The organism is Streptomyces sp. NPDC048644 (assembly GCF_043199105.1).
In the GTDB taxonomy this organism is placed as follows: domain Bacteria; phylum Actinomycetota; class Actinomycetes; order Streptomycetales; family Streptomycetaceae; genus Streptomyces.
In genome coordinates this window covers 1-57671 of record NZ_JBICVO010000006.1, presented here as the reverse complement: position 1 = coordinate 57671, position 57671 = coordinate 1, and the positions used below count along the sequence as shown (strand labels likewise).

43 protein-coding genes, 7 tRNA genes and 1 riboswitch (1 of these 51 running past the window's edge) are annotated in these 57671 nt (G+C 70.9%); of the genes, 24 read left to right on the top strand and 26 right to left on the bottom strand.

Features of this window, described 5'->3' with window-relative positions; all coding sequences use genetic code 11:
• Positions 1–35, top strand: partial view of a sterol carrier family protein gene (locus ACGFNI_RS15320; protein ID WP_393683989.1) — the 3' portion only. Its footprint begins 781 nt before the window's first position; 35 of the gene's 816 nt are visible here — the last part of the coding sequence; its start codon lies off the left edge, out of view; the stop codon is at positions 33–35.
• Between the two features lie 28 nt (positions 36–63).
• Here the strand turns inward: ACGFNI_RS15320 and ACGFNI_RS15315 are convergent, their stop codons facing one another.
• Both ACGFNI_RS15315 and ACGFNI_RS15310 read right to left on the bottom strand, forming a co-directional pair.
• Positions 64–1581 carry a sulfatase gene (locus ACGFNI_RS15315; protein ID WP_393683987.1) on the bottom strand — a complete coding sequence of 506 codons (1518 nt, stop codon included), beginning with the start codon at positions 1579–1581 and terminating at the stop codon, positions 64–66.
• 247 nt (positions 1582–1828) lie between these two features.
• Positions 1829–1954, bottom strand: a complete 126-nt coding sequence (locus tag ACGFNI_RS15310) for a putative leader peptide (protein WP_393683985.1) — start codon at positions 1952–1954, stop codon at positions 1829–1831.
• 127 nt (positions 1955–2081) lie between these two features.
• Here ACGFNI_RS15310 and purF point away from each other — a divergent pair, with 127 nt between their 5' ends.
• Both purF and purM read left to right on the top strand, forming a co-directional pair.
• Entirely contained in the window at positions 2082–3641 is a 1560-nt protein-coding gene (gene purF / locus ACGFNI_RS15305) for an amidophosphoribosyltransferase (protein WP_393683983.1), read from the top strand.
• Positions 3642–3673: 32 nt separating this feature from the next.
• Positions 3674–4768, top strand: coding sequence for a phosphoribosylformylglycinamidine cyclo-ligase (gene purM, locus ACGFNI_RS15300; RefSeq protein WP_393683981.1), 1095 nt, complete (start codon positions 3674–3676; stop codon positions 4766–4768).
• Between the two features lie 150 nt (positions 4769–4918).
• Here purM and ACGFNI_RS15295 read toward each other — a convergent pair whose 3' ends face one another.
• Together ACGFNI_RS15295 and ACGFNI_RS15290 are read right to left on the bottom strand one after the other, a co-directional pair.
• Positions 4919–5164: a DUF3073 domain-containing protein gene (locus ACGFNI_RS15295; RefSeq protein WP_393683979.1), complete on the bottom strand. Its 246-nt coding sequence runs from the start codon at positions 5162–5164 to the stop codon at positions 4919–4921.
• Positions 5165–5488: 324 nt separating this feature from the next.
• Positions 5489–6607: a Leu/Phe/Val dehydrogenase gene (locus ACGFNI_RS15290; protein WP_393683977.1), complete on the bottom strand. Its 1119-nt coding sequence runs from the start codon at positions 6605–6607 to the stop codon at positions 5489–5491.
• A 204-nt stretch (positions 6608–6811) separates the two neighbouring features.
• Between ACGFNI_RS15290 and ACGFNI_RS15285 the strand changes: the two genes are divergently transcribed.
• Entirely contained in the window at positions 6812–7651 is an 840-nt protein-coding gene (locus ACGFNI_RS15285) for a hypothetical protein (protein ID WP_393683975.1), read from the top strand.
• A 524-nt stretch (positions 7652–8175) separates the two neighbouring features.
• Positions 8176–8382, top strand: coding sequence for a developmental transcriptional regulator BldC (gene bldC / locus ACGFNI_RS15280; protein ID WP_003949541.1), 207 nt, complete (start codon positions 8176–8178; stop codon positions 8380–8382).
• A gap of 529 nt (positions 8383–8911) precedes the next feature.
• On the opposite strand, the gene ACGFNI_RS15275 is transcribed toward bldC, so the two are convergent.
• The 3 genes from ACGFNI_RS15275 to hrpA all read right to left on the bottom strand — a co-directional run bounded on the left by ACGFNI_RS15275 (position 8912) and on the right by hrpA (position 13556).
• Complete coding sequence (locus tag ACGFNI_RS15275) at positions 8912–9145, bottom strand: DUF6274 family protein (RefSeq protein ID WP_393683973.1); 234 nt, start codon at positions 9143–9145, stop codon at positions 8912–8914.
• 161 nt (positions 9146–9306) lie between these two features.
• Positions 9307–9381, bottom strand: a tRNA-Asp gene (locus tag ACGFNI_RS15270).
• Positions 9382–9509: 128 nt separating this feature from the next.
• Positions 9510–13556, bottom strand: coding sequence for an ATP-dependent RNA helicase HrpA (gene hrpA / locus ACGFNI_RS15265; protein ID WP_393683971.1), 4047 nt, complete (start codon positions 13554–13556; stop codon positions 9510–9512).
• Positions 13557–13714: 158 nt separating this feature from the next.
• Between hrpA and ACGFNI_RS15260 the strand changes: the two genes are divergently transcribed.
• Positions 13715–14809 carry an ABC transporter permease gene (locus ACGFNI_RS15260; protein ID WP_393683969.1) on the top strand — a complete coding sequence of 365 codons (1095 nt, stop codon included), beginning with the start codon at positions 13715–13717 and terminating at the stop codon, positions 14807–14809.
• Between the two features lie 107 nt (positions 14810–14916).
• On the opposite strand, the gene ACGFNI_RS15255 is transcribed toward ACGFNI_RS15260, so the two are convergent.
• From ACGFNI_RS15255 to ACGFNI_RS15240, 4 genes are all read right to left on the bottom strand, one after another.
• Positions 14917–14990: transfer RNA gene (locus tag ACGFNI_RS15255), tRNA-Phe, on the bottom strand.
• 4 nt (positions 14991–14994) lie between these two features.
• Positions 14995–15069 (bottom strand) — tRNA-Asp (locus ACGFNI_RS15250).
• Positions 15070–15765: 696 nt separating this feature from the next.
• Positions 15766–17871: a DNA methyltransferase gene (locus ACGFNI_RS15245; protein WP_393683967.1), complete on the bottom strand. Its 2106-nt coding sequence runs from the start codon at positions 17869–17871 to the stop codon at positions 15766–15768.
• Entirely contained in the window at positions 17868–18152 is a 285-nt protein-coding gene (locus tag ACGFNI_RS15240; RefSeq protein WP_393683965.1) for a hypothetical protein, read from the bottom strand. The genes ACGFNI_RS15245 and ACGFNI_RS15240 overlap by 4 nt, the downstream gene beginning before the upstream one ends.
• A 106-nt stretch (positions 18153–18258) precedes the next feature.
• On the opposite strand from ACGFNI_RS15240, the gene ACGFNI_RS15235 reads away from it, so the two are divergent.
• On the top strand, positions 18259–18723 hold the full coding sequence (locus tag ACGFNI_RS15235) for a hypothetical protein (protein ID WP_393683963.1): 465 nt from the start codon (positions 18259–18261) through the stop codon (positions 18721–18723).
• A 299-nt stretch (positions 18724–19022) separates the two neighbouring features.
• Here ACGFNI_RS15235 and ACGFNI_RS15230 read toward each other — a convergent pair whose 3' ends face one another.
• A complete protein-coding gene (locus tag ACGFNI_RS15230) occupies positions 19023–19181 on the bottom strand; it encodes a hypothetical protein (RefSeq protein ID WP_393683961.1) in 159 nt (52 codons plus the stop codon).
• A 59-nt stretch (positions 19182–19240) separates the two neighbouring features.
• On the opposite strand from ACGFNI_RS15230, the gene ACGFNI_RS15225 reads away from it, so the two are divergent.
• Positions 19241–19363 carry a hypothetical protein gene (locus ACGFNI_RS15225; protein ID WP_393683959.1) on the top strand — a complete coding sequence of 41 codons (123 nt, stop codon included), beginning with the start codon at positions 19241–19243 and terminating at the stop codon, positions 19361–19363.
• A 217-nt stretch (positions 19364–19580) separates the two neighbouring features.
• Here ACGFNI_RS15225 and ACGFNI_RS15220 read toward each other — a convergent pair.
• The 3 genes from ACGFNI_RS15220 to ACGFNI_RS15210 form a co-directional block, all read right to left on the bottom strand.
• Positions 19581–19657, bottom strand: a tRNA-Phe gene (locus tag ACGFNI_RS15220).
• A gap of 27 nt (positions 19658–19684) precedes the next feature.
• Positions 19685–19759: transfer RNA gene (locus tag ACGFNI_RS15215), tRNA-Asp, on the bottom strand.
• Positions 19760–19805: 46 nt separating this feature from the next.
• Positions 19806–19878, bottom strand: a tRNA-Glu gene (locus ACGFNI_RS15210).
• A gap of 331 nt (positions 19879–20209) precedes the next feature.
• Between ACGFNI_RS15210 and ACGFNI_RS15205 the strand changes: the two genes are divergently transcribed.
• From ACGFNI_RS15205 to ACGFNI_RS15185, 5 genes are all read left to right on the top strand, one after another.
• The gene (locus ACGFNI_RS15205; RefSeq protein ID WP_393683957.1) at positions 20210–20560 is read left to right on the top strand and encodes a metallopeptidase family protein; all 351 of its coding nucleotides are present in this window, start codon (positions 20210–20212) and stop codon (positions 20558–20560) included.
• Between the two features lie 159 nt (positions 20561–20719).
• Positions 20720–21439, top strand: coding sequence for a hypothetical protein (locus ACGFNI_RS15200; RefSeq protein ID WP_393683955.1), 720 nt, complete (start codon positions 20720–20722; stop codon positions 21437–21439).
• A 286-nt stretch (positions 21440–21725) separates the two neighbouring features.
• On the top strand, positions 21726–23948 hold the full coding sequence (locus tag ACGFNI_RS15195; protein ID WP_393683953.1) for a DEAD/DEAH box helicase: 2223 nt from the start codon (positions 21726–21728) through the stop codon (positions 23946–23948).
• 201 nt (positions 23949–24149) lie between these two features.
• A tRNA-Lys gene (locus ACGFNI_RS15190) sits at positions 24150–24222 on the top strand.
• 464 nt (positions 24223–24686) lie between these two features.
• Positions 24687–26213: an RICIN domain-containing protein gene (locus ACGFNI_RS15185; RefSeq protein WP_393683951.1), complete on the top strand. Its 1527-nt coding sequence runs from the start codon at positions 24687–24689 to the stop codon at positions 26211–26213.
• A gap of 63 nt (positions 26214–26276) precedes the next feature.
• On the opposite strand, the gene ACGFNI_RS15180 is transcribed toward ACGFNI_RS15185, so the two are convergent.
• Together ACGFNI_RS15180 and ACGFNI_RS15175 are read right to left on the bottom strand one after the other, a co-directional pair.
• Positions 26277–26765: a hypothetical protein gene (locus ACGFNI_RS15180; protein ID WP_393683949.1), complete on the bottom strand. Its 489-nt coding sequence runs from the start codon at positions 26763–26765 to the stop codon at positions 26277–26279.
• Between the two features lie 43 nt (positions 26766–26808).
• Positions 26809–27906, bottom strand: coding sequence for a hypothetical protein (locus ACGFNI_RS15175; RefSeq protein WP_393683948.1), 1098 nt, complete (start codon positions 27904–27906; stop codon positions 26809–26811).
• A 411-nt stretch (positions 27907–28317) separates the two neighbouring features.
• On the opposite strand from ACGFNI_RS15175, the gene ACGFNI_RS15170 reads away from it, so the two are divergent.
• From ACGFNI_RS15170 to ACGFNI_RS15160, 3 genes are all read left to right on the top strand, one after another.
• A complete protein-coding gene (locus ACGFNI_RS15170) occupies positions 28318–29037 on the top strand; it encodes a hypothetical protein (RefSeq protein ID WP_393683946.1) in 720 nt (239 codons plus the stop codon).
• A 67-nt stretch (positions 29038–29104) separates the two neighbouring features.
• Entirely contained in the window at positions 29105–30949 is a 1845-nt protein-coding gene (locus ACGFNI_RS15165) for an FG-GAP-like repeat-containing protein (RefSeq protein WP_393683944.1), read from the top strand.
• A gap of 453 nt (positions 30950–31402) precedes the next feature.
• Positions 31403–32539: a PP2C family protein-serine/threonine phosphatase gene (locus ACGFNI_RS15160; protein ID WP_393684629.1), complete on the top strand. Its 1137-nt coding sequence runs from the start codon at positions 31403–31405 to the stop codon at positions 32537–32539.
• Between the two features lie 42 nt (positions 32540–32581).
• On the opposite strand, the gene ACGFNI_RS15155 is transcribed toward ACGFNI_RS15160, so the two are convergent.
• Complete coding sequence (locus ACGFNI_RS15155) at positions 32582–33673, bottom strand: DUF2332 domain-containing protein (protein WP_393683943.1); 1092 nt, start codon at positions 33671–33673, stop codon at positions 32582–32584.
• Between the two features lie 436 nt (positions 33674–34109).
• Positions 34110–34261, top strand: a riboswitch (cyclic di-AMP (ydaO/yuaA leader).
• An 11-nt stretch (positions 34262–34272) separates the two neighbouring features.
• Here ACGFNI_RS15155 and ACGFNI_RS15150 point away from each other — a divergent pair.
• A complete protein-coding gene (locus ACGFNI_RS15150; protein ID WP_393683941.1) occupies positions 34273–35454 on the top strand; it encodes a M23 family metallopeptidase in 1182 nt (393 codons plus the stop codon).
• Between the two features lie 139 nt (positions 35455–35593).
• Positions 35594–36535, top strand: coding sequence for an aldo/keto reductase (locus tag ACGFNI_RS15145; protein ID WP_393683939.1), 942 nt, complete (start codon positions 35594–35596; stop codon positions 36533–36535).
• 100 nt (positions 36536–36635) lie between these two features.
• Here ACGFNI_RS15145 and ACGFNI_RS15140 read toward each other — a convergent pair whose 3' ends face one another.
• Positions 36636–36938, bottom strand: a complete 303-nt coding sequence (locus ACGFNI_RS15140) for a hypothetical protein (RefSeq protein ID WP_393683937.1) — start codon at positions 36936–36938, stop codon at positions 36636–36638.
• A 98-nt stretch (positions 36939–37036) separates the two neighbouring features.
• On the opposite strand from ACGFNI_RS15140, the gene ACGFNI_RS15135 reads away from it, so the two are divergent.
• Positions 37037–37984, top strand: a complete 948-nt coding sequence (locus ACGFNI_RS15135) for a YDG/SRA domain-containing protein (RefSeq protein ID WP_393683935.1) — start codon at positions 37037–37039, stop codon at positions 37982–37984.
• 228 nt (positions 37985–38212) lie between these two features.
• On the opposite strand, the gene ACGFNI_RS15130 is transcribed toward ACGFNI_RS15135, so the two are convergent.
• Both ACGFNI_RS15130 and trmB read right to left on the bottom strand, forming a co-directional pair.
• On the bottom strand, positions 38213–39439 hold the full coding sequence (locus tag ACGFNI_RS15130; RefSeq protein WP_393683933.1) for a PrsW family intramembrane metalloprotease: 1227 nt from the start codon (positions 39437–39439) through the stop codon (positions 38213–38215).
• A gap of 228 nt (positions 39440–39667) precedes the next feature.
• Positions 39668–40594 (bottom strand): tRNA (guanosine(46)-N7)-methyltransferase TrmB, encoded by a 927-nt coding sequence (gene trmB / locus ACGFNI_RS15125; protein ID WP_393683931.1) that lies wholly within the window; start codon positions 40592–40594, stop codon positions 39668–39670.
• A 633-nt stretch (positions 40595–41227) separates the two neighbouring features.
• On the opposite strand from trmB, the gene ACGFNI_RS15120 reads away from it, so the two are divergent.
• A complete protein-coding gene (locus tag ACGFNI_RS15120) occupies positions 41228–42493 on the top strand; it encodes a PQQ-binding-like beta-propeller repeat protein (RefSeq protein ID WP_393683929.1) in 1266 nt (421 codons plus the stop codon).
• A gap of 124 nt (positions 42494–42617) precedes the next feature.
• On the opposite strand, the gene lhgO is transcribed toward ACGFNI_RS15120, so the two are convergent.
• Together lhgO and ACGFNI_RS15110 are read right to left on the bottom strand one after the other, a co-directional pair.
• A complete protein-coding gene (lhgO, locus tag ACGFNI_RS15115; protein WP_393683927.1) occupies positions 42618–43826 on the bottom strand; it encodes an L-2-hydroxyglutarate oxidase in 1209 nt (402 codons plus the stop codon).
• A 208-nt stretch (positions 43827–44034) separates the two neighbouring features.
• Complete coding sequence (locus tag ACGFNI_RS15110) at positions 44035–45483, bottom strand: MFS transporter (protein WP_393683925.1); 1449 nt, start codon at positions 45481–45483, stop codon at positions 44035–44037.
• 665 nt (positions 45484–46148) lie between these two features.
• Here ACGFNI_RS15110 and ACGFNI_RS15105 point away from each other — a divergent pair.
• A complete protein-coding gene (locus ACGFNI_RS15105; protein ID WP_393683923.1) occupies positions 46149–48254 on the top strand; it encodes an asparagine synthase-related protein in 2106 nt (701 codons plus the stop codon).
• A gap of 38 nt (positions 48255–48292) precedes the next feature.
• Here ACGFNI_RS15105 and ACGFNI_RS15100 read toward each other — a convergent pair whose 3' ends face one another.
• On the bottom strand, positions 48293–50254 hold the full coding sequence (locus ACGFNI_RS15100; RefSeq protein WP_393683921.1) for a sigma-70 family RNA polymerase sigma factor: 1962 nt from the start codon (positions 50252–50254) through the stop codon (positions 48293–48295).
• A gap of 186 nt (positions 50255–50440) precedes the next feature.
• Positions 50441–51223: a TetR/AcrR family transcriptional regulator gene (locus ACGFNI_RS15095; protein ID WP_393684627.1), complete on the bottom strand. Its 783-nt coding sequence runs from the start codon at positions 51221–51223 to the stop codon at positions 50441–50443.
• 708 nt (positions 51224–51931) lie between these two features.
• Here ACGFNI_RS15095 and ACGFNI_RS15090 point away from each other — a divergent pair.
• Positions 51932–53257, top strand: a complete 1326-nt coding sequence (locus tag ACGFNI_RS15090) for an NAD(P)/FAD-dependent oxidoreductase (protein WP_393684625.1) — start codon at positions 51932–51934, stop codon at positions 53255–53257.
• 313 nt (positions 53258–53570) lie between these two features.
• Positions 53571–55355 (top strand): SpoIIE family protein phosphatase, encoded by a 1785-nt coding sequence (locus tag ACGFNI_RS15085; RefSeq protein ID WP_393683919.1) that lies wholly within the window; start codon positions 53571–53573, stop codon positions 55353–55355.
• 31 nt (positions 55356–55386) lie between these two features.
• On the opposite strand, the gene ACGFNI_RS15080 is transcribed toward ACGFNI_RS15085, so the two are convergent.
• Positions 55387–56691: an MFS transporter gene (locus tag ACGFNI_RS15080; protein ID WP_393684623.1), complete on the bottom strand. Its 1305-nt coding sequence runs from the start codon at positions 56689–56691 to the stop codon at positions 55387–55389.
• Positions 56692–56893: 202 nt separating this feature from the next.
• Here ACGFNI_RS15080 and ACGFNI_RS15075 point away from each other — a divergent pair, with 202 nt between their 5' ends.
• On the top strand, positions 56894–57454 hold the full coding sequence (locus ACGFNI_RS15075; RefSeq protein WP_393683917.1) for a MarR family winged helix-turn-helix transcriptional regulator: 561 nt from the start codon (positions 56894–56896) through the stop codon (positions 57452–57454).
• Positions 57455–57671 lie beyond the last annotated feature (217 nt).

Genomic DNA, 57671 nt, shown 5'->3' with positions numbered 1-57671 from the left:
CCGACATCGGTGACCAACTCCCGGTCCTGGCCTGAGAGTTCGGGCGCTGAAGGTCCGGCCGCCTCACTCCTTCGGATAGGCCAGCAGCGTCCCGTCCACCGCCTCCCAGGAGGCCCGCAGCCGCCGCAGGAGCTGTGGTTCGGCAGCCGCCCTGTCGGCCTGTTCGCGCGGATCGTGCACGACGTCGAAGAGCTGGTCCTTCCCGCCCTTGCCCCGGTAGTACTTCCAGTTGCCGCGCCGCAGCGCCCGCTCGCCGCGCACCCGCCAGAACAGATCCCGCTCGGCGATCCGCTCACCGCGCAGCAGGTAGCCGGCCAGGCTCGTCCCGTCCAGCGGGTACCCGCGCTCCGGGCGGGCGCCCGCGAGCTCCAGCAGGGTCGCCGTCCAGTCCGGCGTGAACACCGGCTCGTGGCTCACCTGGCCCGCGTCGATCCCGGCAGGCCAGCGGAGGAGCGTCGGCACCCGGATGCCGCCCTCCTGGAGGGACGCCTTGTTGCCGGTCAGCGGCCAGTTGTACGACCAGCGTTCGCCGCCGTTGTCGCTGGCGAAGAAGACCAGGGTGTCCTCCTCCTGGCCGGAGCGCCGCAGCGCGGCCAGCACCTCACCCACCGACCGGTCCAGGTCCTCGACCATCTCCCGGTACTTCCCCAGGGAACCGCCGTCCCGGTGCTGGAGCGCGCCCGGCTCACCCGCCTTGATCCGCCGGACGATCTCCGCGCTCTCTGCCTCGTCGCCGTCCGCGATCCACGGCCAGTGGGGCGTGGTGAAGTTCAGGTTCAGCAGCCAGGGCGAGCCGGCCGGGCGGCCCCCGGACGCATGGCCGGCCGCCGCGTTCCGCCTCCCCGCGTCCGTCACGAAGCCGACGGCGCGCTCGGTGATGATCCGCGTGTAGTAGCGCAGGTCCTTGTACGTGGCATCGCCCTCGTAGAGGTCGTACTCCCCGGCGAGCCCGAGCTTCGAGTAGTACTCAAGGGCCCCGCCGAGATTCCCGAAGAAGGTGTCCCAGCCCGACTTGGTGGGGCTGCGGTCCGGCAGGTAGCCGCAGTGCCACTTGCCGATCAGCGCCGTCGCGTAGCCCGCGTCCCGCAGCAGGGAGGCGAGCGTGGGGTGCGCGGGGTCGAGCCCCACGGTGCGGTCGGCGATCGGCTCGGCGAGACCGCCCGCGGTGCGCCCGGGGTAGCGGCCCGTGTAGAGGGAGAAGCGGGTGGGGGAGCAGGTCGCGGAGCCCGAGTACGCCTGGGTGAAGCGGACTCCCTGGCGGGCGAGCCGGTCGAGGTGCGGGGTCCGGATGCCGGGCGCGCCGTACGAGGACAGGTCGGCCCAGCCCAGGTCGTCGCCGAGGATGAAGAGGATGTTGGGCCGCCGGCCGTGCCGGCCGGGCGCGGCACGGAATTCCCGCTCCCGGAAGGCGGGCTCCGACGCCGCGGCCCGGGGCGCCCCGGCGAGCGCGGTGAAGGACCCGAGCCCGCCCACGGCGGCTGCGGCCCCCGCACCGGCCAGGCCGCCGAACGCGCGGCGCGAGACCGGCGCGGTCGCGGGGCCGTCGGATATATCGGTCGGGGACGGGTCGGCGGAGGTCATCGAAGGGGCTCCAGGTCATGGCGGGCGGGCCGCGGCGCGGCAGAGCGGCGCGGCGGCAGCGGGCGGGCGGCACGTAGCGCATCTCACACGGGGCGCGCGAGGCGAAGTGCGCCAAGTGCCGCAAAGGGGATGGGCGATGCCGCTCCACGGCACCGGGAAGGCAGCCGGGTCGGCGGGGGAAAGGCCAGCTCACAGGGGGCGGCGCGGTGCACGCGCGCGGGGCCGCGGGCTCCCGCGGCGGCGGTCCCTAGCCGCGGCGACAGAGCGCGCCGGCCAGCCGACCGAGGTCGACGTGGCGGCGCCGCACCAGGGGGCGCGCCGGGTGAAGCACCCGGCGGGAGGCCAGGCGCGCCAAGGGCTGCGGGGTCTGCATGGCGCGAAATCCTGGCCGGGTCGGCGGGGCCGCGTCAAGGACGCTTCATGCCCCGTTCATGCACTCATCCAGATCCCCGCCCATCCCCGGTTCGGATGAATCCGTGTCCTGCCCTAGACTCAATGACGTGCCACGTGGTGACGGACGACTCAGCCACGACCTGCTCCCCGGCGAAAAGGGCCCCCAGGACGCTTGCGGCGTCTTCGGTGTCTGGGCTCCGGGTGAAGAGGTCGCCAAACTCACCTATTTCGGGCTGTACGCGCTGCAGCACCGTGGACAGGAGTCCGCGGGCATCGCAGTGAGCAACGGCTCGCAGATCCTCGTCTTCAAGGACATGGGCCTGGTTTCCCAGGTCTTCGACGAGACTTCGCTCGGCTCCCTCCAGGGCCACATCGCCGTGGGCCATGCCCGCTACTCCACCACCGGTGCCTCGGTGTGGGAGAACGCCCAGCCGACGTTCCGTGCCACCGCGCACGGCTCGATCGCGCTCGGCCACAACGGCAACCTGGTGAACACCGCCGAGCTGGCGGATCTGGTCGCCGCGCTGCCCCGTGAGGGCGGCCGGGCGACCCAGGTCGCGGCCACCAACGACACCGACCTGGTGACGGCCCTGCTGGCCGGCCAGGTGGACGACGACGGCAAGCCGCTGACCGTGGAGGAGGCCGCACCCCGCGTCCTCCCGAAGGTCATGGGCGCCTTCTCGCTCTGCTTCATGGACGAGCACACGCTCTACGCGGCCCGTGACCCGCAGGGCATCCGCCCGCTGGTGCTCGGCCGCCTGGAGCGCGGCTGGGTGGTGGCCTCCGAGACCGCCGCCCTGGACATCTGCGGCGCCAGCTTCATCCGGGAGATCGAACCCGGCGAGATGGTCGCGATCGACGAGAACGGCCTGCGCTCCACGCGCTTCGCCGAGGCCCGCCCCAAGGGCTGCGTCTTCGAGTACGTCTACCTCGCCCGCCCCGACACGGACATCGCAGGCCGCAACGTCTACCTCTCCCGCGTGGAGATGGGCCGCAAGCTGGCCGCCGAGGCGCCGGCCGACGCCGACCTGGTGATAGCGACGCCGGAGTCCGGTACCCCCGCCGCCGTCGGATACGCCGAGGCCAGCGGGATCCCGTACGGCTCCGGTCTGGTCAAGAACTCCTACGTCGGCCGGACGTTCATCCAGCCGTCGCAGACCATCCGCCAGCTCGGTATCCGCCTCAAGCTCAACCCGCTCAAGGAAGTCATCCGCGGCAAGCGCCTGGTGGTCGTCGACGACTCGATCGTCCGCGGCAACACCCAGCGCGCCCTGGTGCGGATGCTGCGCGAGGCCGGCGCCAAGGAGGTCCACATCCGGATCTCCTCCCCGCCGATCAAGTGGCCGTGCTTCTTCGGCATCGACTTCGCCACCCGCGCGGAGCTGATCGCCAACGGTCTGAGCGTGGACGAGATCGGCAAGTCCCTGGGCGCCGACTCCCTCGCCTACATCTCCATCGACGGCATGATCGAGGCCACCACCATCGACAAGCCGAACCTCTGCCGCGCCTGCTTCGACGGCGTGTACCCGATGGAGCTGCCGGACCCCGAGCTGCTGGGCAAGCACCTCCTGGAGTCGGAGACCGCAGGTCAGGCCAAGCCGGACCTGGACGGGGTCGGGACGCTGACGGCCGGTGTCGGTGGCGCCGATGCGCTGCGCCGCCCGTAGCTCGCACACACACGACACGAAAGTTCTGCGCCATGCCTCCTGAGTCATCCGAGCCTGCGCGATCCGCGGGCGCCGGCGCCAGCTACGCGGCAGCGGGCGTCGACATCGAAGCGGGCGACCGCGCCGTCGACCTCATGAAGGAGTGGGTGAAGAAGGCCACCCGCCCCGAGGTCGTCGGCGGGCTCGGCGGCTTCGCCGGCCTCTTCGACGCCTCCGCCCTCAAGCGGTACGAGCGCCCGCTGCTGGCCTCGGCCACCGACGGCGTCGGCACCAAGGTCGACATCGCCCGCAAGATGGGTGTCTACGACAGCATCGGCCACGACCTCGTCGGCATGGTCGTCGACGACCTGGTGGTCTGCGGCGCCGAGCCGCTGTTCATGACCGACTACATCTGCGTCGGCAAGGTCTACCCGGAGCGGGTCGCCGCGATCGTCAAGGGCATCGCCGAGGGCTGCGTGCTGGCCGGCTGCGCGCTGGTCGGCGGCGAGACCGCGGAGCACCCCGGGCTGCTGGGCGCGGACGAGTTCGACGTCGCGGGCGCCGGCACCGGCGTCGTCGAGGCCGACCGGGTGCTCGGCGCGGACCGTATCCGTCCGGGCGACGCGGTGATCGCGATGGCGTCCTCCGGACTTCACTCCAACGGGTACTCGCTGGTCCGCCACGTCCTCTTCGACCGCGCGGGCCTGGCCCTGGACCGGGAGATCCCCGAGTTCGGCAGGACGCTCGGCGAGGAGCTGCTGGAGCCCACCAAGATCTACTCGCTGGACTGCCTGGCGCTCACCCGCACCACCGACGTGCACGCCTTCTCGCACATCACCGGCGGCGGTCTGGCCAACAACCTCGCCCGGGTGATCCCGGACGGGCTGCACGCCACGGTCGACCGTGCCACCTGGACGCCGGGCGCGGTCTTCGACCTGGTCGGCTCGGCCGGTGCGGTCGAGCGCCTGGAACTGGAGAAGACCCTGAACATGGGTGTCGGCATGATCGCCGTCGTCCCCCAGGATTCGGTGGACGTCGCGCTGGCCACCCTGGCCGACCGCGGCGTGGACGCCTGGGTCGGCGGCGAGATCATCGAGCGCGGCGACCTGACCGAAGCGGTGACCCTGACCGGTGACTACGCCGGCTGAGGCGCCCGCTGCCGGGGCAGCACAAAACCCGGTCCGAGGTGAGAACCCCGGACCGGGTATGTGGAGATGCTCTGCGCGCCCTGGTGGAGCGGTGAACAAACCGCAGGACGACCGCGGGTGGCTTCCCGCGGAAGTGGTAGCGGTGCGTCGTCAGGCGCGGCGACGTTGGTGGGACGAGTCGCCCTCGTCCTCATCGTCGTTGTTGTATCGATCCGCGTAGTGTGCGTACGGGTCGTCGTCCTCGTCATCCTCGAACGGTTCCCCGTTCGGAGGCTGCTGGCTCGACGGCGATGCACCCAGCTCGTCGGCCAGTCGTGAGAGATCCGTCCCACCGCTGCTGTACTTCAGCTGGCGGGCGACCTTTGTCTGCTTGGCCTTGGCCCGGCCGCGCCCCATGGGTCGACCCCCTCAATGACGGGGCTCTATGGCCCCAGAGTCTTGACACGCGTTCATGATTCAGAGCGGACTCTCGACGGAGAGACCGGCCCGTAGGGCTTCAACGGTACCTGCTTCCGCGGCCATACGGTACGTCGCCCGCATCACCGGCCGCTCGGCATGACCTGCGAGGCGCCCTTTTCCCGCTGGTCAACTGCGATTTTAACCTGTCCTGTACGGCGACCCGCCGACGGGTGGTGAGGGATGTCTCCCCGACCGCCCGCGGCGGGCCGCGCAAGGCCGGATTTCCGGCCATTCGGAGCGCCTGGAGGCACCCCGGCGACGTCAGGCGCGCCGTGCCTCCGCCATGCGCTGTTCGGCCAGCCGGTCGGCCGCCGCGGCCGGCGGGATCCCGTCCGACTTCGCACGAGCGAATATCGCCAGCGTGGTGTCGAAGATCTTCGCCGCCTTGTCCCGGCAGCGGTCGAAGTCAAAACCGTGCAGCTCGTCGGCCACCTGGATGACGCCGCCCGCGTTCACGACGTAGTCGGGGGCGTAGAGGATGCCGCGGTCGGAGAGGTCCTTCTCGACGCCGGGGTGCGCGAGCTGGTTGTTGGCCGCGCCGCACACCACCTTCGCGGTCAGCGCGGGCACCGACGCGTCGTTCAGCGCGCCGCCCAGGGCACACGGCGCGTAGATCTCCAGACCCTCCGTGCGGATCAGGGCGTCGGTGTCGGCGACGGCCGTGACCTGCGGGTGCGCCCGGCGGATCCGGTCGACCGACTCGGTGCGGACGTCCGTGACGACCACGTCGGCGCCGTCCTGGAGCAGGTGCCCGACGAGGTGGTGGCCCACCTTGCCGACGCCGGCCACGCCGACCTTCCGGCCGCGCAGCGTCGGGTCGCCCCACAGGTGCTGGGCCGATGCCCGCATGCCCTGGAAGACGCCGAAGGCGGTCAGCACCGAGGAGTCGCCCGCGCCGCCGTTCTCCGGCGAGCGCCCGGTGGTCCACTTGTTGGTCCTGGCGACGATGTCCATGTCCGCGACGTACGTACCGACATCGCACGCGGTGACGTACCGGCCGCCGAGCGAGGCCACCGCGCGTCCGTAGGCGAGCAGCAGCTCTTCGGTCTTGATCACGTCGGGGTCGCCGATGATCACGGCCTTGCCGCCGCCGTGGTCGAGACCGGCGAGCGCGTTCTTGTAGGACATCCCGCGCGAGAGGTTGAGGGCGTCCAGCACCGCCTCCTCCTCGGAGGCGTAGGCGTGGAAGCGGGTGCCGCCGAGGGCCGGGCCCAGGGCGGTGTTGTGGACGGCGATCACGGCCTTGAGGCCGCTGGCGCGGTCCTGGCAGAGAACGACCTGTTCATGGCCGCCCTGCTCCGATCGGAACAGGGTGTGCAGCACGCCGCCGTCGACGCTGACGGCGGAAGGACGTACGTCGGTCACGGTGGTGACTCCCATAGGTCGCGGAGGACGCCCTCCTGCGGGTGGGGAGGGCCGGTCGGGAAGAGCGTAAGACCTCCGCGGCCCGATGATCGGCCGGGTACCGGGGATCACCCACTCGCGGGGGACGGACGTGCGACGATTTGCCGTATCCCGGGCCGGGCGGGGGAGGACACACCCCCGGCAAATCCCGGTGGCGGACTTCCCTTTGAAGGAGCGTGCGTGGCCTTGGCGTCGTCGGTGACGGTCCCGTATGCGGCATACCTACGGGTCTACGAGCCGCTGGCAGCATTCCCGGAGCCGGAGCGCTCCCACTGGGCGCGGTACGCGAAGCGCGACGACACCCCGACGGCGCAGGACGAGCAGCGCAGAGCGCTCGCCGACCTGCTGCCCACGCCCCCGGTGCCGGTCCCGGTGCACGAGAGCGCGGACGCGTTCGTCGCGGTCGTCGACGAGGTGCCCTGCATCTGCCCGTGGCGCACCCGGCTGCGCGGCTGGCAGGCGCTGGAGGAGCTGCCCGAGCTGCTGCCCGCACCGGTGCTGGACGCCGCGCTGCCCCCGGTGGTGCGCCGGCAGGCGGCCACGGACTACGAGGAGTGGCAGGAGCGCAACCCGGACGCCAGGCCCTGGATCCGCGGGGCGACCTGGCATGTTCCGGTCCGCTGGTTCGTCCTCTTCGACGATGCGGAGCGGGAGTACGAAAGGGAGGGGAAGGACGGGCCGCTGCTGCGCTACCGGACGCCGATGGTGCAGGCGCGGCGCCGGGTCGCGCGCGGGCTGCGGACGCTGCGGGACACGATGGAGGAGGGGCCGCTGATCGACGGCCTGGTGGACGTGGGGCGCTGGCTTGAGGAATTCCACCCGCGCTCGCTGGTGGAGCTGGATTACGGCGGTCTTGTGCACGCGGTGCCCGATGCGCAGCTCGCCGGTGACCGTTCGGCTGCGGAAGTGGCGGAAGGGCTCGCGGCGTTGCGTGAGGGCGACGGCGAGCGGGCCGGCGCCGCGTACGAGAAGCTGTCGGACCGGTGGCGGTCGGTGCGCGAGCTCCAGTTCTCCAGCTGAGTGCTCGCCTTCGGGGCGCGGCGCCGCCGGAACTGCGAGATGATCTTGGAACGCGCTCGTCCCGTAGGCTTTCCCCCTCAGGACGTAGGTCCTGATCCGGGCTATTCCCCCAACAGTGACCTAAAGCACTGACTTCGGGCCTTGCGCGCAAGCTATGTCCTCGTGCCAAAATAGGACAAGGAGCCTTACATGGGCTCCTTCCGTCTAACTATGGGCGGGTAGATCGGTATTGCGCTCCTTGAGGGGTCTAGTGACGCCTGATCACTTTGTGACTGATCGTCACGGTGGCGTGACTGTCCGCTATGGCATGGTCCATCGGCTTCCGCCGAGGTTGAACACCTGAGAGGGCAATTCCATCGGTTTGGCCGACGTGGCTGGACAGATGGTGTAGTTGTAGTGCCGAGGACAAGCCGTTCGTCCTATAACCGACTCGGCCCGCGTCCGCCATTTCGGGCAACGCGGGTCAAGGTGCAGAATTTAGAGGAAAGAACCGTGATGGTTCGGTTCTCCCGAGGAGGCCGCTCATGACCGCTCGCACCCCTGACGCCGAGCCGCTGCTTACCCCCGCTGAGGTTGCCACGATGTTCCGCGTGGACCCGAAGACGGTGACCCGCTGGGCCAAGGCAGGCAAGCTCACGTCCATCCGTACGCTCGGAGGGCATCGGCGTTACCGCGAGGCTGAGGTCCGCGCACTGCTCGCGGGTATCCCGCAGCAGCGCAGCGAGGCCTGAATAACCGCATAACCGGGCTGTTTTCGGGGCCCCCAACCCGCAGAACGCCCGTGCAGCACCACTGGCTCCACCCGCTTCACCACGCTCCACACAGCTCCATACGACGCGGCGCCCGCCCCAACGGGCCCACACCCGCAGCATCTGGGTACGTCATCGATCGCGCTGGACTCCGCCGGGTCCAGCGCGATCTTTTTTGTGCGCGCGCCACGGGGCCTCCCGGGTGCCCGGAGGCTGCCCGTCACGCCACCGTCGCGGCGGCGTCCACAGGGGGCTTCCGGGGGCCCTCCAGGGGGTCTCCATCACAGACCCGGCGGTCTCGTTTGAGTGCCTCGGGGAGTGGTGCAATTGCACATATTAAATTGACTGGCTGTAGGGCGAGGGTAAGTTCCCCGCTCCGGGAAACTTGTCCGGTGACACCCGTCACACGCCGCAGCGCTTGAAGGTGTCCTTGCCGCTGGGGTAGAGGCGTTCTGGCCGACGCCCTGTCACCAGCCTTCCACCGCACGGCAGATGGGCAAGGCTCCTTTGGTCACCGCTTCGCGGGACTTTCGCCCTCCGCCGCCTGCGGCCCGCAGAGCGCCGGTGGCGCGTCCGGGGCGGGCGAGGGCGCCGCGGCCTCCGAACGGGCCGCATACGGCTCCAGGGCGAGCCGTAACAGCCGGTGGCAGACGGGGCAGTGCCGGGTCAGATGTCGAAAGCCCGTCGCGGCCGACAGATGGGCGCGCAGCAGCGCCCTGGTCTCGTGCCTCTTCGCCGCCCTCATCGCACGCACCTCCCGGCCCCACGCTTCCTCTGTGAGTACCGGCGGCACCGGCCGCCGTCAAGATGCCCGTCAGGGAAGAGGCGGGGGCGCCGGGGAGAAGAACGGTGGCGCGGCACACGCAGAACGGCCCGCATCCTCATCGGATGCGGGCCGTTCAACTGCGGTCCTGACGGGATTTGAACCCGCGGCCTCCACCTTGACAGGGTGGCGAGCACTCCAAACTGCTCCACAGGACCTTGGTGCCGCTCCCGCTTGCGCGGTGCTGCGAAGCAAGACTCTACAGCAGGTCAGGGGGTGCGGTCGAACTCGCTCCCGGGAGGCGCACCTCCCGGGCCGCGCCCCGGCCCTCCGCGGCCCGCCCCGGCTACGGCGCAGCCGCGTCCACGGCCTTCACGATGCGCTTGTCGGACACCGGATACGCGGTCCCCAGCGCATGCGCGAAGTAGCTCACCCGCAGCTCCTCGATCATCCAGCGGATCTCCAGGGCGGCGGCGGGCACCGGCCTCCCCTGGGGGAACTGCTCCAGCAGCCAGGCGTATTCGTCCTGCATCTCCTTCACCTTCGCCATCCGGGCGCGGTCCCGCTCGGCGTTGGTGGGGAGCTGCTGGAGCCGGCGGTCGGCGGCCACCAGATAGCGCATCAGGTCCGGCAGCCGCTTGGCGCCGTGCGCGGTGACGAAGCCCGGCTTGATCAGCGCCGCCAACTGCTCCTTGACGTCCGCGAGCGAGGGCAGCAGCGACGGGAAGGTGGTGTCCTTCAGCCGGCGCTCGCACGCCTGCCAGGCCGCGAGGACCTCCTGGACCTGCCCGATGGTCTGCATCGTGGCGTCCACCAGATCGGCCCTGACCCCGTCGAACAGCTTCCGGAACGACTCCTCGTCCCAGGCAGGGCCGCCGCGGGCCGCCATCAGCCGGTCGGCGGCAGCGGTCACGCAGTCGTCGAAGAGCGCCGGGATCGAGCCGTGCGGATTGCGGGACAGTGCGAGCTTCTGCTGGTTGCTGAGCTTGCTCTGCGCGAACTTGGCGGGGTTGGAGGGGATGTTGAGCAGGATGAGGCGGCGGGTGCCGGCCCACATCGCCGTCCGCTGCTCGGCCTCCGTGTCGAAGAGCCGTACGGCGACGCTGTTGCCCTCGTCGACCAGCGCCGGGTACGCCTTCAGCGGCTGGCCGGCCCGGCGAGTTTCGAAGGTGCGCGGCAGTGTGCCGATCGTCCAGGAGGTCAGGCCGGTGCGCTGTTCCAGGCCGGCCAGCGCCTGGCCCTCGCCCTTGCCGCCCTTGCCGTCCTTGGCGGGGCGCTCGGCGGCCTGCTCGAATGCCTTGGAGATGGCCGCCCTGGTCTTCGGCTTGAGCTGGAGCCGCAGGGCTTCGAGGTCCTTGGCCTCGGCGAGCTTGCGACGCCGCTCGTCGACCACCCGGAACGTGATCTTCAGGTGGTCGGGCACCTTGGCGGTGTCGAAGTCGGCGGCCGTCACCGGTACGCCCACCATCCGCTGGAGGCCCGCCGCCAGGGAGGTGGTCAGCGCGCCCTGGAGCGGCACCGTGGAGTCCAGGAAGCGGGCGGCGAAGTTCGGCGCGGGGACGTAGTTGCGGCGGATCGGCTTGGGCAGCGACCGGATCAGCTCGGTCACCAACTGCTCGCGCAGGCCCGGGATCTGCCAGTCGAAGCCCTCGGACGCCACCTGGTTGAGCACCTGGAGCGGTACGTGGACGGTCACGCCGTCCGCGTCGGCACCCGGCTCGAACTGGTAGGTGACCTTGAACTTCAGCTTTCCCTGCCGCCAGGAATCCGGGTAGTCGTCCTTGGTGACGCTCTCCGCGGATTCGTTGATGAGCATCGAATGCTCGAAGTTGAGGAGATCGGGCTCCTCCTGCCGCTTCTTCTTCCACCAGGTGTCGAAATGCGCGCCGGACACGATGTCGGCCGGAATGCGCTGGTCGTAGAAGTCGAAGAGAGTCTCGTCGTCGACGAGAATGTCGCGGCGCCTGGCGCGGTGCTCCAACTCCTCGACCTCGCCGAGGAGTTTGCGGTTGTCGTGGAAGAACTGGTGATGCGTACGCCAGTCGCCCTCGACCAGGGCATTGCGGATGAACAGGTCGCGGGAGACCTCGGGATCGATGCGCCCGTAGGTGATCTTGCGTTGCGCGACGATCGGGACGCCGTAGAGCGTCACCCGCTCGTACGCCATCACCGCGGCCATCTTCTGTTCCCAGTGCGGCTCGCTGTACGTCCGCTTCACCAGGTGCTGGGCCAGCGGTTCGACCCACTCCGGCTCGATCTTGGCGTTCACCCGCGCCCACAGCCGGGACGTCTCGACCAGTTCTGCCGACATGATCCAGCGGGGGGTCTTCTTGAACAGCGCCGAGCCGGGGAAGACCGCGAACTTGGCGCTGCGGGCGCCCAGATATTCGTTCTTCGCCTCGGTGTCCTTCAAGCCGATATGCGAAAGCAAACCGGAGAGCAGCGAGGTGTGAATATGGTCGGGCGCCGCGTCCTGCTCACTCAGATGAACGCCCATCGTCTTGGCGACCGAGCGCAACTGGGAGTAGATGTCCTGCCATTCACGTATCCGCAGATAGTTCAGGAACTCATTGCGGCACATGCGGCGGAAAGCGGACGAGGACAGCGCCTTCTGCTGCTCCCGCACATAGCGCCACATATTCAGGAACGCCAGGAAGTCGCTGGTCTCGTCCTTGAATCGGGCGTGCTGCTGGTCGGCCTGCTGCTGCTTGTCCGAAGGGCGCTCGCGCGGGTCCTGGATGGACAGTGCGGCGGCGATCACCATGACCTCGCGGACACAGTTGTTGCGGTCCGCCTCCAGCACCATGCGGGCCAGGCGCGGGTCGACCGGCAGCTGGGAGAGCTTGCGGCCCAGCGGGGTCAGCTGCTGGCCTGCCTGCTGGCTCCTGCCGCCCTTCGGGCCGCCGGCCAGCGCACCCAGCTCGTGCAGCAGATCGATGCCGTCCTTGATGTTGCGGCGGTCCGGCGGGTCGATGAACGGGAACTTCTCGATGTCGCCGAGGCCGGCCGCGGTCATCTGGAGGATGACGGATGCCAGGTTCGTCCGCAGGATCTCGGCGTCGGTGAACTCCGGGCGGCTGAGGAAGTCGTCCTCGGAGTAGAGCCGGATGCAGATGCCGTCGCTGGTACGGCCGCAGCGGCCCTTGCGCTGGTTGGCGCTGGCCTGCGACACCGGCTCGATCGGCAGCCGCTGCACCTTGGTGCGGAAGCTGTAGCGGGAGATCCTGGCCATGCCGGGGTCGATGACGTACCGGATGCCGGGGACGGTCAGCGAGGTCTCGGCGACGTTCGTGGCCAGCACGATGCGGCGTCCGGTGTGGCGCTGGAAGACGCGGTGCTGCTCGGCGTGCGACAGCCGTGCGTACAGCGGCAGCACCTCGGTGGCGCGGAGGTTCTTCTTGATCAGCGCGTCCGCGGTGTCCCGGATCTCGCGCTCGCCGGAGAGGAAGACCAGGATGTCGCCAGGGCCCTCGGCCTGGAGTTCGTCCACCGCGTCACAGATCGCGGTGATCTGGTCACGGTCCCCCTCCTGGCCGCCCTCCTCCAGAAGCGGCCGGTAGCGGACCTCCACGGGATACGTACGCCCGGAGACCTCGACGATCGGCGCGGACTTCTCTTCGGCGGCGTCCACCGTCGCGAACGCGCCGAAGTGCCGTGCGAAGCGCTCCGGGTCGATCGTCGCCGACGTGATGACGACCTTCAGGTCGGGCCGCCTGGGCAGCAGCTGCGCCAGGTAGCCGAGGATGAAGTCGATGTTGAGGCTGCGCTCGTGTGCCTCGTCGATGATGATCGTGTCGTACTGGCGCAGCTCGCGGTCCGTCTGGATCTCGGCGAGCAGGATGCCGTCCGTCATCAGCTTGACGAGGGTGTCGGCACCGACCTGGTCGGTGAAGCGGACCTTCCAGCCGACCGCATCGCCGAGCGGCGTCCGCAGCTCCTCGGCGACCCGCTCGGCGACCGTACGGGCCGCGATCCGGCGCGGCTGGGTGTGCCCGATCAGGCCGCGGATGCCGCGGCCGAGCTCCAGGCAGATCTTGGGGATCTGGGTGGTCTTGCCCGAGCCGGTCTCGCCCGCGACGATCACGACCTGGTGGTCCCTGATCGCCTCCAGGATCTCGTCCTTCTTCTGGCTGACCGGCAGCTGCTCGGGGTAGCTGATCGCGGGCACCGCGGCGCGCCGCTGCGCGACCCGCAGCTCCGCCTCCGCCATGCCTTCGGCGATCTCGGCGAGTACCGCCGCGCGGGCTTCGGGCTTACGGATCCGGCGTGCGCCGTCGAGCCGACGCCCCAGCCGCTGCTGATCGCGCAGCATCAGCTCGGGCAGTCGCTCCAGCAGGGCGGGAAGGGCCGGCGATGCGCCGGCGGGCGGGGCGGAGGCAGGCTGACTGGACATACGACCCCCAGGATCTCACCTCGGCGATTCGGCTGGCGAACGATTTGCCGGGACGCGGACGGAAGGCGGCCCGCGAGTGGCCCGCCACCGGGCCGTTCGGCACCGCACTGCGGAGACCTGCACGGGTATGTCTGTCATGGGTGCTTTAGCGTGTTCGTATGGATGATCAACACGGCGCATCCGGCGCGCACGGTGCCCACGGCCGGGCCCGTACCGGTGCGGAGAAATGGGCGGCCTTCAAGAAGTCACCGTTCTTCCCCGCCTGTGTGCTGGTCTTCATCCTCGCGGCGGCGGCCGGGCTGTTCGCCGGTTCGTACACGTACACCATGGCCAACCCGACCCCGCGGCACGTGCCGACGGCCGTGGTCGGCGCCGAGAAGGCTCCGGACGGCACGCCGAGCCGCGAGAAGGTGTTCGCCGACGGGATGGAGAAGGCGCTCAACGCCTCGCTGCGGCTGATCCCCTACGACACCTACCCGCAGGCCAGGAAGGCCGTCGAGGAGCAGCAGGTGTTCGCGATCCTGAGCCCGCACGGCAAGGGCGTGGAGCTGGATGTGGCGGGCGCGTCGGGCGCGTCGGTAGCGCAGCTGCTGACCACGGCGGCTCCGCAGGTCGGCAAGGCGGTCGGGGTGCAGGTCCGGGTCCAGGACATCCGGCCGTTGCAGCAGGGCGACCCGCGTGGCCTGGCCCTCTTCTACATCTCCCTCGCCGCGGTGATCATCGGCTTCGTCGGCGCGATCCAGCTCAGCGTGCACGCCCGCTCGCTCAACCCGGCCGAGCGGATCGCGTTCACCGTCGTCTACGCCCTGCTCGGCGGCTTCGCCATCGCCGCGGTGGTGGACTGGTGGCTGGGCGCGCTGGACCTGCCGTTCATGGAGTCCTGGCTGATCCTGGCGCTGACGATGTTCACGTCCGGCATGGTCTTCTCGATGTTCAACACCCTGATGGGCCGCTGGGCGATGATCCCCACCTGGGGCCTGATGGTGCTCCTGGGCAACCCGTCGTCGGGTGGCGCGGTCTCCTGGCCGCTGCTGCCCTCGCTCCTCGGCCACATCGGCCGCTGGCTGCCGCCGGGCGCCTCGGTCAACGCCCAGCACACCGCGGTCTACTTCGGCGGCTCCCAGCACCTTTTCCCGTTCCTGGTGCTGGCCGGCTGGGCGGTGCTGTCCTGCGCGGTCTTCTGGTTCTGGCGGCACCGCCATCCGGGGGGCCGCGAGACGCACGCCGCTCCCGCGCACGCGGCGCAGGAATGAGCCGGACGGGCGCCGGCGCGGATGCGCGGGCGCCCGCCCCGGCGTCCGTGTCGGAGCACACGAACACGGCCCCGATCCACTGGATCGGGGCCTTCTCCCAAAGGGTGTGGCTGGGGCCGGGGTCGAACCGGCGACCTATCGCTTTTCAGGCGATCGCTCGTACCAACTGAGCTACCCAGCCGCAGCGGTCCTGACGGGATTTGAACCCGCGGCCTCCACCTTGACAGGGTGGCGAGCACTCCAAACTGCTCCACAGGACCTTGCATTGTGCGAAACGGCGTAAACAGTCTCGCACACGGTAATGCGTGCCCCCAACGGGATTCGAACCCGAAATCGTTACCTTCCTGACCTGCGGAAACGCCAGAGAATCGGACAAACGCGCCTGTTTGATTCCTCCTGGGTCCTGCTCGATCCTCCTCGATCCGGGCCCTGTGCTGACACGTCAGCACAGGGAGGTCAGTCATTGCGATCGGGAATCTGGGCTTGCTGGGAGTGGTCGAAGACCACCCTGATTCCGGGAGTCCTGCGCCGACTCCATGGTGCCTGCTGAAGCAAATCATGCTGATGGCGCCAGGGGCGCTTGCAACCGCGTCAGCACGCCACGCACGTCGTCGTTCCCGGGCAGGAGGAGAGAGGGGGGGAGTGTCCATGCGTGGCGCCGGCCTTCCCTCTGGCTTGGTCCTCAACCTGCGCGGTGCGGGGCAGGGGGTCATCACAGACTTAGTGGGACGGATGGCTTTCGTGTCCCCAGTCGTCAAGGTCACGAGGCTGGATCCGAGAACGACGCATTTCAGTGACGGTAGTGATCACTTGCGCACGCCTGTGATGCGTGGTGTGGCCTATCCTCCCTCCGCCTTGCAGCTGCGCGCACCTGCCACGGCGCCCAGCACCGCCCTCACGGGCGGCGCGACGCTACCTGCGAAACACGCCCCAGCTTCTCGACGTTGTTGCTCGTGTCAGACGGGAATCGCAGCAGATTGCTTCGGGACGACCGGTGCGTCGACTGTCTCTGAAGCCAGCGCGTCCACCTGAGCGATGACCGCATCGTTCAAGTCGATGCCCGCTGACGATAGGTAAGCCAACAGGGAGCCGCGAACGACGGACCGCACGTCTCCTACCCCCACATCCACACCAGCCTCCAGCAGAGCGCTCAGCTCTTTCTGTGCGGTTGCCAGAGCTTCTTCGAGTGAGCCGTTCGGGTTGGTTGCGCCGTCGGCTGCCCGACGACAGACAACCACGCTGTCCAGGTTCGACGGCTCTCGGGCGCCAGCCTTGACGATGCTCGTCGACATTTCCCCCTTGACTGGCTGGACGGCAGTGATCACGAAGCCGGCGCGGCGAAGTGACTCGACCGCCTGTACCCACCCGCTGATGCGGGCCTGATGGAACGTGAAGGCGAGGAGGCCACCCGGCTTCAGGACCCGTGCGCACTCGCTCCAGACGGCTTCGATGGCTTTGCCGAACTCCACCGGATCTGCGTGTTGAACTTCTCCGGTTCGCCGTGTTGTCGCCGTCGCTGCATATGCCTCGTACGGTCGCATTCCGCGAAGCCAGGCGTGGAAGAAGTCAGCGAGCTCCGCGTAGTGAACGTTGTCCATATAGGGCGGGTCCGTGACGACTAGATCGATAGACTCATTGGGAAGATCGGTCTCCGCCGAGTTCCGCGTGGCGACGTAGGCGGTTTGGCCCTGGGCGGTCTCGAACGATGCCCATGAGTCGACAACGGTCGCAACCAGCGGCTTAGCGAGCCCGGTGACACGTTCGACTCCGTCGCCTTCGTAGACGAGATCGGCGGGCTTCACCTTGTATTCATGCGCACGATGCAGCCGACTCTTGTAGAGAGTCGAAAAGGACCCCGATGACTGGGGCGTCCCCCACGGATGAGCTTCGAGGGGCGTACGCTCCGGCTTGAGGACGTGGTGGCTGAACATGTGCCGGACAGCGCCTGTCCCCTCGCCCTTGAAGGACGTGAAGAGGTTGTTGAACTCAAGGGTGCCCGAGAAGAGTGCCGCGAGCGCTTCACGCTCTGCGGAGGGCCCGGGCGAGTCCCGGATCGCGGTCGCGATCAGCGAGAGCGAGACCAGTTGGCGTGCGTTGAAGAAGTCGCGCCACTTGCGGAAGTTCCACTTCAGTGCCTGGTCGGTGTTGTTGCCTCTGGCGAGCTCACCCTGCGGCAGGACCACGGAGTCGGGCAGAGCGGCTAGCCGCTCTACGCACTGTGCGTAGAGGTCGCGATCCCAGTCAGTGATGCTCTCGTAGACCTTTGAGCCGTCCGGGTTCGCGACCATCTTGGCGTACATCTCGAACTCGGCCCTATTGCCGCCGAGAGCAGTCAAGATTTTGAAGGTGTGGCCCTGCTGACAAGTCGCCATCTGACCACGGACTGCTCCGCGCTGGCTGATCTCGTGGCCGTTGGGGCACGTTTCGGAGTCGAAATCGTGTCGGCTCTGTTTGACAGCCAGGCACTTAGGGCAGACGACCTGTGCCTTTGGCACTCGCTTGGGATAAGCGTTCTTAGAGAAAACCGGAGAGTCGAACAGCCGGACTTTGTCGGAGCAACTGGGGCACTGGACGGTCGCGACCCAGAAGTAGTACAGGACGCTCCGGCCATCTTCGGCTCGGTGGAAGCGGTCAATCTCCTCGCGGCAGGCAGACTCGACGGCCTCGTAGACAGCCGCCAGACGCTCCATGTTCCAGGGCTGCATTGCCTGGCGCTGGACCAGGGTTGCCACGGGGTTGATATCGAAGCAGACGGCTCGGGCTCCGAGCTTGAGCGCTTCGACACCAGTGACACCGGAGCCAGAGAAGGGATCGAGTACGACGGCACCCTTCAGATCCAATGGGGATGCGTATGCCGCGGCGCTATCGGCGTCCTCGGGTGTTGCAGCCGAGGCGAGAATCCCACGGAAGACAGTGCCGAGGCGCTTAGCCCACCACTTGTGTGTACTGGTCGCAGGGCGGTGGACCTCCTTGCGCCAGGACTCCTTCGTGCCAACGGCACTGAGCATCGCGGCGGGGAAGGCTGACTCCAGGCCCGTCCGTGCAGGCACCACGGGCGTCATGAGCGAGGCTCTTTCAGCGTGACCGTCTTGGTGTCACCCGCTCCACGCGATCGGTAGGCACGGAACTGGTGCACGGTACCGGCGTTCGGGTTCGGCTCCTTGTGCGTGACCATCTCGTTGGTCTGCATGTTGAACTCGTAGGACACGAGCACATCGTCGACCTCGACCCGGTCCAGCTCGCCCACCTGGACGAGCTCGCTTGACTGTACCTGGTAGTCGGCGGGTGCGATGAGTGTGGCCAGGCCGGCCGTTCCCGTGGCCAGTGCGAACGGCGTCGGCACGACGTACATCTTCCGGTCGCGGACCAGTATGTCGCCGTAGGAGCCGAAGCCGCGGAACGATTTGTTCTTGTGGACATATGTCGGTGTCGGCGTTCAGGAAGCTGCCGTGGCAGACCACGAGATCGACGACGGGGTACTCGTCAACGCCGCGCTCGGCCTTGGGGTAACGTCCGAAGACGTAGAAGACCTCGCGGCCGTTGTGGTTCCCCGTGGGTACCTGGGAGTTGGAGTCGTAGTCAGCCTCTCGGCCGGGGAACTCCAAACCCTTGACCTCGTAGCCCTCCGGGTGGTTGACGAGCCGGAAGTCCGGATACGTGTTCCTGCCCGGTTCGTCGTAGGCGAGGCGGCACGCCTCGATGCGCTCCCCAACCCAGTTCTGGAAGTGGTATTCCTTGTCGCTCGCCGACACTCGCTGGATCAGGTCGCCGTCCGCCCGAGCGCGTTCACATTCCAGAAATACCTGCTCGACCGCGCCCACCTGCTGCCCTCCGTTTGTTCGGTTCGTCCGACCGCACCGCCGGGAGTGGGGCGCGTTTCTTTCGGGGGGAGGCATCGTATCGGGAAGCGGTGACATTGCCTGATAGACGTGTTGGCAGCGTCGGTCACGCAGTGAGCGCCACCGCTCAGAATGACGATGCGGGGACCGATCGCTTCCAGGCCATACGGGTAGTCGCACGCCCCGGCCACACCCTCGGGACTGTCCAGGGGCGATTCCACCTCGTACCGCTCCGTGCCGTGGACGGTCGCGGTGACCCAGGTGCCACCGACCTCGACGCCGGACGCCGCGTCGAGATCCACATGACCCTCCGCTTGTGCCGGCCCCGAGTTTTAGACCCGCAGGCCAGCCACTCGCCAGTGTGTGTGGCCAACCTACAAAGAGGTCATCGTCCGCGTCCTAGGCCCCAGGATGGAATCGGTCATCACCGCGGCACCGAGCAGCTTCCAGTTGTCGGACGGCCGGATCGACATGGACAAGCTGCTGCGCTCCTTCGCCGAGCTCTGGCGGGAGAACGGCGAGATCCTGGCCACGAGCTCGACCTCCCTTGAGACGGCGGCACAGCTGGACGACTACCTGGACCGCATGGAGCTTGTCCACGGGCACCCTGGTCGTCTTCGACACTCGCCCCCAGGCTGCCCCGGTCCACGAGCGCACCGCCTTCTCGCAGCAGACCACCCCGTCCGGGCGCACGGTCACTCTGATGCGCGCCTGACGGCCGGGCGACTCCCGTGACCACGCTCACGGAGCAGCACGGGTTCCGTGCGGGAGCCGGATGGGCTTGGCAGCCAGGAACCACGCGGTGTGGTGCTGACACGTCAGCATCTTGTCAGCACATGAAACCCTGGAGCCGACTGCTGCCGGGGGTGTGCCTTTGCTACGGCACGCAACAAAACATCCCGGACGACATGCCGTCCGGGATGTTTTCACTCTGGTGGCTGGGGCCGGGGTCGAACCGGCGACCTATCGCTTTTCAGGCGATCGCTCGTACCAACTGAGCTACCCAGCCACGCAGATCACCGAGATGATCTGCAAGCGGTCCTGACGGGATTTGAACCCGCGGCCTCCACCTTGACAGGGTGGCGAGCACTCCAAACTGCTCCACAGGACCTTGCATTGTGCGAAACGGCGTAAACAGTCTCGCACACGGTAATGCGTGCCCCCAACGGGATTCGAACCCGTGCTACCGCCTTGAAAGGGCGGCGTCCTGGGCCACTAGACGATGAGGGCTGATGGCCCGCCTTGGCGTCGTTACCGGCGCCGTCGGGGACGTGAGAAGCATATGGGATGGGAGGACCGTTCGCCAAAACGGTTTACCCGGGGCCGTCCGCGGGGGCCCGAAAGGGGGGCGGCGGTGGGTGTGCCGGTGGCGGCGCCCGGCCGGTTCTCCCGGGGCTCCCCGGTGCGCGGGCCGCCGCCCCGCTCCGGGGCCCCCACGGACGGCCCCGGGGCGGGAGCGGGTCAACTCGCGTCGCCGGATGTGGTCTTCGGCCAGGGGTGCTCCGGCGCGGCCGGGTGTACGGGGCGGTCGGATCCGGGGCCGGTGGCGGAGAATGGCGGTGTGCTGGAAATGACGCGCGAGGAGTTCGAGGAACTGGTCGCCGAGGCGCTGGACCGGATCCCGCCGGAGCTGACCCGGCTGATGGACAACGTGGCGGTGTTCGTCGAGGACGAGCCGCCGTCCGACGATCCCGACCTGCTCGGGTTCTACGAAGGGACGCCGCTGACCGAGCGCGGGGAGTGGTACGCGGGGGTGCTGCCGGACCGGATCACCATCTACCGGGGGCCGACCCTGCGGATGTGCGAGAACCGCGAAGACGTCGTCGCGGAGACCGAAGTGACGGTGGTGCACGAGATCGCGCACCACTTCGGGATCGACGAGGAGCGGCTGCACGCGCTGGGGTACGGCTGAGGTCACCGGGACGGGTGAGGTGCCGGGCCCCGGGGTGCGGGCGGCCGGGCCCCGATCAAGGGTGCGTGGCGCGTGTCCTCAAGCGGGGGGCGGGAGTTGGGCAAGGCGTCCCAAGTCCCCGCGGCGCCGCCCAGCGCTCCGGATCCGGAGGTCCCGCCCGTGCGACCGATCCCTGCCCCGCGCCACCCGCTCCCCGCTCCGTCCCGTGCCGCGCGGCCGGCGCCCGGCGGGGCGCGGGTGCCCGCGCAGCCGTCCGCGCCCGCCGCTTCCCCGGCCCCCGTACGCCGTGCGCTGGCCCGTGCCACCGCCTCCGTGGCCGTCGCCGCGTCGCTGGCCGCCGCGCTGTCCGGCTGTATGAGCGTGAGCGACCCCGTTCCGAAGCGCTCGGGCGGCAGCGCGCCGCACGGTGAATCGGACGGCAGGGGTCCGAGGGAGCCCGGTGGCCTGACGGCGGACGGCAGCGGTGACGGCCCGCGCCGGGCGGAGCCGTACGGCGGCGGGACGGGCTCCGGTGGCACGAGCGGCTTGAGCGGCACGACCGGCGGGGCGGGCCGGGAGGTGGATGACGGCGTGCCGGGCGAGGCGGCGCAGGACCGGTCCGCGACGCCGGACGGCGGGGAGCGGGGGACGGGCGGCGGGGCCGGCCACAAGGGCGGCGAGACGCCAGGCCGTGACGGGCACCCCGGAGGCGGTACGCAGCCGGCGCCCTCACCGTCGGATGAGGCGCCCTCGGTGCCCGCGTCGCCCACTCCGTCGGCCCCGACCGGATCGCCGACCCCGCCGCCGAGCACCTCGGCCACACCGTCGTCCCAGGCGTCAGGACCCTCGCCCGTGGCGCCGGACGAATCGCCGTATCCGCAGGCGGGGTGGGATGCGTAGGCGGGCGGAGAGCTGTCGGGGCGCGGTGCGGCGCGGGCCGGTCGGTGACACGCGGGGAGTGCGGGGGCTGGTGTCCCGCGGGGTCGGCGTGAGAAGGTCATTTGCCTTCCTGGGGGCGGAGTGCGTATGGTGGTAGATCGTTTGATCCCATTTGCCCGGCGCCAGAAAAGAAGCGCGCCGCGTGGCGCGTTCTCTCCCTTGCCGTGGCTGACCGCATAGAGGCGGTCTTTGTGAAACACACGGAGTTTGGGCGCGTGCCGAGACTCCGGAAGGTTTCGCATTTCGCATGTCAATTTCCACTGAACAGTCCGTCATGCCCGCATCCGACGAGCAGGCGGCTGCCGCGGTGAGCGAGCCGGTCGAGACGGCCGCAGCGGCCGAGACGACCGACGCCCCCGAGGCGACCGAGCCCGCCGAGCCGCAGGTCACCTTCGCGGACCTGGGCCTCGACGAGAAGATCGTCCGCAAGCTGGCGCAGAACGGTGTCACCACCCCGTTCCCGATCCAGGCCGCGACGATCCCGGACGCCATCGCCGGCCGCGACATCCTCGGCCGTGGCCGTACCGGCTCCGGCAAGACCCTCTCCTTCGGCCTGCCGCTGCTGACCCAGCTGGCCGGCGGCCAGACCGAGAAGAAGCGCCCCCGCGGCGTCATCCTCACCCCGACCCGCGAGCTGGCCATGCAGGTCAGCGACGCGCTCCAGCCCTACGGCGACGTCCTCGGCCTGAAGTTCAAGGTCGTCTGCGGCGGTACGTCCATGGGCAACCAGATCTACGCCCTGGAGCGTGGCGTCGACGTGCTCGTCGCCACCCCGGGCCGGCTGCGCGACATCATCAACCGCGGCGCCTGCTCGCTGGACAAGGTCGAGGTCGCGGTCCTGGACGAGGCCGACCAGATGGCCGACCTGGGCTTCCTGCCCGAGGTCACCGAGCTGCTCGACCTGGTGCCGGCCGGCGGCCAGCGGATGCTCTTCTCCGCCACGATGGAGAACGAGATCGGCACCCTGGTCAAGCGCTACCTGACCGACCCGGTCACGCACGAGGTCGACAGCGCCCAGGGCAACGTCACGACCATGACGCACCACGTCCTCGTCGTGAAGCCGAAGGACAAGGCGCCGGTCACCGCCGCCATCGCCGCCCGCAAGGGCCGCACCATCATCTTCGTCCGCACCCAGCTCGGCGCCGACCGCGTCGCCGAGCAGCTGCGGGACGCCGGTGTACTCGCCGACGCGCTGCACGGCGGCATGACGCAGGGCGCGCGCACCCGCACCCTGGCCGACTTCAAGGACGGCTACGTCAACTGCCTGGTCGCCACCGACGTCGCCGCCCGCGGCATCCACGTCGACGGCATCGACCTGGTCCTGAACGTCGATCCGGCCGGTGACCACAAGGACTACCTGCACCGCAGTGGCCGTACGGCCCGTGCGGGGCGGTCCGGCACCGTCGTGTCGCTCTCGCTGCCGCACCAGCGCCGGCAGATCTTCCGCCTGATGGAGGACGCGGGTGTGGACGCCTCGCGGCACATCGTCGGCGGCGCCGGTGCCTTCGACGACGACGTCGCCCAGATCACCGGTGCGCGCTCGCTCACCGAGGTCCAGGCCGAGTCCGCCGCCAACTCCGCCAAGCAGGCGGAGCGCGAGGTGCAGGAGCTGACCCGCGAGCTGGAGCGCGTGCAGCGCCGCGCCACCGAGCTGCGCGAGGACGCCGACCGGCTGACCGCCCGCGCCGCCCGTGAGCGTGGCGAGGACCCGGCCGAGGCGCTCGCCGCCGTCGCCGCGACCGTGGAGGCCGCTGCCGCCGAGGTCGCCGCCGTGCCGGCCCAGCCCACCGCACCGGACGAGCGCCGTCCCGCCGAGCGCAGCAACCGCGACGAGCGGGGCAACTTCGAGCGCCGTGACCGTCGTGACGACCGCTCGGGCGGCGGTTTCAACCGTGACCGTCGGGATGACCGTTCCGGTGGTGGCCGTTCTTTCGACCGTCGTGACGACCGGTCGGGCGGTGGCTTCAACCGTGACCGTCGTGACGACCGTTCCGGTGGCGGTTTCAACCGTGACCGCCGCGATGACCGTTCCGGTGGTGGCCGTTCTTTCGACCGTCGTGACGACCGGTCGGGCGGTGGCTTCAACCGTGACCGTCGTGACGACCGTTCCGGCGGTGGCTTCAACCGTGACCGCCGCGATGACCGTTCCGGTGGCGGCCGTTCCTTCGACCGTCGTGACGACCGCTCCGGTGGCGGCTTCAACCGCGACCGCGGCGACCGTCCGAGCCGCCCGTTCAACCGTGACGACCGCTCCGGTGGCCGTCCGTCCTCCGGCGGCTACCGCTCCGGTGGCGGCGACCGTCCGTTCAACCGTGACGACCGTTCCGGTGGCCGTCCGTCCTCCGGCGGCTTCCGCTCCGGCAACAGCGACCGCCCCTACGGCCGTCGTGACGACCACCGCGGCTCGGGCGCCGGCACCGGCTCCTTCGGCCGCCGTGACGACAAGCCGCGCTGGAAGCGCAACGGCTGACCCGCGACCGGCGCACCGCCGCCGGTGAGCTGATCCGCCACAGGGCCCGTACCGCACGCAAGTGCCGTACGGGCCCTGTGCGTTGAGGTGCGGGCGACCGGGTGGCGGACGGCGCAGGGGCGGGCCGCTGAGCAGCCGGGATTCCGCCGATGGCTAATGTTTTCGGGCTGCGGCGCGGGCTCGGGCTATGCTGCTCGGTGCGGGCCATTAGCTCAATTGGCAGAGCAGTGGACTTTTAATCCATTGGTTCAGGGTTCGAGCCCCTGATGGCCCACCGCATGCGGCGCGGATCGGCGTCGCTGACCTGCGAGGCAGCGCCTCGGCCGGGAATCACCGGCCGGGGCGTTCCGTCTTTTCGGGCCCTTGCGTGGGCTCGGGGCGCTTCCCGGACTCCAGCTCGACGTGGGCGGCCGGGGTGAAGGTGATCAACTGCTGGTCGGTGGCGCCGTTCAGTGCCGCTCTGAGCGTGCGGCGGGGGCTCTGCCGGGCGCGGGCCCCGCGGCCTTCCGAACGGCTTCATCCCGGCCGGTACGGCCCTCTCCTCGGGCGGGATGCCGTCGCGACCGAGCGGTGCGCGTGCGGGAGTTGGCGGGGGAGGTGACCGGTGCGGTGTCTCGTCAATGTGTTCCCCAAGGATCACTCGGAAGTGATCTTGCCCAACCCGGTACTCGTGTGACTTTCTGGAATCAACATACAACCGCTTGTAATGGGCGGTCGGTGAACGGTGAAGGGACGACGATGAGCACTGCTCACGCGGCAAGCACAGGTGGCGAGGTCTCCGCCCCTCCGATCAGCACGGTCGCGGGCACCGGGGTCGCGGGGTTCACGGGGGACAACGAGCCTGCCGTTTCGGCCCAGTTGAACCGTCCGTACGGGATCGTGGTGGACAGCGTCGGCACCCTCTACTTCTCCGACTACAACAACCACCGGGTCCGGAAGATCACGACTGACGGGAAGATCAGTACGGTCGCGGGGACCGGGGCCGCGGGCTACCGGGGTGACAACGGCCCTGCTGTCTCGGCCCAGTTGAACTGCCCGCGCGAGGTGGCGGTGGACAGCGAAGGCGCCGTCTACATCGTCGACGCCAATAACCACCGGGTCCGGAAGGTCGCGGCCGACGGGACGATCAGCACGGTCATCGGCACGGGCGCCGCGGGCTTCAGTGGTGACGGCGGCCCCGCCACCGCCGCCCGGCTGAACCTCCCGTTGGGGGTGGTGGTGGACAGCGCCGGCGTCCTCTACGTCTCCGAATACCACAACAACCGGGTCCGGAAGATCACGACTGACGGGACGATCAGCACGGTCGCGGGGAACGGGACCGCGGGCTCCGGGGGAGACGACGGTCCAGCGATTTCAGCCCAGCTGAACCGCCCGCACGGAGTGGCGCTGGACGGCGAGGGTGTCCTCTACATCGCCGAGTACGGCGGCCACCGGGTCCGGAAGGTGGCGGCGGACGGGACGATCAGCACGGTTGCCGGTACGGGCGCCGCGGGCTTCGACGGTGACGGCGGCCCGGCCGCTTCGGCGAAGCTGAACGGCCCGGTGGGGGTGGTGGTGGACAGCGCCGGCGACCTCTACCTCTCCGAGTACGGCGGCCACCGGGTCCGGAAGGTGGCGGCGGACGGGACGATCAGCACGGTTGCCGGTACGGGCGCCGCGGGTTTCGGCGGTGACGAAGGACCGGCCGCTTCAGCCCAACTGAAGAACCCGTTCGGGCTCGCCGTCGACTGCGTCGACACCCTCTATATCGCCGACCACGTCAACAACCGGGTCCGGAAGATCGCGTCGCCGAAGATGGCCGGGCTGCCCGATGCGGGCACGGTGGTCTCCTGGGCGAACGTCCGGAGCAGGTTGCGGATGGCGGTCCTGCGTGAGTCCACCAAGGACGGGGCCGAGATCCACCAGTCCCTCGCCACCCCCAGGGGCCACCAGCGGTGGCGGTTGGTCGTGGCGGGCCAGGACAACGGTGACGTCCTGTACGCGATCGAGAACGTGCGCAGCGGCAAGGTCCTGGAGGTCGTCGGCGCGCAGGAGAGGGCCGGGGCGGTGGTCGCGCAACGTACCTACGAGGGAGTCGACGCGCACCACCAGCAGTGGCGGCTGATCCCGGTGGGTTCTGTGGCCGACACCCCGCGGGCGTACGAGATCGCGAACCGGAACAGCGGTCTGCTCCTGCGGGTCGACACCAATGCCCGCACGGTGATCAAGCAGCACGGGGCGGAGGGCGACCACCGGGAACGGCAGTGGCAACTGCTGCCCGTATGACGCACGAGGGGGCAGGGGCGAGATCGTCCCTGCCCCCTCGGGAGCCGTGCACTGCGTCGTGCACTACTGGGAATCGGACGTGTCCTCCGCGGTCGGCTTGGGTGCTTTGGGTGTCTCCGGGGCCTTGGGAGCCTTGGTGAAGTCGCTCTTCTTCGGCGTGCTCTCCAGGTCCTCGTCCTTCTGCAGGCCGCTGTGCTCCGTCACCGTCGTACTCGACTCCTGCATGCCTGCGGCAGCCGCCGTGGACACCGAGCTGGGATTCCCGGCGTACTGGGCCTGCGCGCCGGCCGACTCCTGGGTGGTCTGGATGAAGGAGCCGAGGAAGCCCAGGACGGCCCGCGCTTCGGGCGACTGCTCCTGCACGACCTTCGCGCGGGAAGTTGCCCCGTGGATCGCGTTGGGGAAGAGGCTCGTGCTCGTGTCGTCGTATGTGTCGTCGTCGGCGTCCTCGAAGTCGACGCCCGCGCCCGGCTGTGGCTTGGTGCCGTCGGTGGTTACGGAGAAGAGCCCCGCGCCTTTGCCTGCGAAGCCGAAGATGTTGTCGAACACCATGTCGTCACCCCTGGTCGTCGTCGTGGCGGCGCCGCCCGCCCGGTCAAGGCTGCTTGTGCAGCGCTCGTTGGCTGTCCGTCAGGCTCTCGCCGTCGAACATCGTGTGGTGGACCTCCAGGGCGGAGACGACCTCGGCCAGCCCCTTCATGCGGAAGCCGCCGCCCGCCAGGTCGAGGTCGCCGATGTCGCGGGCGACCAACTGGTCGAGCCCGGGGTGGTCCCCGGACTGCGGGGGAGACAGGACCGTCACCGGCACGTCGTACTTCACCGCGAGCAGCCCGGAGAAGGTCACCGGGATCTCGTAGGTGTACTGCTTGTGCGTACGCCGCTGCGTGACGAGGGTCTTCACGCGGGAGTCCGGCTCGATCTCGCCGGAGATCTGCGATTTCGAGGTCCAGCTGGTGGTCAGGGAGCCGCCGACGGAAGCCGTGATGCCCAGCGCCAACTGGGCGTTGAGCGTCGCGCTGCCGGTGGCGCTGCCCGTGGTCGTGAACGCCACCGAGTTCGTCACCGAGTTCGTTGCGGAGTTCGTCGCGGAGTTCCTCGTGGACGTCTCGGTGGCGTGGGCGTTGTCCACCCCGACGCTGTCCTTGCTGTTCTTGTTGGTCACGGTGTCCGTGTTCCTGTTCGCCACTTCGTTCTGGCTCTGCGCCTGAAGCTGCGACTGGAGGTCCATCTTGAGCTGGTTCTGCAACTGCAGCTGGAGCTGCGCGCTGACGCTGCCGCCGAAGGTGAGCCGGGCGTCTCCCTGGAGCGACCAGGTGACCCCGTTCGACACGGTGAAATCGACCGAGTCGGTGAAGGTCATCTTGGACGTCCGGCTGCGGTTGACGTAGGCGCGCGAGGAGAACGTGTCGGGCGGGGGCTGGCTGATGTTGCCCCGCTCCTCGATCAGCGGTTCTCCGAGGTTCATGTAGGCGAGCCAGCCCAGCTTGGACGCGGAGCCGGGGAAAGCACCGAAGCTCGACTTGTTCACGGAGAATCCGACGGGCTTGTGCCGCACGCCGTAATCGTCGACGTAAACCAGGTTGGGGTGGTCCAGGACGGACTGCCAGGTCTGCTCGATGCCGAGTTCCCGCAGGTTCTTCTTCGTCAACGGCTGGCGCTTGGCCCGTTCCAGGTTGTACGCGTTGGAAGGCATTTCCCCGTCCTCGACTAATTCTGGTCGAACCGTGCTCGGTGAAGTGGAAATAGACATATGCGTATGTTCCGAAAATCGAAGTTATCACGGGGTCCATTGCCCGGGAAGAAGCCTCTGAAGATCACGCTCAATCGGGTGAACGGGGTTCGCTGACCGTCCCCAACTCGGGGGAACCGGCGGTAAGTTGAGGCGCTGTCGATCACTCGGCCGACGGCCTTCAGGCAGCCCCGTCCGCGGGTGTTGTGGCCTCGACCGTTGCCGTGGATCAGGGCATGGGCTTCGGCCGTCCATTCACCTTCGGATTCGTTTCGATCGAGGGCGATTCGGCCTGCCGTGATTCCGCGTGATCGACCACTGGACTGAGCGTCCGACGCGTTGTTCTCCATATCCAGAACAGGTGAGGTTTCCGCGATGTACACCCAAGAACGCACGACGATGGCGAATTTGGTGGTCGGCGGCCCGGTGGCGGTGAACAGTTATGACAACGCAATCGTGGCAGCGCTGATCGAGAACCGGCCGGTCATGCTCGTCCACGCCTTCAACGGCGGCTACCTGCGGCCCGCCGAACTGAAGGAGGAGAGCCACGACAAGGGGGTCCAGCTGGCCACCGCGCTCGACCCGGCCACCAAGGAGGCGCAGGGCCACCTCTGGCACATCACCCCCGCCGGCTTCTTCGGGCAGCGACCGCTGTACTTCATCGAGAGCGCCGCGGGCCAGGTCTCGCCCAAGCCCGCCGGTGCGGGCGAAGCCGGCGCCGGGCGCGGCGACGACGGTGCGCCGAAGCCGCAGCGCAGGCGCATCACCGTCCACCAGGATGCCCCCAAGAGCACGGCCGACACCGTCCAGGTCGGCCTCCCCGACAAGGTCGGCGACAAGTGGCGCGGGAAGAACGGCGCGCCCGAGGACACCCAGCTCTGGGTCGTCACGGTGACGCCGTGGGGCGGGATCACCTTCGTGCCGATCACCCACCCCGACGCCATCCTCGGGTTCAAGGACCACGCGGTGACGGCCAACAGCGAGGTGCGTCTCACCTACAACTGGGGCGGGGACTTCACCGGGACGGTCATCAACACGTTCTACCCGCGGCTGCCCAACGAGTGGAGCGTCCCGTACCACCACGTCTTCACGTGATCCGCGGCCACCGCTGTGCCGAACCCGTCCCGAGTCAACGCCCGTACCGCCTGGAAGAGGCACCACGATGTCCGTGCCCACGGAAGAACTGAAGCTGGAGATCGTCAACGCCGCCACGGGGAAACCCCTCGGCGCCAAGGCCGCGCCGAGCGCGGACGGGGCGCTCGTCGTCCGCGACTTCCCCGATGGCGGCCCGAGCCCTGAGCAGTGGCAGCTCGCCCCCGTGCAGGCCGCGCAAGGCGGGCAAGCGCAGGACGACCAGGTCTATGTGATCCGCAACGCGGTCAGCGGCAAGGTGCTCGACAACCCCGCCGCCGCGGACCGCGGTGTCCGCCAGTGGGACGCCGCCGCCGGCAAGAAGGGCCAGCAGTGGCACGTCGTCCCCGTCGAGGGCGAGGCGGGCCTCTTTTTCATCGAGGGCGCGACCGATGGCGCCGTTCTCGACCTCGCCGACCCCGGCGATGACGACACCAGGATCGTCCTGCGCGAGCACGACGACAGCGCGGAGAGCCAGCGGTGGCGGTTCGTCCCGGCCGAGCCGGAGCGCATCAGCGACCCCGTGCTGCGCTGGTCATCCCTGAGCCACTGGAACGGCCGCCGGTCCTGGCGGCTGGCCCGCTCGACCGCGCTGCGGCCGGCACCCGACGCGACGCCTTCCTTCAGCGACCTGCTGCTGGTCCTGGAGCAGTTCGGGAGCGACCAGGACGCCGGGGGATGGAAGACCGCAGGGGCCACCCGCTCTCCCGGCGGGCAACCGGGCCGGTGGGCCGGGGCCGGTGCGCGGTTCCTCGCCGACACCACGGGCGCAGGGCGGGAGGACCTCGTCGGGATCGAACCCGCGAAGGGCGCTGTGACGTCGTCCAGCAGGGGCGACGGCACGTTCGGCGACGAGCGCCTCCTGCACCGACCCCCGCCCTCCCCGAGCCCCGAGGACCTGTGGACCCTCGCGGACACGACCGGCGACGGCAGGACCGACGTCGTCGTGCTCGCCGTCGACGGTGTCCGGGTGTCCTCCCAGGACGAGAGCGGGACGTTCGCGCCCGCGGGCGGCGAGCTGGTCCTCAAGGCGTTCGGACACGGCCGGCAGGCCGGCGGGTGGCTTGCCGACAAGCATCCCCGCTTCCTCGTCGACACCACAGGTGACGGCAGGCTCGACATCGTGGGCTGCCACGACGACGGCGTCCGGGTGTCACTCCAGGACGAGGAGGGGAAGTTCGCACCGGTCGCCGATGAACCCGTTCTCCGGGCGTTCGGCCACGACGAGAAGGCGGGTGGCTGGCTTGCCGACAAGCATCCCCGCTTCCTCGTCGACACCACAGGTGACGGCAGGCTCGACATCGTCGGATTCCATGACGACGGTGTCTGGGTGTCGCTCCAGGACGAGGACGGGACGTTCGCCGAGCCCCTGTACGTCCTCGACGACTTCGGGGTCGACCAGGGGTGGAGCTCGGTTGCGGAGCACCCCAGGTTCCTGGTCGGGACCACCGGCGGCGGAGCGTTGGACATCGTCGGGTTCGGCCCGCAGGGCGTCGTCGTGTCACGCGGGCGCGGCGACGGCACGTTCGAGCGCCCGAAGCTCGTCCTGAACGACTTCGGGCTCGCCCAGGGGTGGACGGGCGGCAAGCACCTCCGGCTCCTTGCCGACGTCACAGGCGACGGCAACCCGGACGTCGTCGGCTTCGGAGACGAGGGGGTCTGGGTGTCGCACAGCCGCGGCGACGGCCGGTTCGAGCAGGCCCAGTTGGTGTGCCGCGGGTTCGGGTACAACGAGGACGCGGGCGGCTGGCGGGTCGACCGCCACTCCCGCTTCCTCGCCGACATCACCGGTGACGGGCGCGTCGACATCGTCGGCTTCGGCGGCCCGGGGGTGTACGTGGCCCGGAACCTCTTCCGCCGCTTCAGGACCCGGTAACCCTCGCAGGGCGCGACCGCCGGGTGCGTCCGGGGGCCGGTCGGGAGCATCCGACCGGCCCCTGTTGTCGTGCCGCGTCCTGGCCCGAGGGACGGGGCAGCTCAGGCGGGTGACTTCCGGCCGCTGCCGTCGCCGGGGCCTTCCGTGCGGTCCGGTTCCTCGTCGCCGGGCCGGGTGCGCGCGGGGGAGCCTGCGTCCTCGCGTCCTTCGGTCTGCTCGGCACCGCGCTGCTGGCGGCCGGGCTGCTGCGCACCCGGCGCGCCGAGCCCTGACCGACCCTTCCGTGACCCGTCCGGCCCACGAGGAGTCGCTGCCGGGCCCGGCACCCGAAAACCTGGGGGACGGGTGCCGGGCGCCGACGGACGAAGGGACGGGCAGGGCCGGGCCCGGCGGACGAAGGGGCCGACGGCTCAAGGACGGACGGGCGCCAGGAGCGGGAAGATGCCGGTGCGGATGCGTCGAGGCGGGAGGGCCCGCACGGGCGAAGGGGAACGGCGGGCACGCCGGGCGCAGATGTCGCCCATCGGCCGCAGGCTGGCGCGCTGGCTGCCCGCGATCCTGATCGCCTCCGGCCTGGTCTTCGACATCGTCACGCCGGCCCGCTACACCGCGTCGCCGTTCTTCTCGGCCGCGCCCCTGGTCGCCGCGCCCCTGCACTCGCTGCGCAGCACGGCCGTCACGGCGGTCGCCGCGGTGGCAGGCGCGGTGTGGGTCGTGGCGTATCACGGTGCCCGTGACACCAACGAGTCCGCGACGGAGGTCTCGACGGTCTTCGTCGTCGCCGTACTCGCGCTCGGCATCAACCGGGTCGTCCGGAGGTCCGACGCCACGCTGGCGTCCGTACGCGACGTCTCGGAGGCCGCCCAGCGGGCCGTGTTGCCCACGCCGCCCGAGCGGGTCGCGGGGCTCGCGGTCGCCGCCCGGTACGTCGGGGCGCAGGCCGACGCCCGGATCGGCGGGGACCTCTACGCCGTGCAGGACACCCCGTACGGCGTGCGGCTGATCGTCGGCGACGTACGGGGCAAGGGCCTCGAAGCGGTGGAGGCCGCCGCGATCGTCATCGGGGCATTCCGGGAGGCGGCGGAGCAGGAGGCCACGTTGGAGGCGGTGGCGGGCCGGCTGGAGCGTGCGCTGCAACGGGAGGGCGGGCGGCGCGAAGGGCTCGACCAGTTCGAGGGGTTCACCACCGCCGTCCTCGCGGAGATCCCGCCCACGGAACACGTCCTGCGGGTGCTCAACCGCGGGCACCCGCCGCCCCTGCTGCTCGCCCCGGACGGCGGGCTGCGGGCGCTGCCCCCGGCATCGGCGGCGCTGCCCCTGGGCCTGAGCGAGGTGGCGGGGTGGCCCGACCGGTCGGACGAGACGTTCTTCCCGGCCGGGTCGGTCCTGCTGTTGTTCACCGACGGGCTGACCGAGGCCCGCAACCGCACGGGAGTGTTCTACGACCCGGTCGCCCGGCTGCGCGGACGCCATTTCACGGGGCCCGACGCGCTCCTGGACACACTGGTCGACGAGGTCGCCCGGCACACCGGAGGGGCGGGGACGGACGACATGGCGCTGCTGGCGGTGCAGCGGCCACTGCCGGCGTAGGGCGTGGCCGGTGGGCGTCGCGGCGAGGGGCGGCGGTGGTGCCTACGCCGTCCCCGCCACCCAGTGCAGGCTCCGGCCGTGCTGCCCGGTGAGGGCGACAGGACGCTCGTCCAGGGAGAGCGTCAGCAGCGGCTCCCGCTCCGCCGGGCCGAGCGCGTCGCTGTGCGGGGCGGCGATCCACGGCAGGACGGAGTGGTGCTCCTGGGAGATCCAGTGTCCTGCCCCCGCCCGCTGGGCGAGCAGCTCCCGCACGCTCGCGGCGAACCGCTCCCGGCGGTCCGGTGGCAGGTAGGTCAGTACGGCGGTGTGGAAGACGACCAGCGTGGCGTCGGCCGGCGCTTCGGCCGCGAGCGCGGGCAGTTCGTCGACGAGGTCGCCGCGCACCATCCGAGGGCGCGGCGCTCCCCGTACGGCGTCGACGGCGGCCGGGAGGTGCTGCGCCCGCTCGGTCGCCCCGGGCCAGATGAGCGCCTGGAGCCAGCGCAGCGCGTCGGGGTCACCGACCGGATCCAGCGGATTGAGGTCGATGCCGCCCCGCCAGACGACCTCGGGCAGCCGTCCGGGCGGGGCCGCCCAGTCGTCCGGCACCCGGGCCTCCCGGCTCGTACGGCACCGGAACGTCACCGGGCTGCCGGACGGGCCGACCTCCACGGCCGCGCCCGCGTCCCCGCCGTCATCGAACGCGTACCGGTAGCGGTCCGGGTACAGGCACAGGCCGGCCGACGCGCCGACCTCCAGGAGGGCCAGCGGCTGGGGGAGGCGGGCCAGCAGCGGGAGGAGGGTGGCGCAGCGGGCCGGTTCGTTGGTCTGGGTGGCGCGCCGCATGATCACCGCGCGGACCTCGTCCCAGTGCCTGATGGTCCACTCGCGCCAGCGGCGGTAGGCGAGGTCGCCGCGCGGGCCCTGCTCGGCGTGCGGGCCGTCGAGATGGCGGACGGCGGCGAGGAGGAGGTTGGGCTGCTGCTTGTTGCCGGGCGGCAGCGAGCCCGCCAACAGCTCGCAGAATTCCGGGTCCTGGCTGATCCGCGCCGTCAGTTCCTCGTGGGCCTCGCACTGCCCGCGCGCCTGCCACCAGGAGAAGTCCCGGTAGCGATCCGCCAGTGTCTGCCCGTTGTTGACGAAGTTGACGACCATGATCAGACGCTACTTCCCTCACGTTCCGTGATTGCCGCGCACCCCTCTGCATAACAAGTGATGCACAATCACGCGCAGCCCGTTTCCCGCCGGACGGTCAACTCGCCCTGTTTAGAACCTTGGTGGGCCCATAAGTCCAGGCCAAAGCTGGTGAGTAGGGGATGCGGATTCGTGAGAACGCTTGGAAATCCGCGGCCATCTCTATTACTGTCCGATAACGGAGCGCGGTCGTCCCAGCCGTCGCAAGAGGCGGCACCGTGCGCCGACGCTGAATCCTGCAAGCGCTCTTCGGGCGCCTCGGGCATCACGGGCACCACCGCTGGTCACGACCTGCACGTTCACCGCAGCATGCCGCGATACGCCGCAGTACCGCAGCATCGAAATTTCACGAACTGCCGTGAACTGCAGGGAATTTCCGTGAACTACGGGAAACGCCCTGGAATGTCGGATGGATCCCGAACCGCGCGGAGGGAACCGGGGAACCACCACCATGGGGTGAATCGGACGCCTCGCGCCAGAGGCCGCCCGTAGGAGACCTTCCTGCTCCGAACCCGTCAGCTAACCCGGTAGGCGAGAAGGAAGGAAAGGAGTGCGCCCCCGTGGCGTCCAACAGGTCTGCCCCCGAGGCTCCGTCCGCCTACGCCCTCGACGACACCGCCCCCTTCGACGGCCCCCGGCCGTCCGGCGGCCCCGGCCGTGCCGACGCAGGTGAAGGACCGTGGGAGGAATGGAACCCCACCGAGGAATCCGTCCGCGCCGCCCGCGGCAAACACCGGGTCGCCAAGCAGCGCAGCGGGGGATTCGCCCGCGGTGGCACGGTCCTCGGTGTCGGCGTCATCGCGGCGGTCGGCGCCGGCGGGATGGCCACGGCCGAGGGAAAGCCGCCGGTGCCGATCTCCGTGCCTGACCTCGGCGCGATCACCGACGACCTCTCGGAGAAGCTGCCGGACGCCGAATCCCTGCCCGGCATCGGCCCCCTCATCTCGGACGACTCCGACGCGGCAGCCGACACCGCGGCCGACTCCGCCGCACCAAAATCCGGCACCCACGCCACCTCCGCCACCCACGCCACCTCCGCCACCCACGCATCGGCACCGCTCTCCTCCGCCGGCCTCACCCCGGACGACGGCACCCAGGGGACGGGCGGCGCGGGCGAGGCGCTGCGCAGCCGCATCCTCCAGCAGGCCGACGCGCAGCAGAGCGCCGCCGAGCGTGACGCCCGTGACGCGGCCGAGCAGTCCGCCGTCGAACAGGCCGAGAAGACCGCTTCGGCGGCGCAGAAGAAGGCCGCGGCGGCCAAGGAGGAGGCGCGGGCCGAGGCCGAGCGCGAGGCGAAGGCGGCGGCCCACAAGAAGGCGGAGGCCGAGCGGCTCGCCGAACTCGCCAAGAGCTACCTCCTCCCGGTCACCTCGTACACCCTCACGGCGAGCTTCGGCCAGGCCGGCGACCGCTGGGCGGCCGACCACACCGGCCAGGACTTCGCCGCCCCGACCGGCACCCCCGTCAAGGCGGTGCACTCCGGCACCATCACCCAGGCGGGCTGGGCCGGTTCGTACGGCTACCGCGTCGTCCTCACCCTCGACGACGGCACCGAACTCTGGTTCTGCCACCTCTCGTCCATGGTGAAGACCTCGGGCAAGGTCGGCACCGGCGAGGTCATCGCCCGCGTGGGCGCCACCGGGAACGTCACAGGACCCCACCTCCACCTGGAGGTCAGGCCGGGCGGCGGCGACCCCGTCGACCCCATGCCCTGGCTGCGGGACCACGGCCTGAAGGTCTGACACCGGGCGGGGCTGGCACGGCGGTCACGGCACGGCCGGTCGGCGGGGCGGGCCCGGTAAGGCGGGTCCGGCACGGCTGATCGGCCGGAGGCCGGGCGGGGCCGGAATATTCCCTTCCCGCCCGACGCTGCAATCACGCATGACCGTTTCACGCAAGAACCTCGGCTCGCTGTCCGTCTCCCCGCTCTCCCTCGGTGGCAACGTCTTCGGCTGGACGGCCGACGAAGCCGAGTCGTTCGCCGTGCTCGACGCGTACGTGGCGGGCGGCGGCAACTTCATCGACACCGCCGACGCCTACTCGTTCTGGGTCGAGGGCAACAAGGGCGGCGAGTCCGAGACGGTGATCGGCAACTGGCTGGCCGCCCGCGGCAACCGCGCCGACGTCGTCATCGCCACCAAGGTCGGCGCCCAGCCGGGACTCAAGGGCCTGTCCACCGCGACGATCAAGAAGGCCGTCGACGGATCCCTGAGCCGCCTGCGCACGGACTACATCGACCTCTACTACACGCACTACGACGACGAGTCGGTCGAGGTCGCGGAGTTCCTCACCGCACTCGACGACCTCGTCAAGGCCGGCAAGGTCCGCGAGATCGCCGCGTCCAACATCTCGGCGCCGCGTCTGGAGGAGTCCCTGGCCTGCTCCGACCGCGAGGGCCTGGCCCGCTACGTCGCCCTCCAGCCGCACTACAACCTGGTCTCGCGCGACACCTACGAGGGCGAACTGGCCGACGTCGCCGCCCGCCACGGCCTCGCCGCCGTCCCGTACTACGCCCTCGCCTCCGGCTTCCTGACGGGCAAGTACCGTCCCGGCACGGACATCGACAGCGCCCGCTCGGCCAAGGCCGCCCAGTACCTGGCCACCGACCGCGGCCCCCGCGTCCTCCAGGCCCTCGACACCGTCGCAGCCGCCCACGACGCCGAGATCGCCACCGTCGCCCTCGCCTGGCTGGCCGCCCGCCCCACGGTCGCCGCCCCCATCGCCAGCGCCCGCACGGTCGCCCAACTCCCGTCCCTCCTCGCGTCCTTGGACCTGACCCTCACGGACGCCGAACTGACGCTCCTGAACGAGGCGTCGGCCTGACGCGAACCCCCGTACACCGGGGCGGGCACGACAGCCGTACGGGCCGGGGCGCGACTGCCGCCCCGGCCCGTACGGCCGTCCTCGTACGCGCTCCCGCGCCTCACACCCGCCGGTCGGCCACCAGCCACGACACAAGCGCCATCCCGCCCGCCACCGTGAACACCGAAGGCCACGCCCCGACCTTCTTCGCGAGCGGATGCGACCCGGCAAACGCCGCCACATACGCCCCACCCAGCACAGCCGCAGCCTTCCCCCCAGCCTTCTCCTGCCACCCCTTGACCGCCACCGCACCGGCGGCAGCCAGCACTGCCCCACCCAGGGGCCGCTTTTTTGTCCAGCGGGCTACGGCGTAGCCGCCTACGAGGCCACTCGCCGCCACAACTGCCGTTGGCACACCAGCCACCGCTACAACCTCCTCATGAGGGACAACGTCTCTGAGCCTACGCTCGGCAGTTCCAACCCGAGTGACATAGCGATCAAGTTGTGGGCAGAATTCCCCGCATGGCGAAGGCAAAATCAAAGAACCCTGTGAAGTTCGGTCCCCCTGAGGGGGTCGTTGAAGGGCAGCATTTCGAGAGCCACATGGAGCTGCACGCGTACGGCGTGCACCGACAAAAAGGGCGGGGAATCTCCGGTACTGCGCGGGAAGGCGTCGACTCCATCGTGCTCTCCGGTGGCTATATCGACGACGTCTACGGTGACGACGAGATCATCTACACCGGCGAGGGCGGACGCGACCGGAAGACGCAGTGCATGGTGGCCGACCAGACCATGGATACGCCTGGAAACGCCGGGTTGTTGCTGAATCAAGCCCTCGGAAATCGAGTCCGTGTCATTCGAGGGTTGGACATCAAGCGACAGAAGGCCACAGGCGGCTATCGGTACTGTGGCCTGTACCGGGTGGCCGAGAGCTGGAAGACCGTTGGCAAGGAAGGCTTCCGCATCTGCCAGTTCCGACTCGTCAAGGTCGGGCCCGATGAAACGGTCAAGCCGCAACCCGTATCGCCGGACGGTGACACGAAAACCGACCTGGAAGAGCAGTTTCGTCGGACCGTCGCTTACGAGCGCCTGCTGCGCGACTCTGCGGTGGTGCGGAACGTTAAGGAGTGGTACCGCGACACCTGCCAAATGTGCGATGTGCGGCTGGTGGTGTCCCCCGATGACAAGGCAATCAGCGAGGCTGCGCATATCCAGGCGTTGGGGAAACCTCACAACGGTCCGGACACGATAGAGAATGTGCTGTGTCTCTGCCCCAACTGCCACGCGCTGTTTGACCGAGGGGCTCTCCAGTTGACCGATGACTTCGATGTGATCGATGGTCTGACGCAGAAGTTCAAGTACGCGTTGACGCGGGTCAAGGAGCACCAGATACAGGTGAGGTACCTACGCCAGCATCGGAGCCGGTGGGCGGAACGTCCCTCTCAGCCCGAGCTCCCAGAGCAGCCGTGAGCGCCAGCCGCCCCTACGGTTGATAGCGCTCTAGGTTGGAGCCTCGCTGGGCACACGGGCGGTACAGGCAGAATTGTTGGCCGTGCCTCGTGTGTGGGTGAGCAGAGCACTGAGCGTGGGCGGCACGACGACATGACGACGGCCCCCGATTGGGGGCCGCTCGTTTTGGTCAAGGTCACCGTTGCCAGGTCGCTGATATACATGACGGCCCCACCCGGTGGTCGAGCGTCACTCTCTAGAGCCAGGGGAGCCGGAAGCGTCTGGCCCGGCGCCGCGGTGTAGGCCAAGAAGGCGCCGATCTGGCAGTTCCCGGCCTTCCACACCCCCCACCTCCCACGCATGCAGCAACGCCGGTTCCGCCACTGGTTTGTGGTGCCACAGCTCCCGGAGGAGGGCGGTCTCGCGTTCGGTGAAGTGGGGGGTGGGGCCCATGAGATGAGCCCGGCGGCGGTGGAAGGAGAGGGTGGTGGCGAGGGTGGTGTAGGTGGTGACGGCTTGGGCGGCGGTGGGGCCGTGGGTGTGGCGGGCCAGGTCGCGGGCGAGGGTTCGGGTTTTGAGGGAGGAGAGGGCGGCGGGTTCGGTGGGGGTGAGCCAGCCGGTGGCGGTGTACGGGGCGAGATAGCTGTGCAGGGACAGCAGTTCCTGGCGGCGGGCCCAGAGGGCGAACCAGGTGACGGTGAGCAGGACGGGGACGAAGAAGAGGCCGTAGACGGTGAGGAAGCCGAGGTCGCCGAGGGAGGAGGCGGCGTTCCAGACGGCGTGCAGGAGGACGGCGGTCAGCAGGCCGAAGAGGACGAGGGCGACGCGGGACGCGCGGCGGTGCGGGTAGCGGGTGGCGGCGGCGCCGAAGCCCAGGCCCGTGAGGATGGTGAAGAGGGGGTGGGCGAAGGGGGAGACGACGATGCGGAGGAAGAAGGTGCCGGCGGTGAGGGAGTTGAGGCCGGTGTGGCCCATCGAGAGGTCCTGGCCGAAGGCGCTGCCCAGGTAGAGGACGTTCTCGGTGAAGGCGAAGCCGGTGGCGGTGATGCCGGCGATGACGATGCCGTCCGTGATGCCGTCGAAATCGCGTCGGCGGAAGCGGTAGAGGAGCAGGACGGCGGCAGCCTTGGCGGTTTCCTCGACGACCGGCGCTATGACGTTCGCGCCCCACGCCTGGGTGGAGGAGGGGGAGGCGTGGGTGAAGGTGGTGTCCAGCCAGTCGGTGGCGAAGCCGTTGGCGAGGAGCGCGACGAGGGTGGCCGCGCAGGCGCCCCAGGCGAAGGCGAAGGCGAGGTTGCGCCACGGCTCCGGTGCGATGCGGCCCAGCCGGCGGAACGCGGCGATCAGCAGCGGTACGGGGAAGGCGGACAGGCCCAGGCCGACGAAGAAGCCCTCGGTTCCGGTCTGCCGGCCGATGATCACCAGGATGAGCACGCCGGACCCCGCGAGCAGCAGAATCAGCGCGGCCGTGCGCACGGCCTTGTTGTGCCAGGGCGCACGCCTTCGGGGAGCGCCCGCGTACGCGGAGGCGTACGGGCGGGGCTCGGGCGCCTCCGCCGGTTGGGGCGGAAGCGACGGCGGCGGGGGTGGGTGCACCCGTCGACAGTAACGAGGGGCGCGGGTGCCGGGCCGGGGCGCCCGCCCCCCCCTCTACCGGTCGCCTCTTCTACCGGTCGCCCCCTCTGCCGGTCGCCCGCCCCGCCCCTACACAGGTCGGCGGCGGAAGAGCAGGTCGTGGACGGTGTGGCCCTTGTCCAGGCCCTGGCCTTCGAACTTGGTGAGCGGGCGGAAGTCCGGCCGGGGTGCGTACCCGGAGTGGAGGTTCTGGAGCGTCGGCTCGGCGGAGAGCACCTCGAGCATCTGCTCGGCGTACGGCTCCCAGTCGGTCGCGCAGTGGACGAGGGCGCCGGGGGCGAGCCGGGTGGTGACCAGGGAGAGGAAGTCCGGCTGGATCAGCCGGCGCTTGTGGTGGCGCTTCTTCGGCCAGGGGTCGGGGAAGAAGACGCGCAGGCCGGCCAGGGACGCGGGGGCGAGCATCTCGCGCAGCAGGATGATCGCGTCGCCGTTCGCCACGCGGATGTTGGTCAGGCCGTTGCGCTCCGCGAGGGCGAGGAGGTTGCCCTGGCCCGGGGTGTGGACGTCGCAGGCGAGGATGCCGGTGTCCGGGTCGGCGGCTGCCATCTGCGCCGTGGCCTCGCCCATGCCGAAGCCGACCTCCAGGACGACCGGCAGGCCGTCGAAGAACGCGTCGAGGTCGATGCGGGAGAGCCCGTCGATGTCCAGGCCCCACTTCGCCCACATGCGGCGCAGCGCGTCGGCCTGGCTGGGCGAGACGCGGCTGCGGCGGGGCTGGAAGGAGCGGATCCGCCGCTCGTGATGGGAGCCCGCGGGGTCGGCCGCCGGCCCGGTCCCGTCGGGGAACATCGGCTGGGTGCGGCGGGCGGGGCCGGAGAGGTCCGTATCGGAGAGGTCCGTATCGGAGGGGACTGTTCCGGAGGGGCCGGTGGCCACGGGGGCCGGGTTCCCCGGGGACGTACCGGGAGAGGCGCCGGGTTCCGGGGCGTCAGGGCTGACGGGCCCTGCGGCGTCGGTCGCGGGGGCGGATTCGGGGGTGGCGGGGTTCTCGGACACAGTGCGGAGATTCTACGGGGACGGCGCCGGCCGGACATCGCCTCCGGTGCCGCGGGCGGGACGGAACGGCCGTTGGCGCTCTGCGCAGTCGGATGCATACGATGCGTCGCTGATACGCAGGCAAAACAACCAGGGGGTCGGTTCATCGTGCCGCAGGACGGTCAGGGCAGCACCGGGAATCCACAGGAGTCGCAGGGGGTGCCGCCCGCGCCTGTGCCGCCGGCCGTCCCGCAGCCGGGTCAGCCGGGCCCGGTCGCCCCGGCGGCGTCGTATCCGGGAGGGCCGGGGGGCCACGGGCAGGGCGTGCCGCCGCAGCCGGGCCCGGCCGGTGCCGTCCCGCCCGCCGGGCCTCCTGTGAGTCAACCCCCGGCCGGGCAGGGCCAGTTCGGCCCGGCGCCGGTGCCGCCGCCGTCACAGCCGCAGGGCACCCCCTACCCGTACGCAGGTCCCGGTCAGCCCGGTCAGCCCGGTCAGCCGCCGCAGGGGTACGCGTATCCGCCCGCGCCGCCCGGCGGGCCGCAGCCGGGTCCGGGGTACGCGCCGCACGGGATACCGGGGCAGGTCCCGCCCCCTGGTGGCCCGATGCCGCCGTTCCCGGGAGCGCCGGGGCGTCCGCCCCGTAGTGGGGTGCCGGTGCCCGCCATCATCGGCATCGTGCTGGTCGTGCTGATCGCCTTCGGGGTGGGCGGGTACTTCTTCCTGGCGGGCGGTTCCGGTGATGCAGGCGAGGAGAAGCCGCCGCTGGCCATGGCCCGGAAATGGAACGTCGACCTGCAGTCGACCACCAGTCGTCCCGACGAGGACAACGGCATGCGGGCGATGTGGCTGAACGATGACGAGGTCATCTTCGGCGGCCACGACGGTGTGCGCGCCTACAACCGTCAGACCGGCAAGCAGCAGTGGGAGCTCGAAACCCCCAAGGGTGCCGGCGGCGTGTGCGCCCTGCCCGCGGAACCGAGCAGCGAGGGTGTGGGCGCCGCGGTCTTCGACGCGGGCGGCGGTGACTGCTCGTATCTGTCCGTCTTCGACTCGAACACCGGGCGCACGCTCTGGGTGAAGAACCTCAAGGGCCGCGCCAAGGAGACGCACCCGCACGTCGGCATCAGCCGTGAGTACGTCGCCGTGGCGATCGGGGACACCTACGCCGGCTTCAGCGTCACGGGCGGCGTCGGCAAGTGGCAGCTGAAGCGGCGCGGTCACCACTGCATGGTGTCGGTCGGGCTGAGCGCCGAGTACATGGCGCGGGTCAGCGACTGCTCGGACGGGAAGCCGCAGCGGCAGCTGGACATCCAGCACCTGGACCTCGACAGCATCTCCGCGAATCTCCACGGGGAGAAGCTGGACCTGGAACGCATCGTGTCGGACGAGCCGCTGACGCTGCTCATGACGAGCGACGACAGCGAGCCGACCCGCGTCCTCCAGACCTATACGACGACCGGTGACCCCAAGCCGGACAAGCGGATCGAGCTGACCGGCGATCTGAAGGAGCTGGACTTCGTGCCCCGCACCACCATGGTCGACGGGGACGCCCAGGTGCTGGTGACGACCTACGGCAACAGCTCGGGAACCGCTGCCGTCGACCTGAAGAGCGGCAAGCTGCTCTGGAAGCGGAGCGGGGCCGCGGCCACCGCGCTGGACGGTGAGAACGCCATCGTGGTCGGGTCCTCCAAGGGAACGGCCACCCAACTCGGCACGCAGGACCCCCAGTTGCTCTCCCTGGGGTTGCGGGACGGCAAGGAGAAGGTCTTGGGCACGCTCTACGACCCGAAGCACGACCTTCCCTCCGCGACGCAGATGTCGGTCCGCTGGAACGACAACGAGCACACGCTCTACATCGAGGGCAATCACCCGTCGGGTGACGCGCCGTTCATCCGGGCGTTCCAGGTGCCGGGCACCTGACGTACCCGCGGCCGGCCCGCCCATGGCGTCTTGGGGGCCGGGAGGTACGGGCGCGGGGGGCCGTGTGCGGTGAGTGGGCGGTGCGAGGCGGTATGCCTCGTGCCGCCCCTTGCCGTGTCGGCCCCTATGCCAGGATCCCCACCACCCGCCGCGCGATCTCCCGCCCGATCGGCAAGGAGGCCGTGGCCGCCGGTGACGGGGCGTTGAGGACGTGGACGATGCCGGGGGTCTCGGCGAAGAGGAAGTCGTCGACGAGGGTGCCGTCGGGGAGGACGGCCTGGGCGCGGACGCCGGCCGGGGCGGGCCTGAGGTCGTCGTCGGAGACCGCGGGCAGCAGGCGGCGCACGGCGTCGGCGAAGGCGTGGCGGGACAGCGAGCGGTGGAGTTCGCCCGCGCCGTGGCGCCAGTGGCGGCGGGCTATCTGCCAGGAGCCGCGGTAGGCGAGGGTGCCGGCCAGCTCGGCGGTGCGGACGGTGTGCCAGGCGTAGCCCTCGCGGGCGAGGGCGGGCACGGCGTTCGGGCCGATGTGGACGGCGCCGTCGATACCACGGGTGAGGTGGACGCCGAGGAACGGGAAGGCCGGGTCGGGGACGGGGTAGACCAGGCCGCGGACCAGCGGGGCGCGCTCCGGGGCGAGGGTGTGGTACTCGCCGCGGAACGGGATGATCCGCATGCCCGGGTCGTCGCCCGCGAGCCGCGCGACGCGATCGCTGTGCAGCCCGGCGCAGTTGACCAGGGCGCGGGCGCGGTAGACCGCCCCGGACGCGGTGCCGACCGCGACCCGGCCGGGGCGGCGGGCGATCCGGGTGACCTCCGCGCCGTAGGCGATGCGGGTACCGGTGTCCTTGGCGAGAGCGGCGAAGCGGCGGGCGACGGCGCCGAAGTCGCAGATGCCGGTCGTGCCGACATGGATGGCGGCCAGGCCGCGCACCTCGGGTTCGTACGCGGCTATCTGGGCCGGGCCCAGCTCGCGCACCGGCAGGCCGTGCTCCCGGCCGCGCTGGATCAGGCCGTGCAGCCGGGGCAGCTCGCTGCGGTCCGTGGCGACGATCAGCTTGCCCGTGAGCTCGTGCGGCACGTCCTGTTCGGCGCAGAACTTGGCCATCTCCGCCGAGCCCTGGAGGGCGAAGCGGGCCTTGAGGGAGCCGGGAGGGTAGTAGATGCCGCTGTGGATCACGCCGCTGTTGCGCCCGGTCTGATGGCGGGCGGGCCCCGCCTCCTTCTCCAGGACCACCACGCGGGCGTCCGGAACGGCGCGGGTGATCGCCCGGGCCGTGGAGAGCCCGACGATGCCGGCACCGATCACCAGTACATCGCAGTCGTACGCCGCCACTGCACCTCCCCAACCCCGGGATTGCGGAACCGCCCCTGACCGCGGGCCCGCACCTCATCACCGAACGACATACCCCATCATGACGCGCGGTACTGACAACGCGGCGAGGGCAGCGGAAGAGGGGAGACGCACGGAGCAGGCGGAGTGTGACGGTGTGCTCCCTTTGTCCGCCCCGCGTCCCAGGTCTCCGCCGTGCCCGTCCCCCGCCCTACGCCGGCGCCGCCAGCAGGGGCCGGGCGCGCTCGCGCAGCTCCACCACCCGGGGCTCGTCGCCGTAGGGCTCCAGGCGGTGCAGGAGGTCGCGGACGTACTCGGTGGTGCGGGCCGACGAGATGCGGCCGGCGACCTCGACCGCGCGGGTGCCCGCCGCGCACGCGGCGTCGAGGTTCCCCGACTCCAGTTCCGCCACCGCGGAGACCACCAGGCGCAGACCGTGCGAGCGGACGAACTCCTCGGTGGGCCGGGACAGCGCCTGCTCGGTGAAGCGGCGCACCTGACGGGGCAGCCGCAGATCGCGGTAGCACTCGGCGGCGTCGGCTGCGAACCGCTCGTAGGAGTAGAAGTCCAGCCAGGACGGGTCGGGGTCGCCGCCACGGGAGCGCTCCAGCCAGCCCTCGGCGGCCTTCAGGGCCACCTCGCAGGCGCGTGCCTCGCCGGCCTTCGCCTGGGCGCGGGCCTCCACCAGGCGGAAGAAGCTCATCGTGCGGGCGGTGGCGAGCCCGCGGTTGCGTTCCAGGGCGGCCTGCGCGAGGTCGACACCCTCGTCGGCGAAGCCGCGGTAGGTGGCCTGGAGGGACATCGAGGCGAGGACGTAGCCGCCCAGCGGGACGTCGGCGGCGGCGCGGGCGAGCCGCAGCGCCTGGATGTAGTACCGCTGCGCCGCCTCCTGTTGGCCGGTGTCGAAGGCCATCCACCCGGCGAGCCGGGTGAGTTCGGAGGTCGCCCCGAAGAGCGCGCGGCCCACTTCGTCGCTGTAGGAGGCCAGAAGCAGGGGCGCCGCGTCCACCCGGAGGCACTCCGGGACCATGGACGAACGCCAGTCGCCGCCCCCGTACTTGGAGTCCCAGCGGCGCGCGTCCTCCGCCGCCTCGCGGAGCTTGCTGACGTCGCTGTGGCCGACGTGCTGCGGTATGCCCCCGTCCGCCCCGCCGGACACATCCTTGTCGCGCGCCTCGGACGCCTCGCGCGCCACCGAGCTGTCGGCCGGGGATATCAGCCAGCGCGACGCGGGTGTGGCGTACGCGCTGACGGCGAAGGATCCGGCCAGGCTCTGCCAGATCCCACCGCCGCCGGCCCGCCGTCCGGCCAGATCCAGGCGGTAGAGATCCGTCGCCGAACGCACCGCTGCTCCCACATCGCGGGGAAATGTCAGCCCGACCTCGGGCGCCGGATCCGCGTCGCCCAGGCCGATTTCGTGCAGCGGCACCGGGCGGCCGAGCTTGCTGCCGATCGCCGAAGCGATCAGATGCGGCGCGGCGCCCTGGGGCACCATGCCCTTCGAGACCCATCGCGCCACCGACGTCTTGTCGTAACGAAGCGTCAGGCCGCGCTGCGCGCCGAGGTCGTTGACCCGGCGCGCCAGTCCGGCATTGCTGATACCCGCGAGGGCGAGAACGGTGCCGAGCTTTTCGTTCGGCCCGCGTATATCCCTGGACATGCGCACCCCTCGACACAGCGACGGCCGCCCCGGTACCCCGGGGCATGCGTCCACCCAGAGTAGTTCGCCGGATCCCGACCGTTAAGGGTCGGTGTCCTGGATGGCGAGATTCATGTTCAAACAGGGGTACGGGAATTGGCATGTGCTCCGGGTACGTGTTGCCGTGCGCCCACACGTGCGCGCTGCCTGCCCTGTGACGCGAGGGCTTCCATGGGTGTTGCGTGGGTCGGCCCGCTGCACTTGATCCAGTGGGCTGGGGGATACCACCACCTCATTCCCCGCAGGTGGTGGTCCGGTCCGGGAGGCGCAGCCCGCTTCCCGGACCGTCGCACGAGGCCGGCCGCCACCGGCGGCACACCGGGCCGCGCCACGGTTACGCGTCGCCAACTGGAGTGTGACGAACGGACTTTGGCTGAATAGTGGTGGGTGAAAATTTTACGCCGCGCACCCCTGAAGCCACGCTCCTGCCGCTCCGGTACGCCCCTGACGAGAGGCGCGGCGCGCCGGAGCCGCCGTGCCGCAGCGGCGCGAACCGCCCGCACACGGGCCCTCTCCCACGCCTCCCGCGCGCCGCTGTCATGGCAGCATGGACCGCACAACGGCTGGTAATCCGCGGTTCGGGGTGGTGGCGCGCCCTCCGCCGGACGGGGAAGCGTGGAGGCGCGATGCGCTGGTTGGTGGGGTGGAGCAGTGCCGCCACGGGGCCGGCCCCCACCGGGGAGAGCCGCGCGGTCATCCCCGTAGGCGCCCAACTCCTGTGGGGCGGACCGGATCCGCTGTGGGCGGTCGGTGACTGGCGGCCCGACGAGGTACGCGTCGTCCAGGCCGACCCCGAGACCCGGCTCGCCGTCTTCGGCATCTGCGGCGCCACCAACGACCAGTTGCGGGTGGGCCTGTTCGCGGCCCGCGGCGGCGCGCTGCGGCACCTCACCGCCTGGCCAGGCAGCTACACCGCCGTCGCACAGGTGGGACGGCGGATCACGATCACGGGCGATCTGGCCGGCGCCCGCCCCGTCTTCCACACCCCCTGGGACGGCGGCACCGCCTACGCCACCGCCGCCCTGCCGCTCGCCGACCTCGTCGAGGCCGGCCTCGACGTCGGCCACCTCGCCGCCCTGCTGGCCTGCCCCGACACCCCCGAAGCGATCGGCTCCGGCACCCCGTACGAGGGCGTGCGCCGCGTCCCGCCAGGCCACGCCCTGGTCCTGCGCGGCGGCGCCCGCGAGATCGCCTCCTACGAGCCGACGGCGTCGCTGGCCGTGGCCGCGCCCCAACTCGCCCCCGAACAAGCCGTGGACGGCGTACGCGAGGCGCTGGTCGAGGCGGTGCGCGCCCGGCTCGCGAGCCCCCGGCACGCGCCCGACCCGGACGGGCTCGACGGTCTGGACCCCGGCCCCGTACCGGGCATGGGCCCCGCCGAACGCCGGGCCGCGCGCGGCGGCCCGGCCCCGGGAGTCGGCGCCGACCTCTCCGGAGGCAGCGCCTCCGGAACCCTCGCCCTCCTGGCCGCCGGCCTCCCGGGAGCGCCCGGATCGCTGGGCGGCCACGGCGAGCGCCTGCTGGCCGTCACCTTCAACGACCTTGCCACGAACGGCGACCGGGCCCACCACGAAGCCGAACTGGAACGCGCCCGCAGCATCGCCGCCAACCCCCGCCTGCACCACGTCGTCGTCGCCGCGGGCGAGGAGGCGCTGCCCTACGCCGACCTCGGCACCGGCCCCCTCACCGACGAGCCAGGCCCCTCCCTCACCCTCGCGGGACGCCACCGCAGGCGCCTGCTGGCCGGCAGCGCCGACCACTTCGTCGGCCACGGCGCCCGCCAGGTCCTGGACGCCCACCCCGCCCGCCTCGCCGACCTCCTCCTGGACCGCCGCCGGCGCCACCTGCTGCGCCCGGCCACCGCGCTCGCCCGCGCGGACGGTCCTTCCGCACAGTCCGTCCTGGTCCCCTTCACCGTCTACCGCGCCGCCCGCAGGCTGGCCCGTACGCCCTACGGAGCCGGGGTCGCCGACACCGCGCGCCGCCTCATGGAGCGGCAGTTCGCCGACGAACCCGTGGCGGACGGCGCGGTCGACGCGTCACTTGCCGCTCTCTTCTGGTGCCGCCCCGGGCCGGCCGCGCGCTGGCTCACCGGCGAGGCGCTCGCCGAAGTATCGGTTCGCCTCGGGGACGCGGCCACCCGCTCCCCCGGAAGCAGCCGCCCCGGGGGGCACCGGGCCCGCGCCGCGCTGGCCCGCCAGGCCGCCGACCACCGCGTTTTCGAACAGGCCGCGGAGGTCCGCAACCAGCGGCTGCACGCCCCCTTCCTCGACAACCAGGTCGTGCTCGCCTGCCGCGCCCTGCCCGACACCCTGCGGGTACAGCCAGGCGCGCGCGCCGCCGTGCTGCGCTCGGTGCTCTCCGGCGCCGGCGTACGCGATCTGCCGGCCGGCTGGGGCGCCACCTCGCAGCCCACCCACACCGCCGCGGTACGCGCCGGACTGCGCGGCGCCGTCGGCACCCTCGTCCAGCTCTTCGACACCCCGCTGCTCGCCGACGCCGGTCTCGTGGAGGCACGGGTCGTACGCAAGGCCCTGCGCGCGGCGGCCGATGGCGCGCCGCTGCCGCTCGACGGCCTCGCGGAGCTGGTCTCCACCGAGCTGTGGCTGCGCCGCCTGCTGTCCCGGCGCGGCACCTGCTGGACGGGCGCGGCGGCGCCACGGCAGCGCGCGGTGGCCGGCGGCGTCGGGCCGCGGCCGGGCGCCGAGCAGCCGGTACTGCGCCGCCCTTAGGGGCATGTCCGCGGCCCGCAGGCCCGTTGCCGCCCGCCTCAGCGGCAGCTGATCTGCGACTGCGCCCAGTCCCCGAACGCCAGGGCGTCCACCGGTGTCTCCGGCTCCACGATCAGCCGCAGCGTCCTGCGGCCCGCCAACGGGACGTGCACCGGCACCGCGTGCTCCCCGCCGCGCACCACGTCCGACCGCCACAGCCGCTGCCCGTCCGCCTCCACGGAGAAGCGCAGCGCCCCGAGCCCCAGGCCGATGTCGTCGACGCCGACGCTCGCGTCGTACGCCGTGCAGCTGCGGTTGAGGTCTATGACCACCGATGACCTGCCGTGCACGGTCACGCCGTGCGGGTAGGTACGGCCGTCGATGCTCGGATCGTCCCGCTGCCACACCCAACTGCTCTCCAGGGTGCGGACCTCCGGCTTCGTGCCGTCGCCCGTCAGGTCCTGGTCGAGAGTGTTCAGGAGGTACGGCGTCGGGGCTGGCGGGGTCGGAGTCGGTGTCGGGGCCGGCGCGGGCGGCTCGGGGGTGCGCGTCGGCGTGGGCTTCGGCTCCGGCGGGCTCGGCTTCGGTGTGGGCGTGGGTGTGGGTGTCGGCGTGGGCTTCGGCTCCGGCGGCGGGGCCGGACGCGGGGCGGGCGGCTTCGGCACCGGCTTCGGCGGCGGTGGCTTCGGCGCGGGCTTCTGCGGCGCGGCGGTGGCCGTCCGCTCCGGCTCGGCCTGCGGCTTCGGCGCCGGCTGCGGGGAGCCGGACAGCGCCATCGCGAGCGCCGCCCCGGCGACCGCCACCACGCCGACCCCTATCCCGACCTTGAGCGGCGCGCCGATCGCCTCGCCCGCCGCGGCGCCACCTGCACCGCCCGCCGCACCGGAACCCGAACCGGCGGCAGCCGCCGCGGCACCCGCACCGGCAGCGCCCGCGGCCCCCGCGACGCCGGCCACCGCAGCCGCCGTCTTGACCGCGTACCCGGCGGCGAACCAGCCGATGACGGCGACGGGCAGCACCGCACCGATCCGCTGGTTGACGTCCGCGACCTCGACCGCGGCCATCCGGCACCTGGCACAGCCGTCCAGATGCTTGCGCAGCCCCCGCTCGGCCCGCATCCGCAGCCCGCCACGGGCGTACGCGCCCAACCGGTCGGCATAGCGCGCGCAGTCACCGCCCTCGGTCAGCGACTGGCTGACGTGCGCCTGGAGGTACGCCTGCTTGAGACCCTCGCGGGCCCGATGGGCCAGCACCGCCGTCGCGTTGGCGGTCAGCCCGAGCAGCGGGGCGACGTCGCTCGGCGACTCGTCCTCGATCGTGGTGTGCCACAGCACCGTCTGATAGCGCTCCGGCAGACTGCGGAACGCCCGTACGGCCATCGACCGCTCGGCTTCGTGCATGGCCCGCACGTCGGCGCCGAGATCGAGGGTGTCGTCCATCGACGAACCGGCGGCGGAGACCGCGAACACCGCGAAGTCCTCGACCAGTTGCTCACGCCGCGCGGTCTTCCCCCAGGCCGCGGCGACCCGGCGGACCGTCGTCAGCAGATACGCCCGCACCGCCGTCTCAGGGCCTGCACCGCCGCGCACCGCCTGCAGCGTGCGGGCGAACACCTCGCCGGTCAGATCGTCCGCCGTGTGCGCGTCCCGGCAGCAACTGCGCGCATAGCGGCGCACCGCGTCGGCGTGCCTGCGGTACATCTCCTCGTACGCGCTGTCGTCCCCGGCCCGCATCGCGGCGAGCAACTCGGTGTCGGACGGCGGGAGGCCGGCGGACCCGGGACCGGACGTGGTGCCGTCGGCCGTCGGGCCGGCGTCGTCGGATCCGTCGCGCTGCGACGGCACCCCGGACTCGAAGCGCTCGGCGCGGTCGTGCCGCTCCGCGGGCTCGCCGACCGGGGGAGTCGCCCCCAGCGGCCCGGTCTGCCCGGGGACCTGCGCAGCCGCCCGGCCGCCCGAGCCGCCCGCGTCCATGGCGGAAGGCTCGCCGCCGCGCCGCTCGTCCCGCCCGTCAAGAGTCATCGCCGAGGCCCCCGAACACGCCATCACACCGGAACACCGCGCAAGCGTGCCACACGGAGCGACCGCCATCGGACGCCCCGTCCGCCAACCACCCGTCCGGGGCGGCCTCCCGTACGGGAGCCCCCGCGTTCACCCGTCCGGGGCAGTGCCCGCGGGGCCGGGCCGAAGGGACCTGCGTGCCGGGCCTCAGCCGGCGGGGCGCGAGCGCAGCCCCTCCAGCAATATCTCCAACAGGCGCGCGGACGCGGCCTGCTGATGCCCGGGATCGGGCAGCGCGGGCGCGCCCGTGGCGATCACCAGGAGTACGTCGCCGACGGTCACGTCGGGCCGCAGCGCCCCCGCCGACCTGGCGCGCTCCACGAGCCGCCCGACGACATCCAGCAGCGCGGGCACGCCACCGGGCTCGTCGGGCCGCCCGCCCGCGGGCTGCGGTCCGCCGTCCACGACCGTCCCTGCCGCATCGGCGTGCACCTCTCCGCCGGCGCGGGCGGCCACCTCGTCGGTGTCCGGCGCGGGGCGCTGCTGCGGCACCCGGGCGCCGGCCGCGGCACCCTCAGGTGCCTGCTCGCCCGGGTGGCCTGTGCTGGCGCCCACCCGCAGCACGCTCGGCGGCAGCAGCCGCCCGGCGCCCGACGCGACCGACGTCCGCAGAAAGCGGGAGAGCGCCGACCAGGGGTCTTCCTCCTGGCCGAGTGCCGTACGCGCCTGCTCGGTCAGCCGGGAGGTCTCCTCCTCGGCTATCCGCCTGACCAGGACGTCCTTGCTCGGGAAGCGGCGGTAGACCGTCCCGACGCCGACGCGGGCCCGGCGGGCCACGTCCTCCATGGGCGCGCCGTAGCCCAGTTCGCCGAAGACCTCACGGGCGGCGCGCAGTACGTGTTCCAGATTGCGCTGGGCGTCCACCCGCAGCGGTGCGTTCCGCCCGGCGGCGGCCGAGGTCCGGCCCGTACCGTCGTCGCCCGCCCCCATGCCGCCGACCGGCACGGTGTGGTCGCTGTCGTGTTCGTGATGTCTGCCGACACCGCCGCCGACGCCGTGCGCCGTAGCCACGCCGACTGTTCCTTGCGAGCCCTGACTATGCATGAATGATCCCCCGGTCATGACGTCTCCCCCCGGAGACTCCCCGCCCTGACAGTAGGGGCGTACCGACGAAAAGGTGCACCCCAACGAGGTACGAACATAGTTGAGCCCAGGTCAAGAATGAAGGGCCAGTTCCGGGCACACCGCCCCCCGTTCGGCCTACGGAAGCGATCCATCCCCTTTCCGGGCCGCCCCGCGGGCCGCCATCCGCCACCTGACCTGCGCCGCTGCCCCGGCATCCGCGGAACCTTCCCCTCCGGCCCGGCGCCCGTTGCCGGTCATACATTTCGACGAGGCTGTGGACAAAGCCCGGCCGGCAGTGCGTCATGGAACAGTGCTGTGCTTTCCCGGGGCACAGCGCCCGAGGTGCCGCGCCGCCGGTCACCCCGGATCGGTGCCGCCCCGGGACCTGTCGACATCGCGAGGAGAACCTCTGTGAAGGCTGAATCTTCGACGGATTCGACGGAACCGAAGGAACCGAAGGAATCGACGGATTCAGACGGTTCGACGGATCCCAAGGACGCCAAGGACGCCAAGGACGCCAAGGACCCGGAACACGTGGCGCGGATCCTCATCGTCGGCGGCGGCTACGTGGGCATGTACACCGCGCTGCGGCTGCAACGGAAACTGAAGCGGGAACTGCGCCAGGGCACGGTCCGCATCACCGTCGTCGACCCCGAGCCGTACATGACCTACCAGCCGTTCCTCCCGGAAGCCGCGGCCGGCTCGATCTCCCCCCGCCATGTCGTCGTGCCGCTGCGCCGCGTACTGCCTCAGTGCCAGGTCGTCATCGGCGAGGTCACCGCCATCGACCACGGGGAACGCACCGCCACGATCCGGACGCTGGCCGCCGAGGAAGCCGGCACCGCGGACGCCCTCGTCGCCTACGACGAACTGATCCTCGCCCCCGGCTCGATCTCCCGTACCCTCCCGGTCCCCGGCCTCGCCGACCACGGCATCGGCTTCAAAACCGTCGAAGAGGCCATCGGCCTGCGCAACCACGTCCTGGAACAGCTGGACATCGCCTCCTCCACCCGCGACCCGGCCGTCCGCGACGCCGCCCTCACCTTCGTCTTCGTCGGCGGCGGCTACGCGGGCGTCGAGGCACTGGCCGAATTGGAGGACATGGCCGGCTACGCGCTCCGCTACTACCACAACGTCACACCCGATGACATGAAGTGGATCCTGGTCGAGGCCACCGGCAAGATCCTGCCCGAAGTGGGCCCGGACATGGGCCGCTACGCCGTCCGTGAGCTGCGCGCCCGCAACATCGACGTACGCCTCGACACCCGCCTCGACTCCTGCGAGGACCGGGTCGCCGTGCTGAGCGACGGCTCCCGCTTCCCCACCCGCACCCTGGTGTGGACGGCAGGCGTGAAACCGCACCCCATCCTCGCCGCCACCGGACTGCCCCTGAACGGCCACGGCCGCCTCGCGTGCACGGCCGCCCTCCAGGTGGACGGCGTCCCGCACGCCTGGGCGGCAGGCGACGCCGCGGCCGTCCCCGACCTGACGGCCGAGGCCCCCGCCACACCGGACGCACCGCCCGCCCTGTGCGCCCCCAACGCCCAGCACGCCGTACGGCAGTCCAAGGTCCTCGCCGAGAACGTCGCGGCTGCGGTGCGCGGCGGCCCGATCGTGGACTACGCGCACAAGTACGCCGGATCGGTGGCCTCGCTCGGCCTCCACAAGGGCGTCGCCCATGTCTACGGCCGCAAGCTGAAGGGCTACCCGGCGTGGTTCATGCACCGCGCCTACCACCTCAGCCGGGTGCCGACCTTCAACCGCAAGGCGAAGGTGCTCGCCGAATGGACCCTCGCCGGCCTCTTCAAACGGGAGATCGTCTCGCTCGGCTCGCTGGAGAACCCGCGCGCCGAATTCGCCCTCGCCGCGGACACCGGACGGCACAACGAAGCCAGCTGACCCGCCGTCCGGCCCGAAGCCTTGGCGGCCCCGCGGGACACCGGGCGGAACCGGCGGAACGGAGCGCGGAACTCCGTCCCGGCCCCCGGACGTCTGACGGATGCCGAGCGCGTCGGCCACACTGGACGTGTGACCATGGGTGGGCTCGTACTTGCGAAGAGTGACAATCACGAGGAATCCGGACGTTTGCTGCATTCCACCAGAGGGCGCCACGCGAGGCCCCAGCCGACCGTCCACCGGTCCCGGTCCGGCCGGCGCCCCCAAGCCGACGGCCCGATCCCGCGCGACGACGCGAAGTAAGAGGTACCCCTCCGTGATCTTCACGCGCTGGAGCGCCAAACTCCCCGGCACACAGCGGCGCGCCGCCGCCCGTTCCGGCCGCGCCGCACCCCGCCCGGCATCCGCAGCCCCGGGGACCACCCCGCCGCCCGCCGACGGCGCCGCCGCGCCACGCGCACCGGGCTCCGTACCCGCCGCCCGCGCCGAGGACGGCACCCGCCCCGCACCGGACACGCAGGTCCCGTCCGCCGACACCCCGCCGCCCACCGTCGACGCGCTCTCCGTCCACGACATCCTCGGCACCATCCCCGCCCTGGTCGCCGTCGTCTACGGCCCCGAACACCGCATCGCCTACGTCAACAGCGCCTACGCCACCGTCTTCGGCCCCCGCCCGGCCGGCCGCACCGCCCGCGAGGCACTGCCCGAACTGGACGCGCTCGGCCTGCTGCCCCTGATGGACCAGGTCCTGCGCAGCAGGAAGCCCCGCACGGTCAAGTCCCGCAAAGTGCGCGGCGGTTCGGGATCCGACTGCTCACGGGACGGCTACTACACCTTCACCTGCACCCCCATCGAGGTCGCGGCCAGCGGCCCGGCCCCCGACCCCGAGGTCGCCTGCGTCGCCCCGCACAAGGGCGTACTCGTCTTCGGCGCCGAGGTCACCGACCAGGTCGAATCCGCCGAACGCCTGCGCGCGAGCGAAGCCAGCCAGCGCGCCGCCGCCGTCACCCTCCAGCGCTCCCTGCTGCCCCAGGAACTGGAGCAGCCCGACGACCTCCGCGTCGCCGCCACCTACCAGCCGGGCGGCACGGATGCCGCGGTCGGCGGTGACTGGTACGACGTCATCACCCTCGGCGCCGGCCGCACCGCCCTGGTCATCGGCGACGTCATGGGCCGCGGCGTCCGCGCCGCCGCCGTCATGGGCCAGCTGCGCACCGCCGTCCGCGCCTACGCCCGCCTCGACCTGCCGCCCCACGAAGTCCTGCAACTCCTCGACGGACTCGCCGCCGAGATCGACGCCAACCAGATCGCCACCTGCGTCTACGCCGTCCACGACCCGAACGAGGGCCGCCTGGTCTATGCCTCGGCCGGCCACCTGCCGATCCTGGTCCGCGACGCCGACGGCGTCGTCCACCGCGCGGGCGAGCCCACCGGGCCACCCCTGGGCACCGGCGGCTGGCAGCACACATCGGACTCCGTCCAGCTCGGCGCGGGATCCAGCGCCGTCCTCTATACCGACGGCCTCGTCGAACGCCGCGACAAGGACATCGACCACGGCGTCGAAGCGCTGGAAGCGGCCTTCGCCGGCGCCGACGGCGCACCCGACATCGTCTGCGACCGCCTGCTGCGCTCCCTGGGCATCACCGCCGAACACGACGACGACGTCGCCATCCTCGTCGTCCAGCACCCGGAGCGGACCGGACACGACGCCGAGCTGTTCCACAACGCCGTACTCGAACTCCACGGCGGCACCGAAGCCGCCCCGCGCGCCCGCGCCTTCGCCTCCGGCGTCCTCGCCTCCTGGCGCTTCTCCCCCGAACTCCACGACCTCGGCGTGCTCGCCGCCAGCGAACTCGTCGCCAACTCACTCCAGCACGGCACGCCCCCGATGCGGCTCCGCCTGCGCCGCACCGACCGCCGCCTGATCGTCGAGGTCACCGACGGCGACGACCACCTCCCGCGGCGCCGCAGCGCCGAACCCGTCGACGAAGCGGGCCGCGGCATCTCCATCGTCGCGACCATCGCCTCGTCCTGGGGCTCCCGCCGGACACCGGGCGGCGGCAAGGCCGTCTGGTGCGAATTCGCCCTTCCGAAGACCTGACCCGCGCACCGGCCGCCCGGCGGGGCCGCCGTCAGGCCACGGCCACGGCGGCTTCCGCCTCGGCATCCGCCGCCGTCGGGGACACCGGCCCGGCAGCCGCCGCACGGTGCGGGTTGTCCTGCGCCGGGGTCAGCATCCGCCCCAGCCGCAACGACAGCACCGTGATCCCCAGCGCGCACAGCACCAGCATCCCGATGTACGCCACGGACATCCCGTGGCCCACCATCAGCGCACCCACGGCCGGACCGACCGCCAGCGCCAACTGCTTGACCAGCGCGAACGCCGAGTTGTACTGCCCGATCAGGGAAGCCGGAGCGAGATCGGCCACCAGCGGCGCCACCGTCGGCGACAGCAGCGACTCGCCGATGCCGAACAGCGCGTACGTCGAGATCAGCAGCGTCGTCGCCACCGCCTGCGCGCCGTGCACCAGACCCGAGAGCCCGGCCGCGATCCACGCCACGGTCCAGATCACGCCGACCACCGCCATGACCCGGCTGCGCCGCCGCCGCTCCACCAGCTTGAGCACCACGAACTGCGCCGCCACGATCGCCGCCGTGTTGGCCGCGAGCGCGATGCCCAGCGTGGCCGGAGCGATCCGGGTGACCTCGGTGGCGTACGCCGCGAGCCCCGACTCGAACTGCCCGTAGCAGGCGAAGAACAGCACGAACCCCAGCACGCACAGCCACACCATCCGCCGGTCGGCGAACAACGCGCGCCACGCCCCCCGCGGACGCTCCCCGGTCGGCACCTCGTCCTCGACCTTCGGCGCACCCGGCAGCCGTACGGTCGCGATCGCCGCACCGAGCACCAGGAACATCGCCGCCTCGATGGCGAACAGCCGCACAAAGCTCGACGCGTGCGCCTCGTCGACCATCAGACCGCCGACCAGACCGCCGATGCCGAGCCCCAGGTTGTTCAGGAAGAACTGGGTGGCGAACGCCCGCGACCTGGTGACCGTCGTGGAACACCACACGATCATCGTCGCCAGCGCCGGCTGGATCACCGCGATACCGGCACCGAGCGCCACGGCGGACACGATGACCTGCGCCTCGCTGCTGGACAGCCCGAGCCCCAGCGCACCGACGGCGGCCGAGACCGTACCGACCACCGCCACCGGGAGGGGACCGCGCCGGTCGATGGCCCGCCCGGTCAACGGCAGCACCACCAGCGCCGAAACGGCCAGCATCGCCAGCACCACACCGGCCGTACTCGCGCCGAGATCCCGCACCTTCGCCACATAGACGTACAGATACGGAACCGTGAAGCCGTTGCCGAACGCGCTCAGCGCGTTCCCCAGCTGGATCCGGCGCAGCGCAGCGCCCATCGCGGTGGTCACACTCACCTACCTAGGTCATGTCGAAAGACGATCAAGAAGAAGAACAGACAAGAAGCGGCGGCCGGCCGCGCGGACGCACAGACCCCCCGTCTCCAGGGGACCGGACGGTCGTACCCTGAAGACTTCAACTCTAAAGTTCGAAGCTAAACAGTACATGGAGAAGGACTTCGACGCCAATGAGTTCCATGCCATACTGCGCCGCATGCCTGAGACCTCAGAAGCGTCCGGCGCCGCCGCCGAGCCCAGCCTCGAGGAACAGATCGCGGCCTATCAGCGCGAGTTCCAAGACCTCGACCCCCAGGTCGAACAGGTCGTCTCCGCACTTCAGCGGCTCAACCGGCGGATGAACGTCGCCTACGGACGCCAGACGGCCACGCTCGGCATGAGCAACGCCGAATGGGAAGTCCTCAAGGCCCTCGTCGTCTCCGGCGCCCCGTACCAGCTGGGCCCCGGCGAACTCGCCAAGCGCCTCGGCCTCACACCGGCCGCGATGACGCACCGCATCGACCGGATGGCGAGCGAAGGTCTGGTCAACCGCGAGCGCGACGAGACGAACCGCGTCCGGGTGATCGTCGAGCTGACGCACGAGGGCCGCGAGAAGTGGCTGGAGGCCATGCGGATGGCATCGGTCTTCGAGGAGGACCTCCTCCAGGACCTCTCCGGCGACGAACGCCGGCTCCTCGGCCAGGTACTGACCCGCCTGCTCCGCCGCGTGGAAGACGCCCAGCCGGACGCCGACGGGCGCCTCACCGACCTCGACTGACGCGGGTTGACACGCCCCAGGCCGATACGTAGTGTTCTCCGAGTTGCCACACAGCCGGAACGGTTCTGTAGCAGCCATCCGCCGCTTCGCGGCACACCACTACTGCACGACTCCTCACCGGGAACAATTTCGGCATGCCGAAATTCGGACCGCGGCTCGATTATGAGTCACCGAGGAATTCCGCTAAAGTAGTGACCACGCCGAAAGGCGCAGCAAG

What these genes read in the sequence shown, in the direction of transcription:
- ACGFNI_RS15160 (WP_393684629.1), top strand. Translation starts at nt 31,403, where the DNA reads ATGCGTCGAGGCGGGAGGGCCCGCACGGGCGAAGGGGAACGGCGGGCA.
- ACGFNI_RS15310 (WP_393683985.1), bottom strand. Translation starts at nt 1,954, where the DNA reads ATGCAGACCCCGCAGCCCTTGGCGCGCCTGGCCTCCCGCCGGGTGCTT.
- ACGFNI_RS15245 (WP_393683967.1), bottom strand. Translation starts at nt 17,871, where the DNA reads ATGACGCCCGTGGTGCCTGCACGGACGGGCCTGGAGTCAGCCTTCCCC.
- purM (WP_393683981.1), top strand. Translation starts at nt 3,674, where the DNA reads ATGCCTCCTGAGTCATCCGAGCCTGCGCGATCCGCGGGCGCCGGCGCC.
- ACGFNI_RS15170 (WP_393683946.1), top strand. Translation starts at nt 28,318, where the DNA reads ATGTACACCCAAGAACGCACGACGATGGCGAATTTGGTGGTCGGCGGC.
- hrpA (WP_393683971.1), bottom strand. Translation starts at nt 13,556, where the DNA reads ATGTCCAGTCAGCCTGCCTCCGCCCCGCCCGCCGGCGCATCGCCGGCC.
- ACGFNI_RS15175 (WP_393683948.1), bottom strand. Translation starts at nt 27,906, where the DNA reads ATGCCTTCCAACGCGTACAACCTGGAACGGGCCAAGCGCCAGCCGTTG.
- ACGFNI_RS15105 (WP_393683923.1), top strand. Translation starts at nt 46,149, where the DNA reads ATGCGCTGGTTGGTGGGGTGGAGCAGTGCCGCCACGGGGCCGGCCCCC.
- ACGFNI_RS15165 (WP_393683944.1), top strand. Translation starts at nt 29,105, where the DNA reads ATGTCCGTGCCCACGGAAGAACTGAAGCTGGAGATCGTCAACGCCGCC.
- ACGFNI_RS15145 (WP_393683939.1), top strand. Translation starts at nt 35,594, where the DNA reads ATGACCGTTTCACGCAAGAACCTCGGCTCGCTGTCCGTCTCCCCGCTC.
- ACGFNI_RS15095 (WP_393684627.1), bottom strand. Translation starts at nt 51,223, where the DNA reads ATGGGGGCGGGCGACGACGGTACGGGCCGGACCTCGGCCGCCGCCGGG.
- ACGFNI_RS15135 (WP_393683935.1), top strand. Translation starts at nt 37,037, where the DNA reads ATGGCGAAGGCAAAATCAAAGAACCCTGTGAAGTTCGGTCCCCCTGAG.
- ACGFNI_RS15075 (WP_393683917.1), top strand. Translation starts at nt 56,894, where the DNA reads ATGCCTGAGACCTCAGAAGCGTCCGGCGCCGCCGCCGAGCCCAGCCTC.
- ACGFNI_RS15260 (WP_393683969.1), top strand. Translation starts at nt 13,715, where the DNA reads ATGGATGATCAACACGGCGCATCCGGCGCGCACGGTGCCCACGGCCGG.
- ACGFNI_RS15090 (WP_393684625.1), top strand. Translation starts at nt 51,932, where the DNA reads ATGTACACCGCGCTGCGGCTGCAACGGAAACTGAAGCGGGAACTGCGC.
- ACGFNI_RS15155 (WP_393683943.1), bottom strand. Translation starts at nt 33,673, where the DNA reads ATGGTCGTCAACTTCGTCAACAACGGGCAGACACTGGCGGATCGCTAC.
- ACGFNI_RS15295 (WP_393683979.1), bottom strand. Translation starts at nt 5,164, where the DNA reads ATGGGGCGCGGCCGGGCCAAGGCCAAGCAGACAAAGGTCGCCCGCCAG.
- ACGFNI_RS15315 (WP_393683987.1), bottom strand. Translation starts at nt 1,581, where the DNA reads ATGACCTCCGCCGACCCGTCCCCGACCGATATATCCGACGGCCCCGCG.
- ACGFNI_RS15290 (WP_393683977.1), bottom strand. Translation starts at nt 6,607, where the DNA reads ATGGGAGTCACCACCGTGACCGACGTACGTCCTTCCGCCGTCAGCGTC.
- ACGFNI_RS15275 (WP_393683973.1), bottom strand. Translation starts at nt 9,145, where the DNA reads ATGAGGGCGGCGAAGAGGCACGAGACCAGGGCGCTGCTGCGCGCCCAT.
- bldC (WP_003949541.1), top strand. Translation starts at nt 8,176, where the DNA reads ATGACCGCTCGCACCCCTGACGCCGAGCCGCTGCTTACCCCCGCTGAG.
- ACGFNI_RS15195 (WP_393683953.1), top strand. Translation starts at nt 21,726, where the DNA reads ATGTCAATTTCCACTGAACAGTCCGTCATGCCCGCATCCGACGAGCAG.
- ACGFNI_RS15110 (WP_393683925.1), bottom strand. Translation starts at nt 45,483, where the DNA reads ATGTCCAGGGATATACGCGGGCCGAACGAAAAGCTCGGCACCGTTCTC.
- ACGFNI_RS15100 (WP_393683921.1), bottom strand. Translation starts at nt 50,254, where the DNA reads ATGACTCTTGACGGGCGGGACGAGCGGCGCGGCGGCGAGCCTTCCGCC.
- ACGFNI_RS15180 (WP_393683949.1), bottom strand. Translation starts at nt 26,765, where the DNA reads ATGGTGTTCGACAACATCTTCGGCTTCGCAGGCAAAGGCGCGGGGCTC.
- ACGFNI_RS15185 (WP_393683951.1), top strand. Translation starts at nt 24,687, where the DNA reads ATGAGCACTGCTCACGCGGCAAGCACAGGTGGCGAGGTCTCCGCCCCT.